The 57671-nt window shown below is 40.9% G+C and carries 55 protein-coding genes, 1 pseudogene and 1 other annotated feature (1 of these 57 running past the window's edge); of the genes and pseudogenes, 9 read left to right on the forward strand and 47 right to left on the reverse strand.

What is annotated here, in order from left to right:
* Positions 1–3430 (reverse strand): Spy0128 family protein (locus tag HMPREF9188_RS06255; protein ID WP_009730290.1); only part of this gene is annotated, 3430 nt, incomplete at its 3' end.
* Positions 3431–3990: 560 nt separating this feature from the next.
* Here HMPREF9188_RS06255 and HMPREF9188_RS06260 point away from each other — a divergent pair.
* The gene (locus tag HMPREF9188_RS06260) at positions 3991–4548 is read left to right on the forward strand and encodes a TetR/AcrR family transcriptional regulator (protein WP_001284748.1); all 558 of its coding nucleotides are present in this window, start codon (positions 3991–3993) and stop codon (positions 4546–4548) included.
* A 33-nt stretch (positions 4549–4581) separates the two neighbouring features.
* On the opposite strand, the gene HMPREF9188_RS06265 is transcribed toward HMPREF9188_RS06260, so the two are convergent.
* A complete protein-coding gene (locus HMPREF9188_RS06265; protein WP_000807427.1) occupies positions 4582–4800 on the reverse strand; it encodes a YdbC family protein in 219 nt (72 codons plus the stop codon).
* A gap of 97 nt (positions 4801–4897) precedes the next feature.
* On the opposite strand from HMPREF9188_RS06265, the gene HMPREF9188_RS06270 reads away from it, so the two are divergent.
* The gene (locus tag HMPREF9188_RS06270; protein WP_001248072.1) at positions 4898–5218 is read left to right on the forward strand and encodes a hypothetical protein; all 321 of its coding nucleotides are present in this window, start codon (positions 4898–4900) and stop codon (positions 5216–5218) included.
* Positions 5219–5245: 27 nt separating this feature from the next.
* On the opposite strand, the gene HMPREF9188_RS06275 is transcribed toward HMPREF9188_RS06270, so the two are convergent.
* The 7 genes from HMPREF9188_RS06275 to rpsP all read right to left on the reverse strand — a co-directional run bounded on the left by HMPREF9188_RS06275 (position 5246) and on the right by rpsP (position 8650).
* The gene (locus HMPREF9188_RS06275; protein ID WP_001196045.1) at positions 5246–5584 is read right to left on the reverse strand and encodes an ATP cone domain-containing protein; all 339 of its coding nucleotides are present in this window, start codon (positions 5582–5584) and stop codon (positions 5246–5248) included.
* A gap of 11 nt (positions 5585–5595) precedes the next feature.
* Complete coding sequence (gene trmD / locus HMPREF9188_RS06280; RefSeq protein ID WP_000686930.1) at positions 5596–6315, reverse strand: tRNA (guanosine(37)-N1)-methyltransferase TrmD; 720 nt, start codon at positions 6313–6315, stop codon at positions 5596–5598.
* On the reverse strand, positions 6305–6823 hold the full coding sequence (gene rimM, locus HMPREF9188_RS06285) for a ribosome maturation factor RimM (protein WP_001105911.1): 519 nt from the start codon (positions 6821–6823) through the stop codon (positions 6305–6307). The genes trmD and rimM overlap by 11 nt, the downstream gene beginning before the upstream one ends.
* Positions 6824–6853: 30 nt before the next feature.
* Complete coding sequence (locus HMPREF9188_RS06290) at positions 6854–7642, reverse strand: alpha/beta fold hydrolase (RefSeq protein WP_000819190.1); 789 nt, start codon at positions 7640–7642, stop codon at positions 6854–6856.
* Between the two features lie 101 nt (positions 7643–7743).
* Entirely contained in the window at positions 7744–8073 is a 330-nt protein-coding gene (locus HMPREF9188_RS06295; protein ID WP_000654128.1) for a MazG nucleotide pyrophosphohydrolase domain-containing protein, read from the reverse strand.
* 45 nt (positions 8074–8118) lie between these two features.
* Complete coding sequence (kphA, locus tag HMPREF9188_RS06300; RefSeq protein ID WP_000379619.1) at positions 8119–8358, reverse strand: RNA-binding protein KphA; 240 nt, start codon at positions 8356–8358, stop codon at positions 8119–8121.
* Between the two features lie 19 nt (positions 8359–8377).
* Positions 8378–8650 (reverse strand): 30S ribosomal protein S16, encoded by a 273-nt coding sequence (rpsP, locus tag HMPREF9188_RS06305; protein ID WP_000268760.1) that lies wholly within the window; start codon positions 8648–8650, stop codon positions 8378–8380.
* Positions 8651–9344: 694 nt separating this feature from the next.
* Between rpsP and HMPREF9188_RS06310 the strand changes: the two genes are divergently transcribed.
* The 4 genes from HMPREF9188_RS06310 to HMPREF9188_RS06325 all read left to right on the forward strand — a co-directional run bounded on the left by HMPREF9188_RS06310 (position 9345) and on the right by HMPREF9188_RS06325 (position 11567).
* Positions 9345–9941, forward strand: a complete 597-nt coding sequence (locus tag HMPREF9188_RS06310; RefSeq protein ID WP_000749563.1) for a membrane protein — start codon at positions 9345–9347, stop codon at positions 9939–9941.
* Between the two features lie 2 nt (positions 9942–9943).
* Complete coding sequence (locus tag HMPREF9188_RS06315) at positions 9944–10168, forward strand: helix-turn-helix transcriptional regulator (RefSeq protein WP_000159796.1); 225 nt, start codon at positions 9944–9946, stop codon at positions 10166–10168.
* Positions 10169–10493: 325 nt separating this feature from the next.
* Positions 10494–10655 (forward strand): hypothetical protein, encoded by a 162-nt coding sequence (locus tag HMPREF9188_RS10425; protein WP_156811829.1) that lies wholly within the window; start codon positions 10494–10496, stop codon positions 10653–10655.
* A gap of 108 nt (positions 10656–10763) precedes the next feature.
* Positions 10764–11567: a peptidylprolyl isomerase gene (locus HMPREF9188_RS06325; RefSeq protein ID WP_000731901.1), complete on the forward strand. Its 804-nt coding sequence runs from the start codon at positions 10764–10766 to the stop codon at positions 11565–11567.
* Between the two features lie 56 nt (positions 11568–11623).
* Here the strand turns inward: HMPREF9188_RS06325 and HMPREF9188_RS06330 are convergent, their stop codons facing one another.
* The 7 genes from HMPREF9188_RS06330 to HMPREF9188_RS06360 all read right to left on the reverse strand — a co-directional run bounded on the left by HMPREF9188_RS06330 (position 11624) and on the right by HMPREF9188_RS06360 (position 18120).
* Positions 11624–13165 carry an ABC-F family ATP-binding cassette domain-containing protein gene (locus HMPREF9188_RS06330; RefSeq protein WP_000025372.1) on the reverse strand — a complete coding sequence of 514 codons (1542 nt, stop codon included), beginning with the start codon at positions 13163–13165 and terminating at the stop codon, positions 11624–11626.
* 1 nt (position 13166) lies between these two features.
* Positions 13167–13646: a VanZ family protein gene (locus tag HMPREF9188_RS06335; RefSeq protein ID WP_009755295.1), complete on the reverse strand. Its 480-nt coding sequence runs from the start codon at positions 13644–13646 to the stop codon at positions 13167–13169.
* 1 nt (position 13647) lies between these two features.
* A complete protein-coding gene (rlmN, locus tag HMPREF9188_RS06340) occupies positions 13648–14733 on the reverse strand; it encodes a 23S rRNA (adenine(2503)-C(2))-methyltransferase RlmN (protein WP_000804768.1) in 1086 nt (361 codons plus the stop codon).
* A 20-nt stretch (positions 14734–14753) separates the two neighbouring features.
* On the reverse strand, positions 14754–15284 hold the full coding sequence (locus HMPREF9188_RS06345; protein WP_009730291.1) for a YutD family protein: 531 nt from the start codon (positions 15282–15284) through the stop codon (positions 14754–14756).
* Positions 15285–15439: 155 nt separating this feature from the next.
* Positions 15440–16045, reverse strand: a complete 606-nt coding sequence (gene sodA, locus HMPREF9188_RS06350; protein WP_000974725.1) for a superoxide dismutase SodA — start codon at positions 16043–16045, stop codon at positions 15440–15442.
* Between the two features lie 69 nt (positions 16046–16114).
* The gene (gene holA / locus HMPREF9188_RS06355; RefSeq protein WP_000879616.1) at positions 16115–17152 is read right to left on the reverse strand and encodes a DNA polymerase III subunit delta; all 1038 of its coding nucleotides are present in this window, start codon (positions 17150–17152) and stop codon (positions 16115–16117) included.
* 32 nt (positions 17153–17184) lie between these two features.
* Entirely contained in the window at positions 17185–18120 is a 936-nt protein-coding gene (locus tag HMPREF9188_RS06360) for a dihydroorotate oxidase (RefSeq protein ID WP_000255149.1), read from the reverse strand.
* A 231-nt stretch (positions 18121–18351) separates the two neighbouring features.
* On the opposite strand from HMPREF9188_RS06360, the gene gdhA reads away from it, so the two are divergent.
* Positions 18352–19698: an NADP-specific glutamate dehydrogenase gene (gene gdhA, locus HMPREF9188_RS06365; RefSeq protein WP_000199569.1), complete on the forward strand. Its 1347-nt coding sequence runs from the start codon at positions 18352–18354 to the stop codon at positions 19696–19698.
* Between the two features lie 21 nt (positions 19699–19719).
* On the opposite strand, the gene HMPREF9188_RS06370 is transcribed toward gdhA, so the two are convergent.
* The 10 genes from HMPREF9188_RS06370 to mecA all read right to left on the reverse strand — a co-directional run bounded on the left by HMPREF9188_RS06370 (position 19720) and on the right by mecA (position 30822).
* Positions 19720–20286, reverse strand: a complete 567-nt coding sequence (locus HMPREF9188_RS06370; RefSeq protein ID WP_000443019.1) for a hypothetical protein — start codon at positions 20284–20286, stop codon at positions 19720–19722.
* Positions 20287–20657: 371 nt separating this feature from the next.
* On the reverse strand, positions 20658–21026 hold the full coding sequence (rplL, locus tag HMPREF9188_RS06375; protein ID WP_001196962.1) for a 50S ribosomal protein L7/L12: 369 nt from the start codon (positions 21024–21026) through the stop codon (positions 20658–20660).
* 74 nt (positions 21027–21100) lie between these two features.
* A complete protein-coding gene (rplJ, locus tag HMPREF9188_RS06380) occupies positions 21101–21601 on the reverse strand; it encodes a 50S ribosomal protein L10 (RefSeq protein ID WP_001287266.1) in 501 nt (166 codons plus the stop codon).
* Between the two features lie 38 nt (positions 21602–21639).
* Positions 21640–21775 (reverse strand) — a sequence feature (ribosomal protein L10 leader region).
* A gap of 62 nt (positions 21776–21837) precedes the next feature.
* Positions 21838–23097 carry a TRZ/ATZ family protein gene (locus HMPREF9188_RS06385; protein WP_009730292.1) on the reverse strand — a complete coding sequence of 420 codons (1260 nt, stop codon included), beginning with the start codon at positions 23095–23097 and terminating at the stop codon, positions 21838–21840.
* A 106-nt stretch (positions 23098–23203) separates the two neighbouring features.
* Positions 23204–24952, reverse strand: a complete 1749-nt coding sequence (locus HMPREF9188_RS06390; protein WP_009730293.1) for an ABC transporter ATP-binding protein — start codon at positions 24950–24952, stop codon at positions 23204–23206.
* A 1-nt stretch (position 24953) separates the two neighbouring features.
* Positions 24954–26678: an ABC transporter ATP-binding protein gene (locus tag HMPREF9188_RS06395; protein WP_009730294.1), complete on the reverse strand. Its 1725-nt coding sequence runs from the start codon at positions 26676–26678 to the stop codon at positions 24954–24956.
* Between the two features lie 59 nt (positions 26679–26737).
* Positions 26738–27676, reverse strand: coding sequence for a peptide-methionine (R)-S-oxide reductase MsrB (msrB, locus tag HMPREF9188_RS06400; protein ID WP_009730295.1), 939 nt, complete (start codon positions 27674–27676; stop codon positions 26738–26740).
* A gap of 99 nt (positions 27677–27775) precedes the next feature.
* Positions 27776–28645 carry a homoserine kinase gene (gene thrB / locus HMPREF9188_RS06405; protein ID WP_009730296.1) on the reverse strand — a complete coding sequence of 290 codons (870 nt, stop codon included), beginning with the start codon at positions 28643–28645 and terminating at the stop codon, positions 27776–27778.
* Position 28646: 1 nt separating this feature from the next.
* A complete protein-coding gene (locus HMPREF9188_RS06410) occupies positions 28647–29933 on the reverse strand; it encodes a homoserine dehydrogenase (RefSeq protein WP_009730297.1) in 1287 nt (428 codons plus the stop codon).
* A gap of 148 nt (positions 29934–30081) precedes the next feature.
* Positions 30082–30822, reverse strand: coding sequence for an adaptor protein MecA (mecA, locus tag HMPREF9188_RS06415; RefSeq protein ID WP_009730298.1), 741 nt, complete (start codon positions 30820–30822; stop codon positions 30082–30084).
* A gap of 122 nt (positions 30823–30944) precedes the next feature.
* Here mecA and HMPREF9188_RS06420 point away from each other — a divergent pair, with 122 nt between their 5' ends.
* On the forward strand, positions 30945–32423 hold the full coding sequence (locus HMPREF9188_RS06420; protein ID WP_009730299.1) for an oligosaccharide flippase family protein: 1479 nt from the start codon (positions 30945–30947) through the stop codon (positions 32421–32423).
* Positions 32424–32468: 45 nt separating this feature from the next.
* Here HMPREF9188_RS06420 and HMPREF9188_RS06425 read toward each other — a convergent pair whose 3' ends face one another.
* The 16 genes and pseudogenes from HMPREF9188_RS06425 to HMPREF9188_RS06500 form a co-directional block, all read right to left on the reverse strand.
* On the reverse strand, positions 32469–35177 hold the full coding sequence (locus tag HMPREF9188_RS06425; RefSeq protein ID WP_009730300.1) for an MBL fold metallo-hydrolase: 2709 nt from the start codon (positions 35175–35177) through the stop codon (positions 32469–32471).
* Positions 35178–35220: 43 nt separating this feature from the next.
* Entirely contained in the window at positions 35221–36033 is an 813-nt protein-coding gene (locus HMPREF9188_RS06430) for a LicD family protein (RefSeq protein WP_009730301.1), read from the reverse strand.
* Positions 36034–36090: 57 nt separating this feature from the next.
* Positions 36091–38250: a LicD family protein gene (locus HMPREF9188_RS06435; RefSeq protein ID WP_009730302.1), complete on the reverse strand. Its 2160-nt coding sequence runs from the start codon at positions 38248–38250 to the stop codon at positions 36091–36093.
* A 21-nt stretch (positions 38251–38271) separates the two neighbouring features.
* Entirely contained in the window at positions 38272–39240 is a 969-nt protein-coding gene (locus HMPREF9188_RS06440) for a glycosyltransferase family 2 protein (protein ID WP_009730303.1), read from the reverse strand.
* Positions 39237–40073 (reverse strand): LicD family protein, encoded by an 837-nt coding sequence (locus HMPREF9188_RS06445; RefSeq protein WP_009730304.1) that lies wholly within the window; start codon positions 40071–40073, stop codon positions 39237–39239. Before HMPREF9188_RS06445 ends, HMPREF9188_RS06440 begins: the two co-directional genes overlap by 4 nt.
* 145 nt (positions 40074–40218) lie before the next feature.
* A complete protein-coding gene (locus HMPREF9188_RS06450) occupies positions 40219–41514 on the reverse strand; it encodes an LCP family protein (protein WP_000032327.1) in 1296 nt (431 codons plus the stop codon).
* Positions 41511–42359 (reverse strand): prephenate dehydratase, encoded by an 849-nt coding sequence (gene pheA, locus HMPREF9188_RS06455; protein ID WP_009730305.1) that lies wholly within the window; start codon positions 42357–42359, stop codon positions 41511–41513. The genes HMPREF9188_RS06450 and pheA overlap by 4 nt, the downstream gene beginning before the upstream one ends.
* Positions 42356–42832, reverse strand: coding sequence for a shikimate kinase (locus HMPREF9188_RS06460; RefSeq protein ID WP_009730306.1), 477 nt, complete (start codon positions 42830–42832; stop codon positions 42356–42358). Before HMPREF9188_RS06460 ends, pheA begins: the two co-directional genes overlap by 4 nt.
* Positions 42825–44108 (reverse strand): 3-phosphoshikimate 1-carboxyvinyltransferase, encoded by a 1284-nt coding sequence (aroA, locus tag HMPREF9188_RS06465; protein ID WP_009730307.1) that lies wholly within the window; start codon positions 44106–44108, stop codon positions 42825–42827. Before aroA ends, HMPREF9188_RS06460 begins: the two co-directional genes overlap by 8 nt.
* An 89-nt stretch (positions 44109–44197) precedes the next feature.
* A complete protein-coding gene (locus tag HMPREF9188_RS06470) occupies positions 44198–44536 on the reverse strand; it encodes a YlbF/YmcA family competence regulator (protein ID WP_009730308.1) in 339 nt (112 codons plus the stop codon).
* A 10-nt stretch (positions 44537–44546) separates the two neighbouring features.
* Positions 44547–45650: a prephenate dehydrogenase gene (locus HMPREF9188_RS06475; protein WP_009730309.1), complete on the reverse strand. Its 1104-nt coding sequence runs from the start codon at positions 45648–45650 to the stop codon at positions 44547–44549.
* 9 nt (positions 45651–45659) lie between these two features.
* Positions 45660–46826: a chorismate synthase gene (gene aroC, locus HMPREF9188_RS06480; protein ID WP_009730310.1), complete on the reverse strand. Its 1167-nt coding sequence runs from the start codon at positions 46824–46826 to the stop codon at positions 45660–45662.
* A 9-nt stretch (positions 46827–46835) separates the two neighbouring features.
* Positions 46836–47904 (reverse strand): annotated as a pseudogene (gene aroB, locus HMPREF9188_RS06485) (3-dehydroquinate synthase).
* Positions 47905–47922: 18 nt separating this feature from the next.
* The gene (locus HMPREF9188_RS06490) at positions 47923–48777 is read right to left on the reverse strand and encodes a shikimate dehydrogenase (protein ID WP_009730313.1); all 855 of its coding nucleotides are present in this window, start codon (positions 48775–48777) and stop codon (positions 47923–47925) included.
* Entirely contained in the window at positions 48767–49444 is a 678-nt protein-coding gene (aroD, locus tag HMPREF9188_RS06495) for a type I 3-dehydroquinate dehydratase (RefSeq protein ID WP_000767777.1), read from the reverse strand. Before aroD ends, HMPREF9188_RS06490 begins: the two co-directional genes overlap by 11 nt.
* Positions 49441–50604 carry a class I SAM-dependent rRNA methyltransferase gene (locus HMPREF9188_RS06500; RefSeq protein ID WP_009730314.1) on the reverse strand — a complete coding sequence of 388 codons (1164 nt, stop codon included), beginning with the start codon at positions 50602–50604 and terminating at the stop codon, positions 49441–49443. The genes aroD and HMPREF9188_RS06500 overlap by 4 nt, the downstream gene beginning before the upstream one ends.
* Positions 50605–50874: 270 nt before the next feature.
* Between HMPREF9188_RS06500 and HMPREF9188_RS06505 the strand changes: the two genes are divergently transcribed.
* Positions 50875–52323, forward strand: coding sequence for an alpha-amylase (locus HMPREF9188_RS06505; protein ID WP_009730315.1), 1449 nt, complete (start codon positions 50875–50877; stop codon positions 52321–52323).
* A gap of 87 nt (positions 52324–52410) precedes the next feature.
* On the opposite strand, the gene alaS is transcribed toward HMPREF9188_RS06505, so the two are convergent.
* From alaS to HMPREF9188_RS06530, 5 genes are all read right to left on the reverse strand, one after another.
* Positions 52411–55029, reverse strand: coding sequence for an alanine--tRNA ligase (gene alaS, locus HMPREF9188_RS06510; protein WP_009730316.1), 2619 nt, complete (start codon positions 55027–55029; stop codon positions 52411–52413).
* A 21-nt stretch (positions 55030–55050) separates the two neighbouring features.
* The gene (locus HMPREF9188_RS06515; RefSeq protein ID WP_009730317.1) at positions 55051–55536 is read right to left on the reverse strand and encodes an LURP-one-related/scramblase family protein; all 486 of its coding nucleotides are present in this window, start codon (positions 55534–55536) and stop codon (positions 55051–55053) included.
* A 242-nt stretch (positions 55537–55778) separates the two neighbouring features.
* Positions 55779–56144, reverse strand: coding sequence for a DUF3021 family protein (locus HMPREF9188_RS06520; protein ID WP_009730318.1), 366 nt, complete (start codon positions 56142–56144; stop codon positions 55779–55781).
* A 186-nt stretch (positions 56145–56330) separates the two neighbouring features.
* Positions 56331–57401, reverse strand: a complete 1071-nt coding sequence (locus HMPREF9188_RS06525; protein ID WP_009730319.1) for an ABC transporter substrate-binding protein — start codon at positions 57399–57401, stop codon at positions 56331–56333.
* Positions 57398–57671, reverse strand: the final stretch of a protein-coding gene (locus tag HMPREF9188_RS06530) for an ABC transporter permease (protein WP_009730320.1). The gene runs 500 nt beyond the window's last position; the window shows 274 of its 774 coding nt (coding positions 501–774); its start codon lies off the right edge, out of view — the gene reads right to left on this strand; its stop codon occupies positions 57398–57400. Before HMPREF9188_RS06530 ends, HMPREF9188_RS06525 begins: the two co-directional genes overlap by 4 nt.

The following is a 57671-nucleotide window of genomic DNA, read 5'->3' on the forward strand; positions in this document are numbered from 1 at the left end:
CTGAAACTTCTTCAATAGTGTACTTAATCGCTTTACCAGCTTTGTTCACATCAAGATCTGTGAAGCTTCCTGACCAGTTGCTGTCTTTATTGAGTTCAAGGGTCTTACCTGTGTCTTGACCATCTGCTAGAAGTTTAACAGTAATAGACTCTGGACGTTTGCCATCTTGGTTCTCGCCATCATTCCAAACTTTCTTCACTGGAACCTGTGTTTTAGCTGGTGTGTAGACATTGGTGAAGGTTGTGCTGCCATCACTTGCATCACTGCTGTACTCAACAGTTGCATGCAGTTTCCCTTCTTTATCATCTGTTACAGTTACTTTAGCTGTCACTGTCTTCGCATCGTAGGTGATTCCATTCTCCGTTGTACCAGCTTTCACTTCCTTGATGGTGTAAGTGTAAGTGCCTTCTTCATCAAATGACAATTCTTTAAACTTAACTTTTCCGTCAGCACCATTCTTCGCTTTTTCAACGTTACCAACTTGGTCTGTCAATGTAAATTCGAACATGTCAGCTTCAAGATTGCGATTGGTTAGTTTCTTATCTACTTCAAGAACTTCTTTGACATTTTTAGCCTTATAGGTGTTTTCGAAGGTGCTGTCGTTATTGTCATAAGATACAGTTGCTTCAAGAGCTCCCTTACCGTTGTCAACAACTTTGATCGTTACTTCGATAGTCTTGTTAGAATAAGTGATTCCTTTATCAGTTGTCCCAGCATTCTTTTCAACGATGGTGTAATGATAAGTGTCAGCTTTATTGAATTCTAAATCTTCAAACTTAATGTTTCCAGCTGCATCATTTGTTGTTGTTTGAATTGGAGCTGTACCATTTTTCTCAAACAAGGCAAACTCGAATTCACCACCTTGAAGCTGGATTGGCTTATCAGTGTTCTTATTGATGAATGATTTGGTTGCCGAAACAGGAGCTTTCACATTAGCAGGCTTATAAGTATTTGTGAATGTCTGAATTCCAATATCAGTAGCTCTTGTCACTGCACCAGCAAGTGGTGGAACAAGATTAGCACCAGGTGCTGAAGATGAGAAATCAGCTGCTGGAAGTGCTACAGCAGTAATAGGATAATACATTACTGATGCAACCAGTTGACCTTTGCCATCGTCTACAACACGTACTGTGACCGGTACTTTTCTACCATCATAAGTCACACCATTAATGGTTTGACCAGCATTCACTTCAACAACAGTAAATTCGTATTCACCCGCTTTATCGAAAGGAATATCTTTGAAGACTACGCGACCAGCTGCATCGTTCTTAGCTCTTTGAACTTCTTGGCCATTTTTGTCTTTCAAGATAAATTCAAATTCTTCGTTTTGAAGAGGTGTTGGACGACCACCAGTTAATTCTTTTTTGACTTCAATATCAGCCTTAGTTGGTGAAGTGCTATAGGTATTTGTAACAGTAAGACCCGCTGTTTGTGCTGGAGTATAGCCGTCTATCGTATCTACGATGAGATTGCCATCTTCATCGACTTCCATCACACTATAAGTGTACTTCACACCGTGCTCATCTGTCGCAGGAAGGTCTGTCCATTCGACAGTTCCATCTGTTTTTGGAACGTCTTTTTGACTAACACCAGCCACTTCTTCAATCGCTCCACCTTCTGGTGTACGGTACAATTTGAAGTAGACAGTTGGACGAACATGTTCCTGACCGCCAACCCAGACTTTCTTAGCCGTCACGTTTGTCTTTGGAACTTCGTAAGTGTTGGTGACTTTGTTGTTTCCGTTATAGGATACAACATAGCTGTTGTCACCTACTTTGACTTTCTCTCCTTCTTTCAGAGGAAGACCCGTCTGATCTTCAAGTTCTCGAACAGAATAAACTAGCTTGCTTCCATCAACATCACGTTCAGGAAGTTGATTTTTCCACTTATAAGTGTAGACACCATTAGACTCTGTCACTTCAGGGGTGTAGTTCCCAGTAACAGGTTTTGAATCTGCAACAGTTTGTCCTTCTTTGTGCACATACAAACCGAGTTTGACTTCTTTGTAGTCAGTTGCTTTTCCGCTTACCCAAGTCTTGGTTGCTTCAAAGTCAACTGTCACACGTTTGTTAGAGATGTTGAGGGGAACACCTTTTCCACCTTTCATCTCAACTGTAAATTCTTGACTATTTACCTGATAGCCTGGTTTAGGAGTCTTTTCTTTAACGATATACTCACCATTATTGAGAGCCTTTGAGACAGCTATCCCATCCGTATCTGTTGTAACGGTATCAACCAAATTATTAGTGGTTTTCTCACGGATTTCAAAGACAACGCCTGCCAACTTAACAGTTGCATCCGCTTCATCGTATTTTGTGATTTTGATCTTACCAGCAATATCAGCTGTGACTGATGCACCTACAGATTTAACAGTTTTAATAGTTATATCGTGCGAGGTTTGTGTATTGATTGTGTTTTCCCGTTTTTTCCAAATTAATTGAGGTTCGTTATCTCGCAAGTACTGAATGGAGTTTTTTACCTCTGATTCATCTGCTGGCGAGGTCGTGAGATATCTTAGGTAAAAACTCTTTGTCCCCATATTTGTCGGCATAAGCAATTCAAATCCACGTTTACCATTGACAAAAGTCAGCAAGGCCGTGTTGTCTGAATCCTTTTTATACTCCTCAGGATCCGTTGTCACTTTATACACTTTGATTATATGTTTGAGACCAGCATAGTTGGTATCTGTCGTCTCGTACACTACTTCAGATAGTTCAAAGCTTTTCTCAATATAAGACGCAAAGGCTCCTAAGCCGATATTATCTTTGATCTTAATAGTGTGGTTCCCCATATCTGTCTTAGAACGGTTAATTCGCACATTCCATATAATTTTAGGCGATTTCGGATCATTCTGAGGTTGTTTATAAATCAATTCGCCTGTATGGGGGTGCTTAGGATACACTTTCACCTCAAATTCGATTTCTTGCGTCGTGCCTCCTGGCAGAGTGTAGGTAACCTTCTTAGTCACTCCTTCAACTGTTTGTTTTGCATTCGCAGTAAAGCTCCCACGGATATGTTGTTTCCCCTGAACTGCTTCATTGAAAGTAAAGACAAGACGATGATTGGCTTTTTCTACCTGAACCGTCCCCATCTTCGTATTTGAATTTGAATCAATTAGATCCAAGGTTCTATCTTCCAAATCCAAATTTTCAGGGGCCTTTACGATAAAGTAATCTCCAGGCTTAATCACGTTCGCCTGTACACCGGGGAATGAGAAGTCGCCCGAGTATTTTAGTTCAACAGTTTTTGTGCTTGGACCGATAATAATGTGTGAAGCACTCCCGGTTTCAGCTACGGTAATCTTCAAATTCTTGAAATCGGCTTTATCGGTAACATCAGCTGCAGCATGAGCTTCACCTGTCGGGAAGAACATCAGCAATAGCAAAAGAGGAAATACTAGAAAACCTAGTACTTTCTTTAGTTTATCCATAAAAAATCCTTTCTATTTGATTAAATTTAATTGAGAAGTATGTCACATCTGTTCAGTAGGAAACACCCCTTTCAATCGCATGATTTGTTACACGATAACATACTTGTAACACTTGCTTTGAAAAACAATTACACTATTATAGTATTTAAAATATTTATTCAATTCAATCTTTAGCAGGAGTATCATTACTCTTGGTCAGATGGAAATATAGCAAAATATCATCCATGGCTATTATACTACATATCGTTGAATATTTTTATTAAAATCTTTTTATCTATCAAGTTGTTTATTTACACGATGTCAATTTTTTTGATATATTATTTCATGATACCATATAAAAAGTGACTATCCTAAGAATTGTCTGAAAATACTGATATAATAGGAGTTTGCAAGTAGTACTAGCTCCCCGTAATAATCTGTTATTTATAATGAATCTATGATATAATAGTCTTATAAAGGCTTTCGAATAATCATCTATTCAGTTTATTTATGCTAAAAGGAAAACTTGGGGTAATACTAAATCTAGTATTTTTAATATTTATAGATAGGAAGGTAAAGCTATGGCAAATAAAACTAGAGAGTTAATCTTAGGTGCTTTTATCACTCTTGCAAGGAGAAACCCTCAGCGAACTTCTTTTACCATGACTGAGATTGCTGCAGAAGCTGGTATTTCCCGCCAAGCGATTTATCAAAAGCACTTTAATAACTTTGAAGATATTATCGATTATATCCACAAGGAGACTGATCAACAGATCTTTAATAATTTTAACAACTACTGTCCTGAAAGAGATGGCGATCCCATCACTTTCTTAGCGGACCACATTCTTCCTCTCATCTATGAAAAGCGAGAAGTCGTCGGTACCTTGTATACCACACAAGTCGACCCATGTTGGAAGGAGTTTCTGCGTGGAACATACTCTGAGTGGGTACTAAAGAATGTCAATTACCAACTGAAATATAATTTTAGTAAAGAAGACATCGCTTATATCATTACGACCATGGCGATTTCATTCATTGAAGTGTGGATTCGTAAAGATAATCCAATACCACCTGAAGAGTATAGAGAGACTTTCATTCAATTGTCTAAGACTTCTCTTTGTGACTATATTGTGTCATAAAAAAAGAATCTTGAGTTCCACTCAAGATTCTTTTTATTGTCCACCTTTAAAGGCATCCACCATTACCTGAAATTCTTCATTTGTAAGAGTAATTCCCTTGCCCATTTTAGTATGATCTGGGCTCCAAGCGCGAATGTCAAACTTTGCAGGGGCTCCATTAAAGCTGACGCGATTGATTTCCTTGGTCCATCCTTTTTCATTTTCAGACAGGGTCAGTAAGTGTTCTTCGATTTCAAATGTAAATTCTGCCATTTTGTTCTCCTTTTAAGTTTTCATTAGATTATTCGAAAAATCTTGTAGTTTTTAGAAAAATTTTATATAATGTGGATATGTAAGGAGGGAGGATTCTATGAGACAGGCATTCCAACTAGTTCTAGATAAACTACATAGTTTTCTCAATGGGAATGATAATCATCCTCAAATCGAGGACAACTCCCTCACTGCTATGATTGAACAAGCCATCCAGAAAAAGACGGCTGTTCATGTGATACTTGCAGAAACAAGTTTTACGGGTGATATTATCAAACACGACGCCAATCGCCAACAAATTATCGTCAAGAATTTTTCAAAAAACGTGACTCGAATCATTCGTATCAGTGATATTAAACGACTTCGTTTTGTTCCCTCAACCGTACAACAAGCTCAGAAAAGTCTATTTAAGAAAGAGTGAGATGTTCATTGCATCCCACTCTTTTTCTTAACGGATTTGTTCAAAATGAAGATGAACGGCGATATGGTCGCCATAACCACTTCTCTCCAAATCGCGTTGCAAGCGATAAGAGATATAGTGCTCTGCAATGGTAATGTAGCCAGCTCCAAGTAAGCGGTGCTCAACCATTGACTGGATCATGCTGATAGTCGCACGTTCCACTTTTGCTTCTTCCAAGTCCAAAACGACTTTTTTAGTAACTTGTGCAAGGTTTTGACGCAAATCATCTGTCAAAACATAAACGGTTTGAGCTGCTTTTAGGACAGCTTGGTAAATTTTATCTGGATCAAATTCAGCAATTTCTCCATTACGTTTGATTACTTGCATAAGGTTCTCCTTTATTCTTTGTTTTCTTTGATTTCAGCCAGCATTTTTTCTTCTTCGGCTGTTAGTTGATAGTTTTCTAGCAAGTCAGGTCTGCGCTCGTAGGTTTTCTTTAGGCTCTCATACAGTCGCCACTGACGAATCTTTTCATGGTGTCCACTCATGAGCACATCTGGAACCACCATGCCACGATAGTCATAAGGACGTGTGTACTGAGGATATTCGAGGAGTCCCGAAGAAAAACTGTCATCTTGGTGGCTAGATTCCTTGCCAATCACTTCAGGAATCAGGCGAACGGTCGCATCGATCATGGTCATGGCCGCCAATTCTCCTCCAGTCAAGACATAGTCTCCTAGGGAAATCTCATCGGTTACCAGGGTCTTGATGCGCTCGTCATAGCCTTCATAGTGACCACAGATAAAGATCAGTTCATCTTCCTGAGCCAAATCTTCAGCATAAGCCTGGTCAAACTGTTTCCCAGCAGGATCAAGAAGAATGACGCGGGGATTTTTCTTTTCAATGGCATCAAAGGCATCGAAAATGGGTTGAGCACGGAGCAACATCCCCTGACCGCCTCCGTAAGGTTCATCGTCAACATGACGAGCCTTTTCAGCGTATTCTCTGAAATTATGATACTGGATATCCAAGAGCCCTTTTTCTCGAGCCTTTCCAACGATCGAGTGTTCCAACGGAGAAAACATCTCTGGAAAGAGGGTTAAAATATCAATCTTCATCGTCTAACCCTTCTAAGATTTCCACTTCGACCCGCTTGTTTGGAATATCAACATTGAGAACTACTGGCGGAATGTAAGGTAAAAGCAAATCTCGCTTGCCTTTTCGCTTGACCACCCAGACATCATTGGCACCTGGTTGCAGAATCTCCTTGATGGTTCCAATCAAGTTTTCCCCCTCGTAAACATCCAAACCGATAATCTCGTGATAATAGAATTCACCATCATCTAAATCGTTCAAATCTTCCTCAGCGACCTTGAGACTATAACCCTTGTACTTCTCAATCACATTGATATGGTACATGTCTTTGAATTTGATAATGTCAAAATTCTTATGTTTGCGATGACTTGCGATGGTCACTGTTTGGACAAACTGATCTTTTTCATCAAACAAGGCCAGCTCTGTCCCCTTTTTAAATCGTTCTTCTGCAAAATCCGTCACAGACAAGACACGCATCTCACCCTGTAAACCTTGTGTATTGACGATTTTCCCAACATTAAAGTAGTTCATCTTGTCTCCTGTATTCTCCTTCTTTCCATCTTATTCTGACAATTCTCGAATAATAGTCGCAATTTTTTCTGATTCAGACCATTGTAAATAATGGTGATTCCCTCCTAAAATGAGTTTAGTATTGGAAGTCCAATATTCTGACTCTCTGTACTCTTTTTCTCTATAAGCCTGGCAAAAAATAAATACAGGAACATGAGTTTCTATGGACACATTCTCAAAATCTTCCTCAGTAATCTCACAATATATCTGAAATCCTGGAACTTGCCTTTCCAACTCTGGGCCTTTTTCTTGCATTAATTCCCATATTTCTTCATTCGTTTCAGGGCTAAATGTTGCTTGAGTTAAGTTCTTAAAATAAAGTTCAGGACCATACTCGTCAATCAGCCTCATCTGCTCTTCCATTTCTGGATAAGGATTTTCTGAAAAATCAGTAAACATGACTTTTTTAGTTGTCGGTTCCATTGCTACTAAAGCCTGACACTTAATTGGTTTGTTGAGCAATTTACAAGCTAAAATTCCACTCAAACTATGTACACAAAGTATATATTCAGAAATCCCTAATTCTTCAAGTACTTCATAAACCGCATCTGCAAGATTATCTAGATTTTTTCCAGCTTGGTCATGAATCGGACTCCTACCTGTGTTCGGAAAATCAATTGTCAAATAACCAATTGTAGGAGGAAGTTTTTCAAGTATAAGTGAAAAATTTTCATAACTTGGTATCAAACCTGCTCCGTTTAGACAAACTAGCACTTTCTTTTGCTTTTGATAAGTAACAGAGAGACTACCAATTTCTGTAGATACTTCAAACCTCTTCATAAAGAAATCCACTCGTTCTATATAATGAATTATTAAAAATCCTTATCCTTTATTTTATCACGTTCCAAAGATTTTCACAAGTTGAAGAACAGTGACTGCAATTAGCTTTGAGCGTCTAAAAACTTTTCTAAATCACGTTCATGTTGGTACTTAATAGCAGCCTTCTTATCTTTGTCAAAGATGGCTTTGGTTAGATCAATATGGTTGATGGCCGCAATTGCGACAGTGTAGTGAATAATATCAGCTAGTTCTTTGGCTAGTTCGTCGTTTGAGTCCTGAACGCCCTCTTTTCGACCAGAGCGCCCATTCAAGACCTCGGCTACTTCTCCGACTTCCTCCACTAGCTTGATAAAGAGGCCTTCCTCAGTTCGAGATTGCTGGTAATGTTCGAGTAAATAATCTTGTAATTGTCTAAACGTTAAATCTTTCATCTTCTGCTCTCCACAAAAAAAGCGAGACATCTGTCCCGCTTTTTTTTATTTTTCATTGATAACGATTCTTACTTTTTTGTCTTCAGTTGGGACAGAGTAGACAATCGTTCTTATCGCTGAGATAGTGCGACCCTTACGACCGATAACACGACCGACATCGCTCTGGTCAAGATCCAAGTGATACTCCAAAAATTCTGGTGTATCTTCAATCTTGATAGTTAAGGCATCTGGTTGTGAAATCAAAGGTTTCACAATCGCAATAATGAGATTTTCAATCGTATCCATCTGTCAACCTACTTTAAACTTATTTTGAGAATTTAGAATCGTGGAATTTTTTCAATACGCCTTCTTTTGAAAGGATGTTGCGAACTGTATCTGAAGGTTGAGCTCCATCAGCCAACCATGCAAGAACGCGGTCTTCTTTCAAAGTCACTTGGTTTTCAGCAACAAGTGGGTTGTAAGTTCCAACTGTTTCGATGAAACGTCCGTCACGTGGTGAACGTGAGTCTGCTACGTTGATACGGTAGAAAGGTTTTTTCTTAGAACCCATACGAGTCAAACGGATTTTAACTGCCATTTTTTAATGTCTCTTTTCTTATTTTTTATTTCGGTGAAATAGCTGAGCTATTTAGCACATGTTCTATTATAGCAGATTTTTGACAGGTGTCAAGAAAAAAACTTGACAGACTTTAAAATTTTTAAACCATTTAGAAATTTGTTATATTTTTAAAGAAAAATCAGAAAGAGAATGTCATAAATACTATTTTAGAAACATTTTATAAAGACCATCAAGTCAAACCCTTCATCTCTCCTGAACGTGATTTGGATGCTTGGCTCCTAAATTCCAAGCCTGTTCCCAAGCGAAATATCAAGGATTTTAAGAACGATATCTACTAATTAATTTATAAAATATGAATTGATAGATTCTAAATAGGGGAATAATTTAGTTCTGTAAAAATTAACTTCTACACCTACAAAGCTTATTCTGACAGACTTTATAACAGTCTAAGAAAAAAAGTAGAGATTCATACAGTATCTAGATTTTTCAAAAATTCTTAATCTTCAAATATTATTAACGAAACTATCCAAACCAAATCCGATGCATTACTTCAAAGAATTCTTTAGTTGTTTGACTAGCGAAGGCTTTCATTAAAAAATTTTTTCAAATAATTGCACCTTGGCACATAAATTCTTGATTTCTAAATTTAAGTGTGATATATTTATAACATAAAGATTGTTAAATATTTCTAACATAAGGAAAGGAGTCTATCATGAAAAAAAGTCAAAAAACGGGTGGCCTCATTACAATGATTTCCGCAGCTCTCTTTATTGATTTTACTGTTTTATTTGGTTCTAATCTTAGTTGGGGACCCAAGTTAATTATTGCTGGTATTTCAGTGTTAGGTCAGATTGTAGCTATTTGGGGCTGGCTACATATGAAACCATGGCCTCATAAGAGTCAGAAAGGTAAAGGAAAGACTATTTTTGACTTGTCTGCTAAGCTTTACACGATACTTTTGTTTGCAGCAAGCATTTTTTATACAGTAGGGATTTGGGTTGCGACCCCAAGCGAAAGTTCTGGTATTAAAGAATGGATTTTGGGAATTGGCCTCGTTATTGAAGTGATTGTATTTGGTTTTTTCTGTTTGAAAAATGTCAAGGAAACTCCGGACGAACGCTTTTATGCTAATTTAGCCAAGGCAGCTAGCTTGATGTTTGTTTTTATACTAGGCGCACTGATGATCCTAGCAGTTATCATTGGGTATATGGGGTCTCTCACTCTTTACATGGGCCAGATCTTTATTAGCATAGCTGTCTTGATTTGCATCTTTGCGGTTGTCTATCTTATCTTAGAACGGATAGGATAAGCATGACCAAAGAAAGCAAGATTATTACTAATCTCAAATCTGTTCGTGAGTCCACAGGCATGACCCAGCAGGAGTTAGCTGACCTCATTGGCATGCGACGCGAGACAATTCTGCACTTGGAAAATAATCGTTACAATCCTTCGCTGGAAATGGCTCTTAAAATTGCTCAAGTTTTTAATCTGAAAGTAGAAGACCTCTTTGAACTCAGACAGAAAGAGGAAGCATAATTCTTTTCGAGACCTAGTATTAAGTTCATTGATTAATTAGGAATTGAAGCCGAAAGAAAAAATCCGTTTAAAATGTGCTCTTTTAAAACATAGTAATTCTTTCGAATTAACGTTTACTAATTGTGATTCTTTACGAGCTTTCTTAAGAACTGGTTTTCTAAATACTTCAAGTAAACTTATAGCATTGATGCCCCAAAAAATTTAGAAATACCTGTTGAAAAAGGCTATGCTCTTGTCGAAACTGTCTTTGACTCGCTTGATCATCTAAATACCACTATGAAAGAGAATATCCTCAAAAGTAAGGAGAGTTACAGTACTTTCTAAGATGAAGGCTCCAGATTTGGACCAATCCCTTCGTGACAACTTTTCAGGAGAAGAATTAGCAAGTTACTTTTCAATTCGTAGTTACAAATTGACTCCAAAGGGAGAGCAGATACTGGAACAGTACCAGGACATTATCGACCGTCATCCAAAGAAAAATCTCTAAGCAAGCGACTTTCTGGTCGGCTTCCTCTTAAACTACCTTGTCACTAATATTTGAAATCCCCTTACTTTTAAGGTACAATGATAGAAATGAATTTTTGAGAGGAAAACAATGAAAAAACTAGCAACCCTTCTTTTACTATCAACTATAGCCCTTGCTGGATGTACTAGTATCCAACGTGGTCTCCGTGGCGATGACTATGTTGACTCTAGTATCTCAGCTGAAGAAAGTTCTAAAGCAGCTGCTCAGGCTGCCAAAGATTTGAATGACGCTTTAACCAATGAAAATGCCAACTTCCCTCAACTTTCTAAGGAAGTTGCTGAAGATGAAGCCGAAGTGGTTCTCCACACAAGTCAGGGTGATATTCGTATTAAACTCTTCCCTAAACTCGCTCCTCTAGCCGTTGAAAACTTCCTTACTCACGCCAAAGAAGGCTACTATAACGGCATCACCTTCCACCGTGTCATCGATGGCTTTATGGTCCAAACTGGAGATCCTAAGGGAGATGGTACAGGGGGCCAATCTATCTGGCATGATAAGGATAAAACGAAGGACAAAGGAACTGGTTTCAAAAATGAAATCTCTCCTTACCTATACAATATCCGAGGAGCTCTTGCTATGGCTAACACTGGTCAACCAAACACCAACGGTAGCCAGTTCTTCATCAACCAAAACTCAACAGATATTTCTGCTAAACTCCCTACAAGCAAGTATCCAAAGAAAATCATCGAAGCCTATAAAGAAGGTGGAAATCCGAGTCTAGACGGCAAACACCCTGTCTTTGGTCAAGTCATTGAGGGCATGGACGTTGTTGACAAGATTGCCAAAGCTGAAAAAGATGAGAAAGACAAACCAACGTCTGCTATCACCATTGATAGTATCGAAGTGGTGAAAGACTACGATTTTAAATCCTAAATAACCTAAAAAATACAGTATCCGCATTCGATACTGTATTTCTTTTTTCCTCATTTTTAAGTTAGCTTGTTAAAGTCCCAGATTTGGTCCATCCAACCTTCATAAAAGTCTGGTTCGTGGCAGACCATAAGGATAGATCCCTTGTATTCTTTAAGCGCCCGTTTGAGTTCTTCCTTGGCATCTACATCCAAGTGGTTGGTCGGCTCGTCAAGTACCAAAACGTTGTTTTCACGATTCATCAAGAGACAGAAACGAACCTTGGCTTGTTCCCCACCTGACAAGACTTGAATCTGACTTTCGATATGTTTAGTTGTCAAGCCACAACGAGCAAGGGCCGCACGAACTTCTGCTTGGTTAAGTGCAGGAAAGGCATTCCATACAGCCTCAAGAGGAGTTTGGCGATTTCCACCTTCTACTTCCTGCTCAAAGTAGCCAAGTTCTAGATAGTCGCCACGTTCGACTTCTCCAGCAATTGGTGGAATAATTCCCAAGAGAGACTTCAACAGGGTTGTTTTCCCGATACCATTGGCCCCAATAATGGCAACCTTTTGATTGCGTTCAAAGGTAAGATTTAAAGGTTTGGTAAGTGGACGATCATAACCAATCTGCAAGTTCTTGGCTTGGAAGATAAAGCGCCCAGGTGTACGAGCTGGTTTGAAATCAAAGGACGGCTTTGGTTTCTCGCTTTGGAGTTCAATGATGTCCATCTTGTCGAGTTTCTTTTGACGGGACATGGCCATGTTTCGTGTTGCAACACGCGCTTTGTTTCGAGCGACAAAGTCCTTGAGGTCAGCTATCTCTTTCTGCTGACGTTCGTAGGCTGCCTCCAGCTGAGATTTCTTCATAGCATAGACTTCTTGGAACTGGTAGTAGTCTCCAGAATAACGAGTCAATTGTTGGTTCTCCACATGGTAGACAATATTGATCACATCATTGAGGAAAGGAATATCGTGCGAAATAAGGACAAAGGCATTCTCATAGTTTTGGAGATAACGTTTGAGCCAGTCAATATGTTCAGCATCCAAGTAGTTGGTTGGCTCGTCAAGCAACAAAATATCTGGCTTTTCAAGGAGGAGTTTAGCCAAAAGCACCTTGGTTCTTTGTCCACCTGACAAAGACGTTACATCAGTATCCATGCCATAGTCCATGACACCGAGAGCACGCGCTACTTCATCAATCTTGGCATCCAAGGTATAGAAATCACGACTCTCCAAACGATCTTGGAGCTCTCCTACTTCTTCCATAAGCGCGTCGATATCCGCTCCGTCTTCTGCCATTTCCATATAGAGCTCGTTGATACGGACTTCTGCTTTAAAAAGCTCATCAAAGGCTGTCCGCAAGACATCACGCACGGTTTGACCTTCTTTTAGCACAGCGTGCTGGTCCAGATAGCCAGCAGTCACATATTTGGACCACTCCACCTTCCCTTCATCTGGCAACATCTTACCTGTCACAATGCTCATAAAGGTTGATTTTCCTTCACCATTGGCCCCAACTAAGCCGATGTGTTCTCCCTTGAGAAGGCGGAAGGACACGTCTTCAAAAATTGCACGGTCACCAAAACCGTGACTCAGATTTTTAACTTCTAAAATACTCATTCTAATTCCTTATCTTATTTTTATGCAATCCTTTATAGAGGAGCCAAGCCAGATAGCCTCCCAAGGTATTGGTCCACAAATCATCAATCTCAAAGACGCGATTAAAATCAAAGAAAAAGTCTAAGACCAGCTGCGTACATTCAATTCCTAGGCTCAGAAGAAAACTGAGAAATAGGATTTTTTTGGTTTGTCGCAACTTTGGACAGAGGTAGATCAGTTGAAAGACTAGGGGGAAAAGCAAGAAGACATTCAAAATGTTCTGCAAAAAGATCCAAATAACTTGTCCCAAACTGGTCACTTCACCCAGATTCCAAAGTGAGTTTAAGGGAGTTAAAAGAAAAACCAGGCGTCCAAAAGTTTGAATACCTGGAGTTTCCACTCCTGTAGGAAGTTGAGGCTGGGGAGTGAAGCAAAAACAGACAATGCATAGGCTATAAACAGCCACTCCCAATCTTAAGATTAATTCTCTTTTTTTAGTCATTTTATGGATTTACCGCTGCGACTGCCTTCTGGCGGTCACGTTTCATTGTATTGGAGCGTAATTGTCCACAAGCTGCATCAATATCAGTACCATGTTCTTGACGAACAACACAGTTGACCCCTTTTTTCTTGAGGGTATCGTAGAAGGCCATCACGCGCTCTTTAGGACTACGGCTATATTGGTCATGTTCACTAACTGGGTTATAGGGAATCAAGTTTACATAAGACAATTTCTTGATATTTTTGAGCAATTCCGCCAGCTCCAAGGCTTGTTCTACTCCGTCGTTGACTTCATTGAGCATGATGTATTCAAAGGTCACACGACGATTTGTTGTTTCGATATAATACTCAATAGCTGCGAAGAGTTTTTCAATCGGAAAGGCACGGTTGATCTTCATGATGCTTGAGCGCAATTCATTATTAGGTGCGTGAAGGGAAACAGCGAGATTGACCTGTACGCCTTCATTAGCAAAGTCACGAATTTTGTGTGCCAAACCTGAAGTTGAAACTGTGATGTGACGAGCACCGATAGCCATTCCCTTGTCATCATTGATGGTACGGACAAAATTCAAAACATTGTTGTAGTTATCAAATGGTTCACCAATTCCCATGACAACGATATGGCTGACACGTTCGTCCTGACCACGCTCATCAAAGTATTTCTGAACCAACATGATCTGCGCTACAATTTCACCGTTATTAAGATCACGTTGCTTCTTAATCAAGCCTGACGCACAGAAGGTACAACCAATATTACAGCCAACCTGAGTGGTCACACAGACTGACAAACCGTAGTGTTGACGCATGAGTACTGTCTCAATCAACATGCCATCTGGCAACTCGAAAAGATACTTAACAGTACCGTCAGCCGACTCTTGTACGATGCGTTGTTTCAAAGGATTTACGACAAACTGCTCATTGAGCTTGGCAATCAAATCCTTGGAAAGGTTGGTCATTTCTTCAAATGACTGGACACGTTTACGGTAGAGCCATTCCCAAATCTGATCTGCTCGGAATTTCTTTTCTCCTTGTTCTAACACCCATTCTTGCATGGTTTGACGTGTTAAACTATAAATAGACGGTTTCATCTCTTCTCCTTATTCTCTATCTATTTCTGACGAATGACAAAATGGCGCTGTCCCTTGTCCTCTTTCTGAGACTTTTGGTCCTTATGACGACGTCTATTTCGCTTATCCGCATTTGGTTTTCTCTTGTTTTGCGAAGGTTTCTTTCCTCTTCTAGGAAGGTTTTCCTCTTCCTTTTTACGCATTTTCTTGTCAAACGACGCACGCTTAGGTGCTTGGTTTTCTAGGACAAAATAAGCACAACCATAACTACAGTACTCCAAAAGATAATCCTGTAAGCGACTGATTTTTTCAATTTTTTCCTCTGTTCGATCGTCTTTGTAAAAACCGCGTAGGCGAAGCTGTTCATTGCTCCAGTCCCCCACGACATAATCAAATTTAGTCAACACTTCTGAAAAGCGCTGATTAAAGACGGTCACATCGAAAGCCTCCTTGATATTTTCAACCAAGGTAAAAGCAATCCCTTCAGTCTCAACTTTATCCCCATTTACCTGAAATTCTGGGCCAGGAAACTTGTTATAATTGTATAATTCAGGTGAAATTTCTTTACGCATAGTCTTCCTTTTCCACGATTACTTAACACTCTATTTTACCATATTTTCTACAAGTTGGCACGAATATCCTGAAAATGAAAAAAGTCTGACGATTCTGTCAGACTTCTGCTTTATAACCTTAAAAAGAGAAGAACAATTCTTCCCTCCATATTTTATTATTTAGCTGCTGCATAAAGCTCGTCTACTTTGTTCCAGTTAATCACTGAGAAGAAAGCTTTGATGTAGTCAGGACGCACGTTGCGGTATTTCACGTAGTAAGCATGTTCCCAAACGTCCAAGCCCAAGATTGGTTTTTTACCTTCTGAGATTGGTGTATCTTGGTTTGCTGTTGAAGTCACTTCAAGCTTCCCTTCTTTGTTGACAACCAACCATGCCCAGCCAGAACCAAAGCGAGTTGTAGCTGCTGCTGTAAAGGCTGCTTGGAACTCTTCAAATGAACCAAATGTTGCATCGATTGCTGCTGCAAGTTCTGCTGAAGGAGCAGTCTTTTCAGGAGTCATCAATTCCCAGAAAAGAGCGTGGTTCAAGTGTCCACCACCGTTGTTGATAAGCGCTTGGCGGATATCAGCTGGGATAGATTCTACATCAGCAAGCAAAGCTTCAAGGTCTTCACCGATTTCAGGGTGTTTTTCAAGAGCAGCATTCGCATTGTTAACGTAGGCTTGATGATGCTTGTCATGGTGCAAGTGCATTGTTTCAGCATCGATGTATGGTTCCAAGGCGTCATACGCGTATGGAAGGTCTGGTAAGATAATTGCCATCTGTAATACCTCTTTTTCTTTCTATAAGAAAATGATAACGCAATCATCCTCTTTTTTCAAGTTTTTTGCTCAATTTGCCTCTGTCGCAATCTGCAAGAGTGCCTTTTCAAACAAGTAACTTTTTTCATAGACACCTGTCTTAATTTGGTAGTCTGTTTCAATCAAATAAGAAATCGCTCGCTTGAGAAAAGCCAAGGAAATCCCTCTCGAATCTCTTAATGCGAACTTGATTTGATAAGGATTAGGATTGCGTCCCAAATAAGTCCCCAGACTGCTTACAATCTGCGATTCCGTTTGACCAGCATCTGATAAGATTTTCACTTGGATAAAGGTTCGGAACTGTCCTAACATGACAGCTATGAGCTTGATTTCGTCTTCCCCTTGCAAGGTCAAATCTCTGACCAAGTCACGGGCCTGGTCAATCTTCTTAGCTAAAATAAACTGAGTCAAGTCGAAAATATTGTCCTGAAGAGTCTTTGGAATGACTTCGATAATATCCTTTTCCTCAATCAGGCCGTCTGACTTATAAGACTGTAAAAAGAGGAGATTTTTCTGGATTTCGCTAAACTGAAAACCAGACTTGATGAGTAGATTTTCAAAAGATTTTTCCGCAAACTGCAGACCTTGTGTCTGGCTCCATTTTTGGAAATACTGGCGGAGTTCTTGTTCCTTAGCCTCGATAGCATCAAATACTGTCGCGTCACGCTTGAGCAGTTTGACCAATCGTCTCTTGCAATCCAGTTTTCCTTCCGCAAAAATTAATAACTTGGTTGTGGGTGAAGGATTATCAAGGTATTCCTCAAATGACTTGAGTTCATCATCTGTTAAAAAATGTTTCTTGGCTGTTGTGATATCGACAAAATGGTCTAATATCACGATTTTCTCATCCGCAAAGAAAGGGAGACTGACCAGCTCCAACTCTAAGTCTTTATAAGCTACTTCTTTCATATCAAAGTAAGCAAAATTGAGATCAGCTGGATCATAACCAATCTGTTTCAACACTTGACTCTTCATAACTTCAAACTGGCCCTGGTCTGTCCCTGTAAATAGGTTCAAGCTAGATAGATTTGATAAAGTCAATTTCTGACTGTCTTCAATGGCTAGCATCTTCTCTCCTTTCTTCTGATTTTTTATTAAACTTAATCAATATAGCGCAATTTCCCACGGAAATCTTCTAGACTCTCATACCCTTTTTCCGCCATGATTGCTTTTAGTTCATTGGTAATGCGTTCAAAAGCACCTACGCCTTCTTTGTGAAGAGTAGTCCCTACTTGCACCATACTCGCACCGCAGAGGATGTGTTCAAAGGCATCACGACCCGTTAGAACACCACCCGTTCCGATGATTTGGATTTGCGGATTCAAGCGTTGATAGAAAGCATGGACATTAGCGAGAGCAGTCGGTTTGATATACTCCCCACCAATACCACCGAAACCATTTTTAGGACGAATCACGACCGACTCGTCTTCTATATAAAGGCCGTTTCCGATAGAGTTAACACAGTTAACAAACTTGAGCGGATATTTGTTGAAAATAGCAGCCGCTTGGTCAAAGTGAACAATATCAAAATATGGTGGCAATTTAATCCCAAGAGGTTTGGTAAAGTAGGCAAAGACTTCTGCCAAAATCCGGTCTGTTGTCTCAAAATCATAGGCAATCTGAGGTTTTCCTGGAACATTTGGACAAGAAAGATTAAGCTCTGTCAGTCCTTTGAATCCACTCTCTTGCACTTTTTTCAAGATGGTATGCGTTTCTTCTGGAGACATGCCGACTAAAGATAGAAAGAAAGTACGGTTTGGCTCTTTTTCCTGCAAGTCCAAAAGATAGTCCAGATAATAGTCTAAGCCATTATTTGGTAATCCCATTGAGTTGATAGAACCAAGTGGAACATCCTGGTAGCGTGGCTCAGGATTGCCCTGACGAAAGTCCAAGGTCGCTGTCTTCGTGACAAATGTTCCTGCTGCTGAGTTTTTGACCCCTTCTAGTTCCTCTATCGTCATACAAGCCACACCCGCTGCATTCATCAAGCAATTGTCAAACGCAAAGCCAGCTATTTGTGTTTTCGTTGATACCATGATTCTGATCCTCCAGATTCCTTTTATTTCTAATATTATACCATACTTTAAGATTTTCTCTTTGAGAAAGTTATTTCTAGAGAAAACGTTCGTTTTTTGATAATGCTCTTAGTATTGACTGAATGTAAATTGAAAGAATTTTTAGAAAATTTTCGTTTTTTTCTTTACAGTGAAAAAAATTTCTGCTATAATGGCTCATGTAATAAAATATGACAACAAAAGGAGAACGATATGACATCTGCTAAAGAATATATCCAAAGCGTGTTTGAAACTGTAAAAGCTCGTAACGGGCATGAGGCTGAATTTCTCCAGGCGGTTGAAGAATTCTTCAGCACTTTGGAACCTGTATTTGAAAAACATCCTGAGTATATCGAAGAAAACATCTTGGCACGTATCACTGAGCCTGAGCGCGTGATTTCTTTCCGTGTTCCTTGGGTTGACCGTGATGGAAAAGTCCAAGTGAACCGTGGTTACCGTGTTCAATTCAACTCAGCTGTTGGACCATATAAAGGCGGACTTCGTTTCCACCCAACTGTAAACCAAGGGATCTTGAAATTCCTCGGATTTGAACAAATCTTTAAAAACGTCTTGACTGGCCTTCCAATCGGTGGAGGTAAAGGGGGATCAGACTTCGATCCTAAAGGAAAGACTGATGCTGAAGTGATGCGCTTCTGCCAAAGCTTTATGACAGAATTGCAAAAATACATCGGACCATCACTTGACGTCCCAGCTGGCGATATCGGTGTTGGTGGACGTGAAATTGGTTACCTTTACGGACAATACAAACGCCTTAACCAATTTGATGCTGGTGTCTTGACTGGTAAACCTCTTGGATTCGGTGGTAGCTTGATTCGTCCAGAAGCAACTGGTTATGGTTTGGTTTACTATACTGAAGAAATGCTCAAAGCCAACGGTAACAGCTTTGCTGGTAAGAAGGTTGTGATTTCAGGTTCTGGTAACGTAGCTCAATATGCACTTCAAAAAGCAACTGAACTTGGTGCAACTGTTATCTCTGTATCTGACTCAAATGGTTATGTCATTGACGAAAATGGTATCGACTTCGACCTTCTAGCAGATGTGAAGAATAACCGTCGTGCACGTTTGACTGAGTACGCTGCTGAAAAAGCCACTGCTACTTACCATGAAGGTTCTGTATGGACTTACGCTGGGAACTACGACATCGCTCTTCCATGTGCGACTCAAAACGAAATCAATGGTGACGCAGCTAAACGTTTGGTTGCTCAAGGCGTTATCTGTGTATCAGAAGGTGCCAATATGCCGAGCGACCTTGATGCGATTAAAGTCTACAAAGAAAACGGAATCCTTTACGGGCCTGCCAAAGCTGCCAACGCTGGTGGTGTAGCTGTATCAGCGCTTGAAATGAGCCAAAACAGCCTTCGTCTTTCATGGACACGTGAAGAAGTTGATGGACGTCTCAAAGACATCATGACCAATATCTTCAGCACAGCTAAAACAACCGCTGAAACTTACGGTCTTGGTACTGATTACCTTGCAGGAGCTAACATTGCTGCCTTTGAAAATGTAGCAAACGCTATGATTGCCCAAGGTATTGTTTAAGAAATATGCTAAAAACCTCAATCAAAACGATCGAGGTTTTTTTGAAGCTTCATCTTCTATCAAAACTTCTTCTTCCATAACATTTTTTATTTTTTTGCCCAAAGATAATAACGTTTCTACATCAGAGGGTTTGCTTGTCCCGAGAGGATTCCAAGTAGAAGATGATAAATTTTCATATTCCTTAGACCGAACTCGAAATTTAATGTTATCCCCCTTGGTGTCTATGTCTACATTTAAGGCTCTCGCCCCCAGTTTAGGCTCCTTATTTTTTATCCTACAGAAAATAACTTCTCCTGATACAATCTCCTTTCCATCACACCAAATCCTAATATTTCTTCCAGATAATTCTACGACAAAATTCTTCACTAGACTACCTTGTATTTTTTTAATTAAAAGAAAACTAATACCAAAAAATACTAATACTATCGTATAAAGAAAAAGAGGTTGTGATTTAAAAAAATCATTCAGTTTTAAATAGAATATAGCCAACTGTATTCCCAATACCGGAAGCATGAGGAACATGGGAAAAAGGATACCAATTATTATATCTGATTTTGCTGTTGTCGCTGTAAATTCATATCTTTCCATCAATATCACCTTTATAACATTCCCTTTTTATAGGACATTAATCCCATACTAAGACGGATGCATCAGGGAGTTCAATCTCCCTTTCCCCTAGCAAAGATAAATTTTGAACTATTCTAAGGATATTGTACCACTATTTCTGCAAAAAATACCTTAGCAAACATAATCTCCTTCCACAGATACATCATCGCTTTATCGAGCGTTGGAGTTTGATTGACATGATTCTCTAATCAAACTCCAGAACTTTATGATGAAAATCTTATGGAACAACTGGAGACACTTTATAAATTTTCTCTTTTCAATTATAAAGAAAACCGCTAATCCTAAGAATAGCGGTTTAATCATGTTTTTAAGCTACTAATGTAGTTGCTCTATTATTTAAGAGTAACTGAAGCTCCAGCTTCTTCCAATTTAGCTTTGATTTCTTCAGCTTCTGCAGTTGGAACGCCTTCTTTGATGACACCTGGTGCACCATCAACAAGTTCTTTAGCTTCTTTAAGTCCAAGACCAGTGATTTCACGTACAGCTTTGATAACGCCAACTTTTTTGTCACCAGCAGCTGTCAATTCAACGTCAAATGAATCTTTAGCAGCACCAGCGTCAGCAGCACCAGCTGCAGCTACAGCTACAGGAGCAGCTGCAGTTACACCAAATTCTTCTTCGATAGCTTTTACAAGGTCGTTCAATTCAAGGATTGAAGCTTCTTTAATTTCAGCAATAATGTTTTCAATGTTCAATGCCATTGTTATTTCCTCCAAATAAGTTTTTAATTATATAATAGTTTTTTCGTAGCTACGCTACGCTGCGTAGCTTAAGATTAAGCTGCGTCTTCTTTGTTGTCTGCAACCGCTTTGACTGCAAGAGCAACGTTGCGCACTGGCGCTTGAAGTACAGAAAGGAGCATAGAAAGAAGTCCTTCGCGGTTTGGAAGAGTTGCAAGAGCAACGATTTCTTCTTTAGATGCGACAGCGCCTTCGATTGCACCACCTTTGATTTCAAGTGCTTCAGCGTTTTTAGCAAAGTCGTTCAAGATTTTCGCTGGTGCGATAACATCTTCGTTAGAAAATGCTACTGCAGATGGTCCAACAAAAACAGATGCAAGGTCTTCAAGACCAGCTTTTTCAGCTGCACGACGCAAGATTGAGTTTTTAATAACTTTATACTCAACTTCGCTTCCACGAAGCTCACGACGAAGAACTGTATCTTGATCAACTGTCAAACCACGAGCGTCTACAACGACAATAGATGCAGCAGCTTTCATTTTTTCAGCTACTACGTCAACTAGTTCCGCTTTTTTAGCAATAATTGCTTCACTCATTAGTGTGTTCACCTCCGTAATTATTTTGCTTGGGGAATTTTTTCAAAAGAAAAACGCGCCCAAACCTAGACACGAAAGTACAATACGCTTCTTTTTACATGATACGTTTTGTCCTCGGTAGGATCTTTATGAGTCGAGCTCCCCTACTGTCTTAGGCAGTTTTTTCAAACCGTATATAAGTATAGCATAGACAAAAAAAGAATGCAAGATTTTTGCAAACTTTTTTTGAAATTTTTTTAAATCTCTACCGTCAAAACTTTGCCTTGCTTGACAACTTGTTCTCCTGCAATATAGACATCGTCAACATCACTGGATTTTACTGCGTATACGAGGTGAGAGAGCATATTTTCCTGAGGTTGAAGATGGATTTTTCTCTGTGGTTGAATCACGAGAAAATCTGCCTGCTTGCCGACTTCTAGGCTTCCTATCTGCTTTTCCATTCCAAGGACCTTGGCACCTTCTATCGTCAGAGCTTTGAGGGCTGTCTCGATGGGAAATTGACTGGCATCTCCACTTTTCATCTTCTGAAGAAGAGCTGCAGTCCGTCCTTCCTCAAACATATCAAGGTTGTTGTTGGAAGCAACCGAATCTGTCGCAATACCTACTGCCACTCCTGCTTTTTGAAGTTGGATGATGGGAGCAATTCCTGAGGCCAGCTTGAGATTGCTGATAGGGTTGTGGGCAATAGCCACTTGAGAGGATGCCAAGCGCTTAATTTCTCGCTCGTTTAATTCGACCCCGTGAGCAAAGACAGATGGATGGTCTAAGTAACACAGTTCTTCTAGAAAGGCTATGGGACGTTTGCCGTATCGTTTCAGGATAATTCCTGACTCCTCCTTAGTCTCCGCCACATGGATATGGAGAGGAATATTTAGCTCTTTTGCCATGTCTAAACTCGCTACCAGCAAGTCTCTACTACAACTGTAAGGAGAATGGGGGGCTACCATGACCTTGAAATTTGGATTTTTATATTCTAAGATTTCCTCAATGATGGCTCGTGTTCTAGCAATGGTCTCAGCAGTTGTCTCTGCCTTGGAAGAAAAGAGTGTCGGTGAGAAATAACAACGCATCTTGGAAGATTTCACTGCCTGATAAATTTGCTCAATATCCACACCATTGGGATTATACATATCGTTGAAGGTTGTTGTCCCTGACTGGAGCATCTCTGTCAGTGCTTCTTTGACCGCCTTGGTAGTCATGTCTGGTGTAAATCCTGCTTCTGCTGGCCAGATATAGTCATTGAGCCATTCATGGAGATTGCTATCATCTCGAATCCCTCTCAAGCCTGTCATAGCAGAATGGGTGTGACAATTGACCAATCCAGGCATGATCCAAGCCCCCTGATAGTCTAAAATCTGCTCAGCTTGATCTAAAATCTCTTGCTTCTCTTGACCGACATAGATGATTTGAGAATCCTTGACAGCCAAGATACCATCCAGATGTACATGGAAATCTTGGTTACAAGTCACGATATTTACATGCTGATAGATTTTCATTGTTTTTCTCCTTCTAAGGCCTTGATTTTTTCTAGCTATTGTAACAAAAAAGTCACCCGAAGGCAACTTTCAGTGTCATTAAGACTTTAAAATGGATAGGAATGGCTTATTCAGAGCTAAAAGCCGCAGCTTTTTGCATTTGGTAATACTTGCCCTTTCTAGACATGAGATCCTGATGATTGCCATACTCAACAATATCACCATCCACCAATACTAGAATCAGATCTGCATCCTGAATGGTAGACAAGCGGTGGGCGATGATAAAACTTGTACGTCCCTTCATGAGCTTGGCAAAGGCATCCTGTACCAGCACTTCTGTCCGCGTATCAATAGAGGAAGTCGCCTCATCTAGGATGAGAATCTTGGGAATTGCTAGAAAGACACGCGCGATGGTCAAGAGCTGAGCTTGACCGACAGAGAGAGATTCACCTGCATTTTCCAGTTTGGTATCATAGCCTTGGGGTAACTGTTGGATAAAGAAGTCTGCATTGGCTGCTTTTGCAGCAGCAATCACCTGCTCCCGGTTAGCATCAGGATTTCCAAAGGCAATATTGTCATGAATGGTCCCTTGCTTGAGCCAGGTTTCTTGGAGCACCATGCCAAACTGCTGTCTCAATGACGCTCGGGTATAATCATAAATAGATTGCCCATCTAACAAGATATCTCCCGAGTTAATAGGATAAAAACGCATGAGGAGATTGATAAGAGTTGACTTACCAGCACCTGTCGGACCAACGATGGCCACCTTGCTACCAGCTGGGATATCGATAGACAAATCCTTAATCAAGATTTTTTCTGGATGGTAGCCAAAAGTAACATGTTTAAAGGAAATAGCTCCCTTGACTTGGTCGCTGGTCAAGACTTCCTTACCTGTTTCAGCTACCTCTGGACTTTCTAAGACAGCATAAACGCGCTCTGCGCAAGCGAGAGCACTTTGCAACTCAGCTAGCACTGAAGAAATATCGTTAAAGGGCTTGGTATACTGCTGAACATAGTTCAAAAAAGTTACTAAACGCCCAATGGTCAAGGTTGAACCCATCATGATACGATAAGCTCCTACTCCAGCAAGAAGAGCATAGATGAGTGCATTAACAAAGCGAGTTGAAGGATTAACCGTTGATGAATAAAAGATGGCTGACTGAGAATAGCCTGAGTAGTTGGCATTCGCCTCGTGTAGTCTTTGGATAAACTCTGTCTGAGCATTGAAGGACTGGATAATAGTCTGCTGGCTAAGCGATTCTTCAATCAACTGAGTCTGAATCCCCCTGGTCTCTGTTTGCTTCTGGAAGAGATGATAGGAGCGTTTGGCAATAAAGCGTGAAATCACCATGGACAGGGGCGTCAACAGCAAGACCAAGAGGGTCATGAGGAGATGAATTTGAAGCATGGCTAGAATGCTAACCAAAATCATCAAGACGCCAATGAAAAATTGGTTAAAGATCATGGTCAAGCCAGCTGCCAACTGTTCTATATCTGTAGTCACACGACTGACCATCTCTCCACTGCCCTGCCGATCCACAAAAGCAATCGGTAACCGATGGAGTTTATGGATGATTCGCTCTCGCAAGTCTCTGGTATAAGAGAAGATTAGACGATTATAAAGAAGAGGATTGGCCCATTGTACCAGAGTATTTCCTATGACTACCAAGATCATCTGAATGAAAATATGCCAAAAAACTGGTGAAGAATCAGCTACTAGGACCTGGTCAATGACCTGCCCAATCAAGATAGGTAGGTAGATCGATAAAGCAACTTGGGCAATAGTTCCTAGAAAGGCTAGGAAAAGGAGGAAGGGATGGCTTGCTAAATCTATGGCCAAACGTTTGAGCGTCTGGTTTGCGGTTTGTCGTCTCATGTTAGTCCTCCTTTCCATGTTGGGATGCATTGATTTCGCGATAGACTTGGCTAGTCTTCATCAAGTCATCGTGCTTGCCAACAGCTAGGAGCTCCCCTTTTTCCAAGAGGAGAATCTGGTCAGCCATCTGTAGTGTCGAAGTCCGTTGAGAAATCAAGATTAAGCTCGTATTTGGCAGATTTTCTCTAATAGATTTCAAGAGCTTGGACTCGGTAATGGTGTCGAGGGCCGAGGTAGCATCATCTAGGATGAGAAATGGAGCTTGGCGCAAGACTGCTCGAGCGATAGAGAGCCGTTGTTTTTGTCCACCTGAGAAATTTCGCCCTCCTGCCTCAACTACAGAATCCAAGAGTCCTTCCTTTTCACTGACAAAATCCTTTGCTTGCGCCATTTCCAAGGCCTGCCAGAGTTCTTGATCAGTTACTTCTTGATGCAAACCTAGAGTCAAGTTGGAACGAATGGTTCCCTTAAAGAGTTCGACTTTTTGGGGCACATAGGCAATCCAAGACCGCCACTCCTCCAAATTAAGAGGACTACGCCCATCTCGATAAAGGTCAATACTCCCCTTATCTACTGGATAAAGTCCAAGTAAGACTTGCACCAAGCTTGATTTACCAGAACCTGTTCCCCCAATGATACCAAGGATTTGCCCTTGCTTCATATCAAAGGAAATGTCTCTAAGAGAAGGCTGGGCCGCATCAGGATAGGTAAACGTCAATTCTTGAACTTGTAAAACCTGACTACTGGTAGCTTGCTTTTGTTCTAACTCTGAATGGATGTCTTCTGGAGCTTGAGCAAAGACTTCCTCGATTCGCTTAGCTGAGATATAGGACTGGTTGAGAGAATTAATCAGCATGGCTAGCTTGACCAATTCCACCAAGATCTGCAAGAGGTAGTTGATAAGGGCGATAAGAGCACCCTGGCTGAGTAAACCTCCTTGAATTGAAATATAACCCTGCCAGATGATAACGAGGAGAGTTCCATTGACAATCAGATAGGTCAGAGGTGTTAATAAACTAGACCAGAAACCTGTCTTTTCTTGTAAACTAGCATAAACTTGATTTAGGGTTTGAAAAATCTGTAACTCTCGTTTTTCTTGCCCAAAGGCACGAATAACCCGCATCCCTTGCAATTGCTGACGTGTTTCCTGAACCAGCTGATCCGTTTTCTTTCTGAGACTGCTGTAGAGAGGAGTGACTAGTCGAGAGAGCCCGACAATGACAATCGTCAAAATAACAACCATAACCAAGAACCAGAAAGTCAGCTCAGCTGAGATGCGATAGGCCATAAAGATTGCACCAAAAACGATAATAGGCGCTCGCAAAAAGAGGCGCAGGAATTGATTGATACCAGTCTGTATCTGGTAGGTATCAGAAGTCAAGCGGGTCACCAAGCTAGAAGTTGTCAAACGGTCTCTGCTGTCCTTAGATAAAGAAAGAATATGACGATAGAGGTCGTTTGTCAATTCCTTGGCAAAACCTACCGCTGCCTTGGCTGAATAGAATTGAGCAATCAAGGCTACTAAAACGCCAATCACTGCAAAGATAAGGAGTAGGCCAATCTGAATCCAGAGGTGCCCTTGATCTGCCTGAGGTAAAGATTGGTCAACAATCCCAGCAATCACCATGGGAACCAAGAGCTCAAAAACAGCTTCAAGTAACTTGAATAAGGGAGCTAAAATGGCTTCTTTGATATAGGGTTTGAAGTAAGATAGTAAGTGTTTCATAGATCCCTTCTATTCTTATGCTGGAAATGAAGAAAGTGGGAAGCCCTACCCTCTCAGTTTTATTTGTTTAAGTAAGGTAATAGATAGCCATATCCTGCTTTTTCCATCTCATCCTTGGCTACAAAGCGCAAGGATGCAGAATTAATACAGTAACGCAGGCCACCTAATTCCTGAGGACCATCTGTGAAAACATGACCCAAGTGAGCATTTCCTGACCGAGAACGAACTTCGATTCGCTCCATTCCATGGCTCATGTCCTTGTAATAATGAATCAATTCCTTGGAAATTGGACGACTAAAGCTTGGCCAACCACAACCTGAAGCAAACTTATCCTTGGCGAAAAAGAGTGGCTCGCCAGTCGTGATGTCTACATAAATCCCTTCTTCAAAGGTTTGGTCATAAGCATTACTAAATGGAGCCTCTGTGGCAGCTTCTTGGGTGACACGGTAGGACTCTTCCGACAAACTTTGCCTTAACACTTCTTGACTAGGCTTTTCATAATTTGAGGCGTCAATCAATGGCTTCTCAGCATCGGTCACATCGATATGACAGTAACCCGAAGGATTTTTCTTGAGATAGTCTTGGTGGTAGTCTTCCGCCAGAATATAGTGGCGAAGTTTCTCCACTTCTACTGCAATCTTTCGACCTAGCATGCGTTCCTGCTCCTGCACCACAGTGTAGATAGCTGGCAAGTCTGCTTCATCTTGGTAATAAATCCCAGTACGATATTGACGACCACGGTCATTCCCTTGTTGATTGATGGATAAAGGGTCGATAACTCGAAAATAATAGAGCAAAATTTCTCTAAATGACACTGCTCTCTCATCGTAAATCACTTGGACCGTTTCTGCATGGTCTGTTTCCTTGAGCAACTGATAATTGGTCGTTTCGACTTGGCCATTAGCGTAGCCGACACTGGTTGTTAATACGCCTGAAATTCGTGAAAAATACTCCTCTAGGCCCCAAAAACAACCACCTGCTAGATAAATTTCTGCCATCTTTGTTTCTCCTTTATCAAGTTCTTTGACTAGACTTCTTTTCAAAAAAAGGATAGGAAGCCCCCTAGTCGAGACTTTCCCCATCCTATCTTCTATTCTTTATTTTTCTTGGACACGAACACCTTGGGTATCAACCTTCAAGTCATGAAGTTTGCCTTTGAAAGACTGCTTTTGCAATTCTGCCTTAATCGCTGGCATCTTGTCATGAGAAGCCAAGACCATCACTGTTGGTCCGGCACCAGAAAGGTAGGTCGCATAGGCATCATTCTCTTTGGCTACTTGCTTAATCGTCGCAAATTCACGGACCAGACTTTGACGATAGCGCTCGTGGAAGAGGTCTCCCTCGATTGCTTGGCCAGCTGTCACCATATCTCCTGCTAATAAGGCTGCAACGGCCACATTGGCGATAGAACTAGCTGCAACAGCTTCCTTGTAGGACAATTTTTTAGGCAAGACACCACGGCTGTCACGAGTACGCAATTCATAGTTAGGAATATAAGCTAAAAAATCACATTCTGGGAAGTCAGCCACGATAGCAGAGACTTGCCCTTCAACGGAACTTGCAATAACGAGATTTCCATAGATAGCTGGAGCCACATTGTCAGGATGTCCTTCAATCTTGGTCGCCAACTGCAACTTTTCATGATCAGATAAATTTAGCTTGCCCAATTGGTTGGCCAGTTCAATCCCAGCAACAATAACCGAGCTTGAAGAACCCAAGCCACGCGCCAAGGGAACATCACTGGTCATTTTCAAGCGTCTCGGTTGCAAATCAGGCGCAATTTGCAAGGCAATCTTAAGCAAGAGATTACGCTCGTCATGGGGAATCCATTTACCAATCTGGTGTTCAATCAACCACTCATCCCGTTCTTCACAGACCTCAATTTGAAGATACTTGGTTACAGCTACACCGACCGAATCAAAACCTGGCCCGATATTGGCACTGGTTGCAGGTACAATAATCTTCATCCTATTCTCCTAACACCTTGAAGGTATTCAAGAGGTCAAATTCTGAAGCTTTGGCCAACTCAGCTGAAACATTCTCAAGTTGTGCTTTATTAATCTTATGAGTGATAATCACTACACGCGCCTTGTCACCCTCTTTGCCATCTTGGAGGATTTGCTTGAAGGAAATATCTTGAGCATTAAAGATTTCAGCCAATTTCAAGACCTGACCTTTTGAATCTGGAGCCAAGATTGAGAAATAGTAGTTTGCTTTAACATCTTCTGGATTTGCCAAGACTAGGTCACGGCTATATTCGTTGAAGTCTTTACCAATGGTACCATCATTCAAGCGACGAACGATACGGACAATGTCCGCTACAACACTTGTTGCAGTTGGTTTTTGACCCGCACCTGGTCCGTAGTACATAGATTCACCGATACCGATAGATTCTACAAATACAGCGTTCATGACCCCATTCACACTGGCAAGTGGATGTGTTTTGGGCAGGAAGGTTGGAGTCACTTCTGCAACAATGCCTGAAGGAGTTTCCTCGATAGAACCTATCAATTTCACTACATAGCCTAGATTTTGGGCTACAGCTACGTCTTCTGGCGTAATATTGCGGATTCCCTTGTGGGCTACATCGTCAAAGGCAACCTTCATACCAAAAGCAAACTGGCTCAAAATCACCATCTTGTAGGCTGCGTCAATCCCATCCACGTCATTTGTAGGGTCGCTTTCTGCAAATCCTAATCTTTGAGCTTCAGCCAGAGCATCATCATAAGACCAGCCTTCTTCGACCATTTTGGTCATCATAAAGTTAGAAGTTCCGTTAACGACACCAAGAACACGCGTGATTTTATCAGAAGCCAATGAATTTGCCAAAGTACGAAGAATTGGAATCCCACCAGCTACTGCTGCTTCGTAGTAAAGTGCTACATTATGATCTTTAGCGATTTCTAACAATTCTGCGCCATGTACAGCCAAAAGGTCCTTGTTAGCAGTAACAACGTGTTTTCCAGCTTCCAAGGCACGAGTGATAAAGGTTTTAGCTGGTTCGATACGCCCCATCAATTCCACTACGATAGTAATGTCTTGATCTGACAATATATCATCTACATTGGTCACAAAGTTAAAGTCATTACCTGCTGCAAGCAAGCGGTTCTTTTCATCTTCATCCTTGACCAATACCTTGGCTACTTCAATCTCTGAATGAGCTGACTGGATGATTTTTTCTCTATTTTCCTTTAGGAGGAATGGCACACCACTTGCAACGGTACCAAATCCAAGTAAAGCAATTTTAACTGTCATGTTTGTCTCCTAGAAATTTTCTGATATAGCCATTATAACAGAATTTTGTGAAAATTCCTATCCATGAAAACCACTATTTATAGATAGAAAAGAAAAAACGAATCATCTGATTCGCCTTTTCTGATAAGTAAAAATTGATTTCTAAAAACTATGATTTAATTTTTTGAAGACCGAACACAGCGTCGTGATTGATCAAGATGTGACCATACTCTTGTAAAACCGAACGACTGATATCACTGTCGTCAGCAAATTCACGCATACGAGCCAAGAGCCAAGCCGGATATGGACTTGGATGATTTTCCACATCGACTAAGATAGTCAAATAATAGTGTCCATTCATCTTATAGAGTTCAGATGTTTCCATCTGGTAGTTAACCGTCTTTGCAAAAGCAACTAGGTCAGCAAGATTTGCGAAACGCAGGATATAGTAGATATAAGGTTCTTTCTTACTTTCAGTTTCCTTTTCTGTTTGCTCTTGCTCTTCTTCCTTTGCTTCGACCTGCTCTAAAGATTGGATAGCCTCAATATCATCCTTGGTCTTATCTGCAATGCTCTTTTCCAAGGTTTTGAGAAATTCATCCGGCGACATTTGGGCTAATTCTTCCATGTCAGGTAGGTCCGCTAAATCTTCAAAATCTAGATTTTGGTCAATCTTAGACTTGGTCACAAAGACATCGACCTTATCTGGTTTTGGCGTCACACGGAAACTCAGCATGCCACTATCCAAGAAATTGTCTGGCATTTCCAGTTCATCTAAAATAGCATAGAAAAACTCTTCAGTTTTTTCCTGAGGAACGAGAAAGTCTGCAATCTCCATTCCCCGATCCATCAAATCATCTAAAGTCATCGTGATTTTTAGTGTTGTATCACTAATTTGTTTCATCTTCATATCTAGTAACCTCATACTTTCAGTCTATCTATTATACTAGATTTTTACAATTTTATCAAAAGAATGAAGCGAGAATGTGATATAATACTAGATATGATTTTAGATTTAAGAAAGAAAGTTCAATGAAAAATATAAAAGTAAATGCCTTGGCCAGCTTGCTGGTCAATATTCTCAATATCGTTTTTCCACTGATAACCAACCCTTATCTGACGCGGATTCTCAGCAAATCCAATTACGGTTATTTCAATACGGCCAATACCTGGGCTAGCTTTGTTATTCCACTAGCTGCCTTTGGGATATACAACTACGGGATTCGAGCTATCAGTAAGGTCAAGGATGACAAGAATAAAATCAACTACGTCTTTTCTAAGTTGTTTTATATCTCGATTTTTACCTCTCTCCTGACCACTGGTATCTACTTCCTCATTATCTTCTTTGACACCAGCATTGAGAATCTGAAAGTCCTCTACTACATCCTAGGGGCCCAAGCACTCTTCCAATTTCTCAATATCGAATGGATGAACGAGGCTTATGAAAACTATGCCTTCATCCTCTACAAAACGTTAATTATTCGAATTACCATGCTAGTCGCTATCTTCGCCTTTGTTAAAACGGCAGATGATATCGTTCCTTATGCTATCGTTATGACAGCGACCACTATCCTCAACTACCTGCTCAGTTTTCTTTGGATTAAGAGGGAAGTTTCTTTTGTTAAAATTGGATTCGTCGAATTAGCTAAAGCTTCTAAACCGCTCTTCACTATGCTTCTCTTAGCAAACGCTAATATGCTTTATACCTTGCTAGATAGAATGTTTATCACCAAGGGACCGGATGAAAACTATATTTCCTATTATACAATTGCCTATAGTATCGTCATGCTGATTGCCAGTGTCTTGAGTGGAGCTATCAACGTAAGTATTCCGCGCCTTGGCTACTATCTCGGTAAAAAGGATTACAAGTCCTACAATTATCTCGTGAATCAAGCGGCATCCTTATTCTATTTCCTTATGGTTCCAACTAGTATTGGGATTATGATATTAGGACGGTACGCAACTGTTATTTATTCTTCTGAAAAGTATCTTGAAGCGGGTATCGTAACTAGCGTCTTCGCTTTTCGTACCATCATTTGGGCTATTGAGTTGATTCTTGGTAAACAGATTATCTTTATCAATGACCATGAAAATCGCTTAACAGCCTTCTACTTCCTTGGTGGTGGTGCCAATATACTATTAAATAGCATCTTGTATTTCAATAATATTTTTGCACCTGAGTATTACATCGCTACGACCATTATCGCAGAAACTATCGTAGTTTTACTTGAAATTCATTTTATCAAGAAACATCAACTGATTAGTTTAAAAGAAATTTTTATAACCTTAACACGTTATAGCCTCATATCCCTTGGTTTTATCCCAATCTTCTATATTTTCAAAATGATTTTCCAAATCAATTCTTACACAGTAAACTTCAATATGATTCTCATGGTTCTTTCTACCGTAGCAACTTGTGGTATCTATTATCTCTTGGCCCTCTTTATCGCCAAAGACAAAACACTCCACTATGCACTGAACCTTGTACTTGCTAAATTAAAACGAAATTAAAAAATCCCCTACTGATAAATTAGTTGCCAGTAGGGGATTTCTTCTTTATTCTTTTTCCTTCTTTTCAGAAGCGTTGGCTTCTAGGTTTGAATCTTGTTTAGGTTGTTCAACAATAGAGGAATTAGCTTCTTGTTTCTGTTCTGGCTTAACTGCCTCGCTATTCACAGCAGCAACAGCCTGTTTCCAGATACCTTCTTCGTTTACTTTATAACCATCAGGTGTTGTTGCGTTCTTCAATAAAGAACCATCAGCTTGGAAATAGTACCAATTACCATCAAGCTGTTTCCAACCCGTTTGCATAGCTCCCGACTCATCAAAGTAATAATGATCACCATTTACTTTATGAAGGCCAACCAACATGATGCCATCTTCAGGATTTAGATAATACCAAACGCCTTTGTCTTTTATCCAACCAGTTTTCATGGCTCCATTTGATTCAAAGTAACGGTAATGATTATCAGACCATTTCCAGCCTGTTTGCATGGCTCCAGATCTGCTAAAGTAATATTGCTTACCATCTACTTGATGAAGGCCGACCAGCATAATGCCTTCTTTTCCTTCAAGATAGTACCAAGCTTCACCATCTTTCAACCAACCAGTTTGCACTGCGCCAGACGTAGCGTAATAATGCCAAGAATCATTTGACCACTGCCATCCAACTTGCATAGTACCTGCAGAGCTGAAGAAATAGTTCTTACCGTCAACCTCTTTAGATCCTACAGCCATGATACCAGTTTCTGGATCCAAATAATACCATGATTCTTTATCTTTCAACCAACCAGTTTTCATAACTCCAGAACTTGCAAAATAGTTCCAGTGACCATCAATAAAGGCCCAGCCTGTTTGCATGGCACCACTGGCATTCAAATAGTAACGGACACCATTGATATCTTGGCTTCCAGTTAACATGATGCCATCTTTATCTAAATAATACCATGTTTCCTGATCCTTGATCCAACCAGTTTTCATAGCTCCAGAACTTGCAAAATAGTTCCAGTGACCATCAACAAAGGCCCAGCCTGTTTGCATGGCACCACTAGCATTCAAATAGTAACGAACACCATTGATATCTTGGCTGCCAGTTAACATGATGCCATCTTTATCCAGATAATACCATGTTTCCTGATCCTTGACCCAGCCAGTTTTCATAGCTCCAGAACTTGCAAAATAATTCCAGTGACCATCAACAAAGGTCCAGCCAGTTTGCATGACACCTTCTTGATTAAAGTAGTACGTGCTTCCATTAATATTCTTTTTACCGACAGTCTTTAGCCCATCCTCATCATAGAAATACCAATCTGAATCAATCTTTTGCCAAGTTGAAGGCTTACCTGCTGCTTGGAGTGCACCACTTTCGCTAAAGAACATCTTCTTGCCATTATAGACTTGATGTCCTGTTAGCATCTTCCCATCTGCCGCAAATAGATACTTTTTCCCTCCAATTTCAGAGAGCTCGCTAAATCGTCTAGCACCATTTGATTGGATATAATACCAAGAGTCATCTAGTTTGAACCAACCACCAGTTTGCATTTTACCATTTTGGTTCAGATAGTAATCATTCCCTTTGGCATTTTCTCCCCAGTCGTCGTTAAGATGAAGCCAGCGACCTGCTTGCATTTGTCCTTTTCCGTTAAAGAAGTAAGTGGCTCCGCCAATCTCTCTCCAGCCGATAGCCATTTCTCCGTCAGTCAAACGATATTTCCAATAACCATCTTCTTGATACCATTTTTCGTCAACTACAGGGATATCAGGGAAGGTATTTGAAACATTAGCAAATCCTTTATCGCTAATATCAAAAACGGTAGCATCTTGAGTTTGGCTAGCAGCATGAAGAACCTGAATATTTTTCTTCTGAAGGTATTCTCTGGTTGAAGCAACATTAATATCTCCACCAGTTGTCTGAATAACCATTTTTGGTGATAAGTTTTCAAGGAAATTAATCGTATTTGAAATTGTCGCATCATAATGGTGGTTCCATTTCATCATATCAACCTTGCCGATAACTGGACCTAACTTATCTTCTGCTCCCTCGGCATTATCCAAATCTCCACCAAGATAGATTCTCTTTCCTGCCACAGTCACCACTGAAACAATGGAGTTGGAGTTATCATCTCGAACTCTTTTCAGATTCCCATCAGCATCATATTCATTCTTATAGTTATAGAGTTGGATATCCATATCACCTAATTTTAGATGGCTATCCTCATCTGAAATATTCTGAATAAGAGTAACTCCGCGTCTTTGAGCTGCTCTCAAAGCATTATCATAATTGAAAAGATTATCCCAAAGTCCCCAGTGTGAGGTGATCCGATCATCTGAATATTTTTTCAAATAAAACTTACCGACTTGATATCGATTGAGTATTTCATCCGCTCCACCAATATGGTCACTATGGACATGAGTTCCTAGAATAAAATCTAATTTTTTTACACCTATTTGATCCAGGTGGCGAATCAAGCGATCTTCCAATACTTGATTATTTCTCATGGAAATTCCCCAGCGGCTTGGATAGCGTGGGTCACTCCCATCAGGGAAATCATAGTCTTCTCCCATATCAATCAAAGCATAATGACCATTACTTTCCAGAAGGATGGCATCACTTCCAGATTTTGCTTTAGTATTTATGAAATGGATACGATTGCCCGAACCTGCAGAGATAGTATCTGCATCTACTCCTTGCGATAACTGAATCAGTAATAGAAAGAATGCGAGAACACTATATCTAACTGATTTTAATAACCATTTATTTTTCATCTTGAAAACTCCTTTATCTTAACAATAAGCAACTTTTACTAATCTAATCAATCCAGTAGTTTTTATCCCCTCCTGGGACTTGCTGCTCAATAGGGGGTGGAGTCATATAGTTTTCTCCAAATTCGTAGACAAGTATTTCATGGTATTTTTTAGGAACCTTGACCACAATGTTTTCATAAGGCATATCAATCAAATCATAGAGCCATTCTTTTTTTATACCCTTTGGATAATAAGGGTCATAGATAGTACAAGTAAGATCTGTTGCTTGATCTACACTATACTTCAAAGCAAGACTCTCTAATTTTTGATTCCATAGCTGTGGAGAAGTTAAGCGGAAAATAGCTGATCCCATATAACGAGGAAGGTTTTTAAGTCCACCATTCTCAGACTTGATCCCTTTAAAATTCAAAGAAGAAAGGCGAACGAAATATTTGTAGAGTTTCATTTTCTTACGGTCACTTTCCTGTGTTACGACACCATCATATGGAAAAATGTCAACACAAGTTCCCAATACGACCGTTGGGTCTACGAGGTTAGCATCTCGACGTGTCCTTACATCATAGACTCTCATATAACTGTATGGATATCCCTTTGTTTCTCTGAATGAAATCAATTTATAGTAGGGATGATTTTCATTTTGTAAAACCTTATACAGTTTTTCAAATTCATCACGCGCTAAGGAAATATCTGTATCATCATCCCAAGGGATGAATCCTTTATGGCGTACAGCTCCTAGTAAAGTTCCAAAATCAATAAAGTATTTGATTTGATGTTGTTCACAAAGCTCATGTAGATACTTTAAAATATCCAATTCTACTTGCTTGATTTCTTCAAGAGTTAAAGTTCTTTCAGACATAGGTTCTATTCTCCTAAATTTGACTATATTTTTAAACGTTTCTTAATTTCAATCTCGTCATTTAGACCTTTTAATAATCTTCCACAATTTAAAATCATGATGAGATACTCTTTGTTCAACCGGTGGCAATTGCATATAGTCTCCGTAGTCTGAGGTCAAAATTTCATGATAATTTTTCGGAATGGTAAATTCCTTACCTTCAAATGTTCCAGTAGTAGCTTGTTCCAGCCATTCACGTCTCCACACTGGTTTGTTCATATCTTTGTAGATAAGATAATCCACTTGCTCATAATCTGAGACTTTACGGGATTTTGCAAGCTCTTCAATCTGGGCAACGTATTTGTTCGTATTGGTGAAATAGAAAATAATAACTGACACATAGCGTAGCAATGAATTCAGTACACTTTTCGTATTGGTAATGCCTTTAAAGGTGTAGCAACTCAATTGACGTTTCTTTATCAGTTTCGTCATCTTGTTTTTAAATTCTACGTCATCCTCGTAGCCATCTACAGGAAAAATATCTACATATATTCCCATATTTGAATCGATGCGAACATCTTCTTCCAACAAGTAGGTATGGTTATCCTGCACTTTCATGAAGGGATAGACATAGTTCAGATTATTTTTATAAGACATGACCTCGTAACGTTCATCAGGGTTAGCGATAAGGTAGTCTTGTAACTTTTCATAATCTTCTCGTAACATGCAGATATCCATGTCATCATCCCAAGGGATAAATCCTTGATGGCGAACAGCACCAATTAGACTTCCATATGCTAAGAAATACTTAACCCCAATTTTATGACAAACTTCATGAATATACTCCATGATTCCAAGTTCCATCTGTTGAATTTCACTGACATCTGTTACTTCTTGATACCGAATTCCTTCATCCTGTTTGCAGACTACAAGTCCATAGCCAATCGCTAGCCAGAAGATGATATTAATAAAGTTGGTTGAATACATAATCTGACTTTCAAATAATTGACCAAGCAAGATACCGAAGAAAAGAATCATGATCAATTTATCAGTATTTTTCTTGGAAACAATCAAATAAGTTAAAAAGCGCTTGATGACATAAGCCAGTACAAGAAGGAAGAATGCTAAGCCTAGAACTCCCGAACTGACAAATATGGTCACAAAAATGTTATGGAAATTCCCACCGATAAGAGAGTTTTGAATCTCAAATTTACTGAAATATTCTGTGTAGTAATCTGGAACATTTCGTACACCATAACCAAAAATTGGTTTCGTACTTCCCATCTTGATGGCATTTTTCCAGATATAGGTTCTACCACTTGGTGTTGTTTCAATCAGATGGAGCTCACCGTTCTTCTTAGTGACAGACGAATCTGTTTCAGCATAGGATTGTCCTTTGTTTAAATCTAAGACAGTCGCAGTTTCAGATGAAATGTAGATTGAAGTTACATAGCTTAATCCTATATTAGTTGCAGTAATCAGCAAACCAGCAACTATAAAAGTGAGGAATCGTTTAACGATACTTCCTCTAGTAGCAAAGAAACTATAGAGTCCAATCATGAGAAGTAAAGAAAGTAAGGCTCCTCGACTTTGCATCGTAGCGAAGTAAACTAATTGAATCACATTGTTCAGTTTAAGATAAACAGAATATTTACTTCCTTTATGGATCAAATACATAGCCAAAATAATGCTAATGTATGAAAATATCGCACTAGCATTAGGATTGACAATCCCCCACAGACGTCCATTCATGACACCATAGTAATAAGATTGTTCGCCAATCTTAAATAGGATAAGGACTCTACTTACCAATAAACCAAACGCAAAAATTGCTGAAGAAAAAGATACAATTTGAACCGTATAGGCAATCCAGTCAAATAATTTTTTAAGTTGCCCTGATTGTAACATGGTAAATAATAAAACATAGGTTACCATGAAGAGAATTTCAATCACATTTCCAATCAAATGTCCAGAGCGATTGAAAATAGCAGATAGCAGATGGCTTCCAGCTAAGAGTCCAAATAAGGATAGAAATTTACGATCTACTGTGATTTCTTTCCACTTAAACAATAAGGTATAGCAAATATAAATCACTACAATCGCTGATAATCCCTTGTAGAGGGGATTTGCTATCTTATAAACCAGTGAACTCATACTTAAAATCGAAATGAAAACAAATAGATACGCAATCCATAGTTTTGATTTTTCAAAGTATTCATCCATTTTTGAAAAATTCATTTTCAACTCCTTCTCATGATATTAGTTTTTTAATCCAACAATTTTCTTATATAGCCATGGAGAAATGACAAGTGATAGGATAGCTATCTTGCGAAAAGTAGTGAAATAAGCATCCTTCCATATTTCGCGTCGGTGCTGAACAATCCAATTCCTCAGCTCGGCTTTCTCCTTTTGATACTCTTCACGTGAAGTAAAGATAATTTTATCGTAAACTGTAATGTACGACCAACATTCTCTATTTATTAATTCGTATTTTAAATTAGGGAAGGCTTGTGAAACTTGAGCAATTATTTGCTTATAAACTTCTATTGTATCAAATACATATCGATTAACAGATGTCGTTGCACTTCCCTCACGATGATCATAATAATAAACAGGTTTGTCAATAAATACGCAACTGCATCTTGTCTTTAGTAGCAATTCAGTTAAAAATAAGGCATCTTCAGCTAGGTGATAATGTGTATTAAACTTTTCATCCGCAAGCAGGTCTCTCTTAAACAGTTTTGCGACTGGAAAAAATGACGTTCTGGTAGTCATCAATAGTTCCTTCATGGTTTCTTCTGTTGACCAGAGTTCTGTTTTTCCAGAATGTGGAGGTAGGTCTGTTACAATGCCGTTTTTAATATGGTGCAGAGGAGCAATTACAAAGCCTATGTTTTCCCCCTCAACTGCACTTGCTAAAGTAGCTAAGTAATCCTGGGTAACGAAATCATCGCTATCAATAAAGGTGATCCAAGCACCCGTCGCTAGCTGAATTCCCATATTTCTAGCATTTGAAACACCAGCATTTTCGATATGATAAACCTTGATATTCTCATACTGAGATGCTAAGTAATCACAGATCTGTCCGCTGGAATCGGCAGAACCATCGTTGATTAGAATTAGTTCAAAATTGGCATAAGTTTGTTGAAGAATCGACTCCACACATCGCTCCAGATAGGCTTCTACATTGTAGACTGGAACGATAACGCTAATTTTTTCTCCCATCATGCTCCATATTCTCCCTTGTATTCTGTATAAGACTTATCCATATCAGCTATGACAGCATCATGATGCGGTACTTGCTTGTCCGCTGGTGGTGGTGTCATATAGTCCCCAAAAGCAGTTCTGAGATAGGCATCATAACCGACTGGAATGGGCATCTCTGTTCCTTCAAATGGCAAGAAAAGATTGTCTTCAAAAGATGCGATTGGGTATTTGTTTCGCATGTAGCCAGGACCTGAGCATAATTCCGTGATTCCATCGCTCTCAGCCAGACTATACTTGGTCATTTCTTTTTCAGCTTTTTTCCAAATGCGATAGCGTAGAGATTTTGGAGTTAAACCGAGTAAGATGCGACTTCCCCATTTCATGACTGCACCATGCTTTTCTGGGATAGTTTGGGCGCAAAAGAGTGAATAAATCAAGGCCCAACGAACCTGTTTCTTACGCTCAGCTGGATTTTTCGGATAATAATCTAAAGGCAAAACATCCAAGGCCAAACCGTGGGGCAAATCCAAATCCTGCTGGTAAGGTTTGATACATGTGGTTTCCTTGTCACGAATGGTAATAAAAAGGTTACGGTCTACAAAATCCTTGTGACTCTTTGACAAGAAATAACGCTCATCTGCATAACGTGGCCACAGTTCTGCTAATTTTTCATAATCCTTACGTGGCATGAAAAAGTCTAAGTCATCATCCCAAGGAATGAAACCCTTATTACGAAGGGCGCCAATAGCTCCTCCACCACAGAGGTAGCATAACAAATCATGTTCTTTACAAAATGCGACGAAATATTCAGCCATTTCCAGACTACGAGCCTGAATCGCTTTCAAATCACTCATATCTCTCCTCTTCTGTCCAATAACGAGTTATATCATTTTATTATACCATAAAAAAGCTATAAAAATCTATCAGATAGTAAGAAAAACCAAAGCTCAGACCACCATTTCACTAGTGAATCAAACTTTGATTTTCATTTATCGCCTCTTATCTCATTCCCATTTGAGCGAGTTTTGTTTGGTATTTATTTTGATCGACAAGAAGTCCTTGCCCTCCATAGACATCATAAGCATCTACCCAGTCACCAAGTTCGGGTACCGTGAGTCTTTCAATGCCATTTTGAGCACCTTCTAGGACAGATAATCCATTGGTCAACAAGAAGCTATATGGTAGATTTGTTGATGTCATGCCAAAAACTTTTCCAAGTGCCTCTGATCCTGTAAAGAGCTTGGTTGGATCTTTAATCTGCTCAAGAACAGCTGACATGACTTGTTGTTGTCTCTTGGTACGACCATAGTCCCCTTCATCATCATCACGGAAACGAGCGTAGTTCAGCAAGGTGGATCCATTCATCTGCTGTTTTCCAACTTTAATGGTTTGGGTTGGCGACTCTGTCTCTGTTGCATGAAGGTCATCTCCAACTGTAGCTTCTGTCAGAGGTTGACCATTCAATGTTGAGAATTGAGCATCAATTGTTACTCCGTCAGGGAAGAGGGTATCAATAGCTGCTGCAAAGGCTTGAAAGTCAACTAGGGCATAGTACTTAATATCCAAGTCAAAGTTGTCTTTTAGAACCTTGCGGACCATTTCTGCCCCTTTTTGCCCTTCTTGTTCCCCAAGTTCATAAGCAACATTTAGTTTGTTATCCCTCTGTTTCTGGCCATTTACAATCTTACTATACCCGTCAATATAAACTAAGTTGTCACGCATAAAGCTGACTAGCTTGATCTTTTTATCCGATCCGCTGACATTTAGTACCATGATCGTATCGGTACGGGTTTCTGCACTATTTTGACCGATACGGCCATCTGTCCCCATGACTAGGATATTCACACCGTCTTTGGTATCCTGACCGTTAAAGACCTCTACTTGAGCTGCCTTGGCGTCAGCTGGCTTATTTGTTGGATTGGCCGCTGACTGGAACCCTCGAAGAAACATGAAAATCATCCCTGCAGCCACACATGTAATCAACAACAAGAACCAAGTCAGTATTCGTTTGAAGCGAATTCTTCTTTTTTTCTTTTTGACTTTAGGCAGAGGAGCTACCTTTTCACGTCTCTTAGATCGACTTCTACTGCCATAAGTCGGAAGATCAATATCTCTACCCCAAGTTTCTTCTTTTTCTTCTTGGTAGAAGTGGTGAACTTCAGACTTGGGACCTGTCATTTTTTGTTGCAGATAATCAAACTCCCTCCGTTCACGATCGTTGAGGTAATGAATATTTTTGAAGAGATAGTCATAACGTAACTGCTCGTGATGACTTAAAGGATTTTCTTTGCTCATTGACTCTCCTTTTCTATATCAGTTATGGTAAAAATCGGGTAGGTTCCCAGTATCTTGTGCTGAATCCCAATGGCCTCTAGTTCTTGTCTGGCAAAATGAATCAGTTCTTTGTCACTATAGTCTATATCGATAATGAAAAAGTATTCTCCCAAGGCTGTTTTAAGGGGGCGACTTTCAATCTTTGTTAAGTCAATCCCCCTCCAAGCAAAGGTCGAAAGTGCCTTGTAAAGAGCACCAGGTAGGTTGTCTGGTAAGGTCAAGGCCAAACTCATTTTTTCAGCTTGCGAGTTCAAAGGAATCTTCGGTATCTCTGCCCCTAACACCCAAAAACGTGTGAAATTGGCTTCCATCTCCTGAATATCCTCTGCAATTAATTCCAAGCCATATTCTTCGGCAGAACTTCTTGGTGCGATGGCTGCGTATGGCTGGTCTGGATGTTCTGAAATAAATCGAGCTGCATAGGCAGTACTAGCGGTTACCTCTATTTTAGCATCTGGATAGTGTGCATCAATGAACCTCTTTCCTTGAGCTAGAGCCTGAGGATGAGAAAAGATCTTTTCAATTTTTGACTGACTTGGAACCACCATCAACTGCTGGTGAATAGGCTGGACGATTTCTGCAACTGCTTGGATACGAGCCTGATGAAAAAGGTAATCCAAGGTTTCATGAACACTACCCTCGATAGAATTTTCAACTGGCACCACAGAATAATCCACCAAGCCTTGCTCATAAGCTTTGATAACATCTGTGATATTGGCAAAAGCCTGCAATTCCTCTTTGGGAAAGGCTGTCTGCACAACATGATGCGAAAAAGATCCCTTGGGACCTAGAAAGGCAATTTTCATCTCAGCTCCTCTATAATTTCCTCTTGGCTTAGCTTGGTCACATCTAGAACCCGACTGGCTACTTCCTCATACCGAGCCTGTCTTTCTTGAAAAATCTCTCGCAACTCTTCCTTACTGTTGTTGAGAAAAAGTGGCCGTCGATTGTCTTTATCAGCTGCGATACGTTGGTAGAGGGTTTCAAAATCGGCTTTTAGATAGATATTATCAGCATTTTGTTTGAGCAAGTCACGATTTCTCTGAGAAATGACAACCCCTCCGCCAGTTGACACAACGTGATCCGTTTTTAGTAAGTCAGCTAGCACTTCTGACTCTACTTGACGAAAGGCCTCTTCTCCCTTTTCAGCGAAAAAATCCGCAATGGACATGCCCAAACGTTCCTCGATTAAGGCATCCATATCGATGTAGTCTGGGTCCAATCCTCTAGCGATTGTCGACTTGCCTGCCCCCATAAATCCGAGTAATACCTTAGCCATGAATCAAGCTCTCCAAATCATCAAAGAAGCTAGGATAGCTGGTATTGATGGCTTCAGCACGGTCAAGTTCCACTTCTCCATCTGCAACCAAGAGGGCTGCGATGGCTGTCATCATTCCGATACGATGGTCACCAAACGTATTGACTCTAGCGCCATGAAGGGTTGATTTCCCTTTGATAATCATCCCATCTGCTGTAGGAGTGATATCCGCTCCCATACTATTTAAAGCATCTGCCACCACCTGAATGCGGTCGGTTTCCTTAACCTTGAGTTCTTCAGCATCCTTAATGACCGTTACACCTTGCGCTTGGGTCGCTAGAAGGGCAATAATAGGCAATTCATCAATCAAGCGTGGAATCAAGGCTCCACCAATCTCTGTTCCTTTCAGGTCTGAAGACTCGACAGTCAGCGTTGCAGATTTAGCGATTGGGTCGATTTCAGTTATTTCTAATTTTCCACCCATGGCACGAATGACATCAATAATACCAGTACGCGTTTCATTGATCCCCACATTCTGTAGCACCACACGAGAGTTTGGCACAATCAAACCAGCGATCAACCAAAAGGCGGCACTGGAAATATCTCCTGGAACAACTACCTTTTGTCCTGTCAGTTTTTGTGGTCCTTGGACTGTGATCTTTTTGCCATCCACACTTAAATGACCACCAAATTGCTGAAGCATATCTTCGGTGTGGTTACGAGTACATTCTTTCTCGAGAATAACGGACTCCCCCTGAGCCTGCAAGGCTGCAAATATCAAGGCAGACTTGACCTGAGCAGAGGCGATTGGCAACTCATAGTGAATTGGTGTTAGGTTTTTAGTACCTTTCAAGTGCAGAGGAGGCAAGTCTCGCTCTGTTTGACCAGAAATGCTGACGCCCATTTTTTTCAGAGGAATCGTCACACGGTCCATAGGGCGTTTAGAAAGACTATCATCTCCAAACATCTCTACTTCGAAGTCTGCACCAGCAAGGACACCTGAAATCAGGCGAATCGAAGTGCCAGAATTCCCCATATCCAAGGCGTTCTGCGGAGCTTTTAAGGCATCCATGCCTACACCTTGAATGGTAATAACCCCATCTTTGTCCTCAATTTTAACACCAAGGTCACGAAAAACCTGCATGGTTGAGAGCACATCCTCTCCACGCAGAATATCATATACCTTGGTTTCTCCCTCAGCCAAACTTCCAAAAATAATCGAACGGTGGCTGATAGACTTGTCACCTGGAACTCGGATACTGCCATGTAAGTGGCGAATGTTTGTTTTTAGTTTCATAGTTGACCTCATACTTGCAATACTTTTCTTATTTTATCACAAAAAAGCCAGAAATTCCTGAAATTTCTGGCTTTTATACAGATAAAATACTATTTCAATAATTCTGAAACAGGTTCAAAGACAATTTTTTCAATGTCTGAAAGGTAAATGGACAATTGTTGCTGTTTGGCAAAGAAGTCCGACAAGAGGGCATTCCCTTGAATGAGATTGCTGAAAGTTTGCATTTTTTCTTGGAAAGAGGCGTCTGGCATTTGTCCCGTTTGCGCCATGACTTGGATTTCTTGCTGGAAGGCGATATAGTCTGCAAAAATCTTGCTAGCTTGTTCATCAGCTTGGATGGCATCATTGGCTGCCTTAACTGCCTTGTATTCTGGTAATTCGCGTAACCCACGGCTGAGTTCATTTGCACTATCGTAAATATTTGACATGATTTTCTCCTTATTTGATGATGACTGTATAGTCTGTATTTTCTGTAATTAAGCGCTCAGCTCGTTCCAGATCTTGAGCGTTTTTAAATGAAATTTGTAGAATCCCGTGAACATCCTCACGGTTTTCTTCGTTAATGTGGATGTTGACCAAGGAAGTTCCACGTAGCAGTTCCAAAATCCTCAAGATAACATCTTCTTCATCGGGAACGTCGACATAGAGATCGTAAGAGCTATCCACACCGCCGCGCTTATGGATTTCCATGGCCTGACGTTGCTCACGTGCTTGATTGAAAAAGTTCCAGATTTGCTCTTCATCTCCCTTGCTGATGGCTTGTCCAACCTCATCCAAACGCTCCTTAAAATCCTCAATTCGCTCTAGAATAGTCTCACGATTGGACAAGAGAATAGAAGTCCACATACCTGGCTCGCTTTCCGCGATCCGAGTCATATCTCGAAAACCACCCGCCGCAAAGCGTCTTGCCATCTCATGTTCTTGAGCATAGAGCGCTGTCTGCTCCATGAGGCTGGAAGCCAGAATATGTGGAAAATGACTAATCTGAGAAGTGACCCGATCATGCTCCTTGGCATCAATCTCGATAAAGCGAGCATGAAGACCTGAAAGCAGATCCTTCATTTCCTCAAGCGTATCAGGACTTGTCAGGCTCGAAGGTGTGAAGATATAGTAGGCATTTTCAAAGAGATTAACATCCGCAGAAGCAGCTCCTGTCTTGTGGCTACCAGCCATGGGATGGGCCCCGACAAATCGAACAGGCTTGCCAGCCAAATACTTCTCCGCTGCATCCACAATGGCTGACTTGGTTGAGCCCGCATCCGAGATAATGACGCCTTCTTTCAAGTCTAAATCTGCCAGCTCCTTAATAAAAGCAATGGTCTGCTTGATTGGCAAGGTCAGAATAATGATATCTGCCAGAGGAGCGAAACTGGCAAAATCATCCGTCGCACGGTCTATCATTCCTCGCTCTAAGGCAATGTCTCTCGAAGCCCGACTGCGATTATAACCCAAAATTTCATAATCCGAATGATCGCGCTTGATACCGAGTGCCATCGAAGCACCAATCAAACCGAGACCTGCGATATAGATGGTTTTTGCCATAAGGACTCCTTAATAGTTCTTTGTATAGTCTCGGTGCTTGGCAACTGCCTCTTTTAATTCTTCAAGATTATCTGATGAGAATTTTTCAAGGATTTCTTGCGCCAGAACCGTTGCTACAACGGCTTCCATAACTACTCCAGCCGCAGGCAGAGCGGTTGGATCACTTCTCTCCACAGTTGCCTTGTAAGGTTCGTGAGTCTCGATATCCACACTCATCAATGGTTTATAGAGAGTGGGAATGGGTTTCATGACACCTCGAACAACAATTGGTTGCCCATTGGTCATACCACCTTCGAAACCACCTAGATTATTGGTACGGCGAGTATAACCGTCTTCTTTAGACCAGAGAATTTCATCCATAACCTGGCTGCCTTTTCGGTAACCAGCTTCAAATCCAAGACCAAATTCCACCCCTTTAAAGGCATTGATAGAAACAACTGCTTGGGCCAATCGCGCATCTAATTTTCTGTCCCATTGAACATAGGATCCAAGGCCAACTGGAACACCTCCGACGACTGTCTCCACAACACCACCGATGGTATCACCGTCACGTTTGATTTGGTCAATATAATCCTTGATTTCTTGTTCTCGTTCTTGGTTGACAATAGAAACTTCAGACTGGGCAGCTCGTTCCTTAATCTCAGCGACTGTTAGATCTTCAGGAACATCGATTCCCTTACCACCAAAGACCACGACATGGTTGGCAATCTCCATATCTAGCTCAGCTAAGAGACGTTTGGCTACCGCCCCAACAGCTACTCGCATGGTTGTTTCACGAGCTGATGAACGTTCCAAAGAATTTCGCAAATCATCAAAACGGTACTTGATCCCCCCAACCAAATCGGCATGTCCTGGCCGAGGATGAGTGATTTTCCGTTTGCTTTTAAGGCGGTCTTCGATGTCTTCTGCAGACATGATATCTAGCCATTTTTGGTGGTCTTTATTGACGACATTCATGGTAATAGGAGCCCCAGTCGTTTTCCCGTGTCGAACACCCGACGTAAAGACAACCTGATCACTCTCAATCTTCATACGACCACCACGACCGTAGCCACCCTGACGGCGTTTAAGGTCCCCATTAATATCCTCAGCTGTCAAAGGAAGTCCAGCTGGAATTCCCTCAATGATAGCTGTCAGACGGGGACCGTGTGATTCTCCTGCAGTTAAATATCTCATACGTTCTCCTTATTTTACCAAGTAGTCTTTCATCTCTTCTAGGGAAACAGGGTGAATGCTCGCCGAACCAAGCTCTGGCACCAAGACCAATTTCAAAGTATTTCCACGTGCTTTTTTATCATGAGTCAAAGCTTGATAAAGTTTATCAACATCCCAGTTTTCATAGTCAATAGGCAAACCAAATTTCTGACACATAGCTGTGATGGACTGGGTTATGCCAGCTGGCATGAGGCCTTTTTCCTCAGCAACCTTGGAAATCTGAACCATGCCCATGGCCACAGCTTCTCCATGCATGACCTTGCCATAACCGGCAGTCGCTTCAATGGCATGGCCAATAGTGTGCCCAAAATTGAGGTAAAGGCGAACACCATTATCCAACTCATCCTCAACCACCATCTTGCGCTTAACCTGACAAGAATGTTCAATCAAAGTCTCTGCATGTTCCAGAATGCTCTCTACAGAACCATCTAGTTCCGTTAAGAGAGCCCAAAGTTCTGGATTCTCGATCAAGCCATACTTGATGACCTCACCCATCCCTTCAATCAACTCTCTTTTTCCGAGTGTATCAAGGACCAGCGGGTCAATCAGAACCCCATCTTGGTTGAGCAAAAGTTCCCACCATATTTTTAGCAAAAGGAGTATTGACACCTGTCTTTCCACCGATAGAAGAATCAACCTGGGCTGTCAAACTAGTCGGAATCTGAACAAAGTGAATCCCCCGCATATAGGTTGAGGCCACAAAGCCAGCTAGATCTCCAACGACACCACCACCGAGAGCCACGATTCCATCGCTACGTGTCAAACCCTGCTTAACTAGAAATTCATAAACTTTCTGAACAGTGGTTAAATTCTTTCTTTCTTCACCTTCTAAGAAATCAAAAACAGCTACCTGAAAACCAGCATCTTCTAGGCTGAGTTTAACCTTCTCTGCATAGAGAGAAGCTACATGGTTATCGGTCACAATGACTACCTTTTGAGGTTGCCAAAGTTCTTTCAACCATTGACCAGTCTGAGCCAAACAACCTTTTTCAATCTGAATATCATAGGGATGATGCGGAATATCAATTCTGATTTTCATAGTAGGGTCTCCTTTTCACTATTTATATTTTTCTGTTAAGGACTGCCAAATCTCGTCTGTCGGCATTTCTTTACCTGTCCACAATTGAAAAGCTTCAGCAGCTTGATAGAGCAACATTCCCAGACCATTGACGGCTGGATTGCCCTGGCTTCTAGCCCATTTCAAAAATGGCGTCTCAAAGGGTCGGTAAATGATATCTGCGACCAAGAGAGCCTTTGGCAAATTGATGCTTTCAGGAACTGGGGACGACTGACCATCCATCCCCACACTAGTCGCATTGACGAGCAGGTCCGACTCAGCAATCCTTGCTTGCAGTTCAGAAAGATTTTCTAAAGCATACAAGTCCACTTTAAAGCCTGTCTGCTCCTGCAACTTGTCTAGGTAAGGTCTTGTTTTTTCCATGGAAACTGAACGAACAAAGACTGAAACCTGACTGACACCATCCAAAATAGCCTGTGCCAAAATGGACTTGGCCGCACCACCTGCTCCCAGAATGGTCATTTTCTTATCCGAGATTGTAAAAGAAGGCAAGCTCTTAAAAAATCCCTTGCCATCTGTATTATATCCAATTAACGTTCCATCTTGATTAACAACTGTGTTGACCGCCCCAATCAAACGAGCCTCATCACTCAACTCATCCAGATAAGGAATAACCTGCTCCTTGTAAGGCATAGACAGGTTGATGCCAAACATCTGGTAACGGCGAATATTGGCGACTGTTTCTGCCAAGTCACCCGCTTCAATCTCCCAAGCTACATAGGCACCATTGGTAGCTGTCGCCTCAAAGGCCCTATTGTGGATAAAGGGGGAAATAGAGTGTTTGATGGGATTGGCAACAACTGCAGCTAAACGTGTATAGCCATCAAGCTTCATCCAAAATCTCCCTGATTTTCTTCATGTTTGATAGAGAAATCTGACCTGGGGCACTCGCTTCATCTAGACTAGCAAAGGACCAACTCGAACCCGTCACATCTGAAGTGATACGAGATACCTTGCCCATTTTCCCCATGGAAATGGTCACGTAGTCTTGTTCAGGATTGAGTGTTTTAAATCCTCGTGTGTAGTTCATCAGGTCTAAAACATCCTGCTCCGTATGGGCCATGACAGATACCTTGACCACTTTTGGAGAAAGACTGGTCAACTCAGACAGGATTTCCATCATGTTTTCAGGTGTCTCTTGAAAATTATGGTAACTCAAAACCAGATTTGGAAAATCCAACATTTCCTCAAATACATCCTTGTAGCTGAAGTACTCAAAATCCACATAGTCTGGTTGATAGAGTTGAGTGACTTCCTTGATGATTTGAACATACTCCTCAGAAGACAGTTCGATTTCTCCTCCCTCAGAGCGAGTCCGAAGGGTAAAGACCAGTTCGCGGCCTGCGAATTTCTCAAAGATTGCAGGTGCTACCTGTAAAATGGCTTCCTTGGCGAGGAAGTCTGCACGCCACTCGATGATATCGGCATCTTCATACCGTGTGGCATCCAGTTCTTGCGCTTCTTCTAAACTTCTTGGCATTACTGAAACGATTAATTTCATCTACTAACCTTCATACTAATCACCTTGAGGTAATTACTGCTTTCATCTTTTTTATTATAGGCAAAGTCTGCTGGAAGACCATATTGGTTTAAGATCTGATATTTTCTTCCTGCAAAACCTTTATCAATTTGTTCTGTAAATTTCTGACGGGAAACATTGGCAGCATTGGTACTGGCAATGATAATGCCTCCCAGATTTAAAATCTCTAGACTTTGGGAAATCAGCTTGTGATAGTCCTTAGCTACAGAAAAAGTTTGTTTTTTATTGCGAGCAAAGCTCGGCGGATCAAGCACAATCACATCATAGGTCAAGCCTTTTCGCTTAGCATACTTGAAGTACTCAAAAACGTCCATGACGATAAAACTGTGATTGTCCGTACTGAATCCATTTGCCTGAAAATGAGCTTCTGATAGCTCTCTCGATCGTTTGGCCAAGTCGACAGAAGTCGTCTCACTGGCGCCTCCCATAGCTGCAGCAACTGAAAAGGCAGCCGTATAGGAAAACATATTGAGCAAGGATTTACCCATGGCTAGACCATCCACCAAACTCCCACGAACCTCATGTTGGTCCAGAAAAATACCTGTCATCAAGCCATCATTCATAAAGACTTGATAGAGCACGCCATTCTCAAGAACAGTAAAATAGTCTGGCGCTTCCTCACCATAAACATGGGCAGACTCGTAATCTAGACCTTTAAAACGAATCTTTTCGTACGCTCCCAAGACCTCAGGAAAAACTTCCTTAAAAGCCTTTACTATCAACTTCCGAATCTGGTAAACAAACGAGTTGTACCACGAAAAGACAGCATAATCTCCGTAGAGATCGATAGTCAGGCCACCAAAACCATCCCCCTCTTGGTTAAAAAGGCGAAAGGCAGTAGTCAAGTCATCTTGATAATAAGGCATTCTAGCTTCCTTTGCCTTACGAAACAGAGATTCAAAGAAGATTTGGCTAAAGCTAACCTTTTCCTTGCTGATGAACCAACCAATTCCCTTGTTCTGTTGAGAAAGATAGGCACTCCCTAAAAACTTCCCGTCTTGACTAAGAACTTCTACTGCCTGATCCGTCAGATCAATATCTCTTAAATCACTTGCGTCCAAAAGAACTAGACCCTTAGCTAGCTTTTTTTCAACACGTCTGCTGACCCTAATTCTATTCATAGCTACTATTATAGCAAATTTTATGACAATTCTCAAAAAAGAAACCGCTTATCCATTTTTACTTTAGTTTACTAAGTGCCATTTTTGTTAAAATAAGTTTACTCAATTTATTTTTTCTCCTAAACATTATTTCTCTAGCAATGGGAAGGAAATAGTGTCTTTAAAAATAGACAAAAACAGAAATGAGTATAGAATCTTGCGCAAACGTTTGCGTAGTTCTGGACTTTATGGTAGAATATAACACATCATTGATAAGTAAGAGGAAAAACAATGCAAAATCAGACACTTATGCAATACTTTGAGTGGTATCTCCCCCACGACGGACAACACTGGACACGATTGGCAGATGACGCAGAACACCTAGCAAACCTCGGTATCAGTCATGTCTGGATGCCACCTGCTTTCAAGGCCACCAACGAAAAAGATGTAGGCTATGGCGTTTACGATCTTTTTGATCTAGGTGAATTTAACCAAAAAGGAGCTGTCCGTACTAAGTATGGGTTCAAAAAAGACTATCTTCAAGCCATTCAAGCCTTAAAGGCTCAGGGAATTCGACCTATGGCCGATGTGGTGCTCAATCACAAGGCCGCAGCCGATCACATGGAATCCTTTCAGGTTATTGAAGTGGATCCTGAGGACCGTACCGTTCAACTAAGCGAGCCCTTCACTATCAATGGCTGGACTCACTTCACTTTTGATGGACGTCAGAAAACCTATAATGACTTTGAATGGCACTGGTATCACTTTACAGGTACAGACTACGATGCCAAACGCCGTAAGTCTGGCATTTACCTGATCCAAGGAGACAATAAAGGTTGGGCAAACGAGGAATTGGTCGATAACGAAAACGGAAACTACGACTACCTCATGTATGCTGACCTGGACTTTAAGCACCCTGAAGTCATCCAAAACATCTATGACTGGGCTGACTGGTTCATGGAAACGACTGGTGTGGCGGGTTTCCGCTTGGATGCCGTTAAGCACATTGACTCCTTCTTTATGGCCAATTTCATCCGTGATATGAAGGAAAAATACGGTGAGGATTTCTATGTTTTTGGGGAATTTTGGAATCCAGACAAAGAAGCTAATCTGGACTATCTTGAGAAAATTGAGGAGCGCTTTGACCTTGTGGATGTTCGTCTTCACCAAAATCTCTTTGAAGCCAGTCAAGCTGGAGCAAGCTACGACCTCCGTACTATCTTTACTGATAGCTTGGTTGAACTCAAGCCTGACAAGGCTGTCACTTTCGTTGACAACCATGATACTCAACGAGGACAAGCCCTTGAGTCTACTGTTGAAGAATGGTTCAAACCAGCAGCCTATGCCCTTATTCTATTACGCAAAGATGGGCTTCCATGTGTCTTTTACGGAGATTATTACGGTATTTCAGGGCAATTTGCTCAACAAGATTTCAGAGAAGTTCTTGACCGTCTCCTAGCCATCCGAAAAGACTTGGCCTATGGAGAGCAAACAGACTACTTTGACGATGCCAACTGTATAGGTTGGGTTCGTTCAGGTGCTGAACATCAATCCCCAATCGCTGTCCTTATCTCAAATGACCAAGAAAACAGCAAGTCTATGTTTGTTGGTCAAGAATGGGCTAACCAAACCTTTGTAGATTTACTTGGAAATCACCAAGACCTAGTCACAATTGATGCTGACGGTTATGGAGATTTTCCAGTAGCAGCGGGTTCAGTCAGTGTCTGGGCGGCAAAATAAACCTATCAGTTACAAGTCAAATCCAACCGGATTTGGCTTTTTTGTATGCACAAAAAGACCTACCCAAATGGATAGATCTTTATTGTCTTACAATTTACCTGCTACTGCATCCAAGAGTTCTTGGATTTTCGCTTGGTTGCCTCCTCCTGCCATGGCCATGTCTGGTTTACCACCACCACGTCCATCGACGATTGGAGCCAATTCTTTGATCAGGTTTCCTGCGTGTACATCTTTAGTCTTGCTTGCTACGAGGACATTGACCTTGTCACCGATAGCAGCAACTAGGACAAGCACATCAGAGTAGTCTTTTTGTTTCCATTTGTCCGCAAAGGTACGAAGGGCACCTGCATCTGATACAGAAACTTGGCTTGCAATGTAACGGTGGCCGTTTGCTTCTTGAACATTCTTAAAAACATCGCCTGCTGCAGCTGCCGCTGCTTTTTCTTTCAACTCAGCATTTTCTTTTTGGAGCTGACGAAGTTGTTCTTGAAGTCCTTCAATCTTATGAGGTACTTCCTTGAGTTGAGGGGCTTTCAAGGTTGCTGCGACGGCTTTCAGAGCGTCTTCTTGTTCGCGGTAGGCTTCAAAAGCTTCCTTACCAGTCACTGCCAAGATACGGCGAGTTCCTGATCCAATCCCTTCTTCTTTGACAATCTTGAAGAGACCAATTTCAGAAGTATTACCTACGTGGGTACCACCACAAAGTTCCACTGAGTAGTCACCAATCGTAACAACACGAACTTCCTTACCATACTTCTCACCAAAGAGGGCCATAGCTCCCATTTCTTTAGCAGTGTCAATATCTGTCTCAACAGTTTCTACTGCAATTGCTTCCCAGATTTTCTCATTGACCTGTTGTTCAATGGCGCGCAATTCTTCAGGAGTTACTGCTTGGAAGTGTGTGAAGTCAAAGCGAAGGAATTCGACTTCGTTAAGGGATCCTGCTTGTGTCGCATGGTTTCCAAGGATATTGTGAAGGGCTGCATGGAGCAAGTGAGTTGCTGTGTGGTTTTTCATGACACGGTGACGACGATTGGTATCGATGGCCAATGTATATTCTTGGTTCAAAGCAAGCGGTGCAAGAACTTCAGCCGTATGAAGAGCTTGTCCGTTTGGCGCTTTTTGAACATCTGTCACAGTAGCCACAAGTTTTCCTGTAGCATCCAAGATTTGACCATGGTCAGCTACCTGTCCACCCATTTCAGCGTAGAATGGTGTTTCCGCAAAGAACAGGGAGGCAGTTCCTTCTGAAACAGCTTCAACTTCAGCATTGTCCGCTACGATAGCCACCAACTTAGAAGGCAATTGACTAGCATTGTAGTTGAAGATGCTTTCTACAGTGATGTTTTGAAGGGTTTCATTTTGCATCCCCATTGAGCCACCCTTGACAGCTGACGCACGCGCACGTTCTTGCTGCTCTTTCATGGCTACTTCAAAACCTTCACGGTCTATAGTCATCCCAGCTTCTTCAGCGATTTCTTCTGTCAACTCAACTGGGAATCCGTAAGTGTCGTAGAGTTTGAAGACATCTTGCCCAGCGATAACGTTTTGACCTTTCGCTTTCAAATCAGCTACAATGGTTTCTGCAAAGTGTTGACCTGAGTGAAGGGTACGGGCAAATGACTCTTCTTCGCTCTTGATGATTTTTTCGATAAAATCACGTTTTTCAAGCACTTCTGGGTAGTAGCTCTCCATGATTTTTCCAACAGTTGGAACGAGTTTGTAAAGGAAAGGCTCATTGATACCCAATTTTTGACCGTGCATGGAAGCACGACGGAGGAGACGACGAAGGACATAACCACGGCCTTCATTTCCCGGAAGAGCACCATCACCGATGGCAAATGAAAGGGAACGGATGTGGTCTGCGATGACCTTGAAGCTCATGTTGTCGCCATCTTGGTCGTAGACCTTACCTGACAATTTCTCAACTTCACGGATAATCGGCATGAAGAGGTCAGTTTCAAAGTTGGTCTTAGCCCCTTGAATAACCGCCACCAAACGCTCTAAACCAGCGCCCGTATCAATGTTCTTGTGTGGCAATTCTTTGTATTCGCTACGAGGAACAGTAGGATCGGCGTTAAATTGTGATAAAACGATGTTCCAGATTTCAATGTAACGGTCATTTTCGATATCTTCTGCAAGAAGGCGAATACCAATATTTTCTGGGTCAAAAGCTTCCCCACGGTCAAAGAAGATCTCAGTATCAGGTCCAGAAGGTCCCGCACCGATTTCCCAGAAGTTGTCCTCAATTGGAATCAAGTGACTTGGATCTACTCCGACTTCAATCCAACGGTTGTAAGAATCCTTATCTTCAGGATAGTAGGTCATGTAGAGTTTTTCAGCTGGGAAATCAAACCATTCTGGGCTTGTCAAAAGCTCATAAGCCCAAGTGATGGCTTCGTCACGGAAGTAATCCCCGATAGAGAAGTTCCCCAACATTTCAAACATAGTATGGTGACGCGCAGTCTTCCCTACGTTTTCGATGTCGTTGGTACGGATAGCCTTTTGCGCATTGGTGATACGTGGATTTTCAGGGATAATCGTCCCGTCAAAGTATTTCTTAAGGGTTGCTACCCCAGAGTTAATCCATAAAAGAGTTGGGTCGTTTACTGGAACCAAACTCACTGATGGTTCTACAGAGTGACCTTTGCTTGCCCAGAAGTCAAGCCACATTTGGCGAACTTGAGCACTAGATAGTTGTTTCATAATATCTCCTTATTTACTTATTTAATTTGATTGGCTTTCCAGCATCTCCACATAGTCAATCGCGACACAAAGGGAAATGACTAGGTCTGCATAAGAGTCTTCATAGACGGTTACGTTGTAAGTCGATGTTAAATGGAAAATCTCTTTCCTAATCTCGGCGACAAGCTGATCACGATCATCTAGTAATTTGAAATTCAAATCCCAGATATTGCCTTCAATACGAAGACTGAGGTTGTCAAATTCATACTTATCTCGCCAGAAGGTCAACTTCTTACGAATGACGAAATTTGACCCGTCCCGTAGCTGAATGTTAAAGCGAGGAAGTAAGGTGAAAAATTCTTTGCTGATTTCACTGACTTGCTCACCATAGGCGTCATAGATGGTAAAGGTTTTAGGAATTTGGAAAAATGATCCCTCCACCTGATAGTTCACTACTCCTCTATCATCCTTGATATCAAAGCGTTCGCCTCCAAGACGAAACTTTTGTTTCACGAGAAATGTCTTCATAAACACCTCCAAAAATCAAAAGACAAGTCCATATCACGAAGGGCGAAAAACCGCGGTACCACCTTCATTCAATGAACTTGTCATTCTCTTATTCTTATGCAATTGTGTGATTGAGTAGCATGATTTCCTAGCTTAGATGGCTCGCAGCACCGCCATTTCTCTGGGATAAGACAACTGAAAATCAATTCTCAACTCTAGTATTATATCGTTTTTGAAGGAGTTCGTCAAGGTTAATGCCCAACTCATTTCTTTAGAAGTTTCCCAAATATTATATAGGCGATAAGCCACAAGAAACTTCCAACCAATAAGAATTGACCTAAAACAATGAGATAATCTAAAATTGAGACCAACTTATACCATCCACTAAATAGAAGACAGGGAAGAACAGTAAAAAGCATAATGATAAAATGTATGACAGATTGTTTAAATAGCGACCATTTTTCAATTTCATAAATTACCGAGGCTGATGCTATCGAGGTAGCAATAATACCAACCAAAAATGTACTTTTAACCTGAAAAATATCAATCCCTTGAAGTCTTATAAAAATTGCTAAACTGGTCATAATGACAAAAGGAATAATTCCTCTAAAAATAGCTTTTTTAATCATAACTACTACCTCAATCATAAGCTAAAATGCCTTTAACTCTATCGAAATTATAGCATAATTAAGTATATTTTTCTACTAATTCATGATCTATTTTAATAAATAACCTAGCCATAAAATGGTTAATTTTCTATGGCTAGGTTTTATTTTTTTGTCTGATTGAAATTATTTCCGATAGTAGATAATCTCCTACTTCCGATACATTTTAAACTGGAGGAAGAGGTCGCTATATTTGCCTGTCCATTTATGGTCAAATTTCTCATAAACTTCTAGGTTTTTCATGGTGTCAGCGTCTGGATAGAAGGACTTGTCTTCTTTGGTCTCCTCTGGGAGCAGTTCCTTAGCCGTGTTATTTGGTGTTGCATAGCCGACATATTCTGCATTTTTAAGAGCATTTTCAGGTTTCAACATAAAATTGATAAAGGCATAGGCAGCATCTTGGTTTTTCACGGTTTTTGGAATGACCATGTTATCAAACCATAAGTTGCTGGCCTCAGTTGGAACGACATACTTGAGGTTAGGATTTTTCTCCAGCATCTGGCTGGCTTCTCCTGAGAAGGTCACACCGATGGCAGCATTGTTTTGAATCATGTAACCCTTCATCTCGTCCGCCACGATGGCCTTGATATTTGGAGTCAGTTTGTAGAGCTTGTCTACCGTTTCTTCCAACTGCTGAGGATCCTTTGAGTTGAGGCTGTAACCGAGCGAGTTAAGCCCGAGTCCTAGCACCTCACGTGCCCCATCAAAGAGCATGATGGAATCCTTATACTCTGGTTTCCAGAGGTCATCCCAATGCTCAGGAGCCTCATCTACCATGGTTTCGTTGTAGACAATTCCCAAGGTACCCCAGAAATAAGGAATGGAGAATTTATTGCCGGGATCAAATGACTGGTTGAGGAACTCTGGTCCGATATTTTCGATTCCTTCAATTTTTGAATAATCAAGAGGAACCAAAAGATCTTCATCCTTCATCTTGTTGATCATGTACTCACTTGGGATGGCAATATCATAGGTTGTCCCACCCTGCTTGATCTTGGTATACATGGCTTCGTTGGAATCAAAGGTCTCGTACTGGACTTGGATCCCTGTTTCTTCGGTGAATTGCTCCAAGAGTTCGGGATCAATGTAGTCTCCCCAGTTGTAGATAACCAATTTTTGACTATCTCGACTGTTGATTTTACTATCTAGATGATGAGCAACTCCCCACAAGACAAGGATAATCGCTGCAATTCCTGCTAAAAATGAATAGAGTTTTTTCATGCTTGCTCCTCCTTCTCACGTGAGATAAAGTAATAACCTACAACTAGGATAATACTAAAGAGAAAGACAAGGGCAGACAGGGCATTGATTTCTAGCGAAATTCCTTTACGAGCACGAGAGTAAATCTCGACTGACAGGGTTGAAAAGCCATTTCCCGTTACAAAGAATGTCACGGAAAAGTCATCCAGCGAATAAGTAAAGGCCATGAAATAACCTGCAATGATAGACGGTGTTAGGTACGGAAGCATGATTTCCTTGAACATCTGAAAC

It is taken from the genome of Streptococcus sp. F0441 (assembly GCF_000314775.2).
Lineage (GTDB): Bacteria > Bacillota > Bacilli > Lactobacillales > Streptococcaceae > Streptococcus.

Bases quoted from the DNA above. Each gene is read 5' to 3' on its own strand.
- HMPREF9188_RS06345 (WP_009730291.1), bottom strand. From the start codon at position 15,284: ATGCGTAAAGAAATTTCACCTGAATTATACAATTATAACAAGTTTCCT.
- HMPREF9188_RS06330 (WP_000025372.1), bottom strand. From the start codon at position 13,165: ATGAGTATTTTAGAAGTTAAAAATCTGAGTCACGGTTTTGGTGACCGT.
- HMPREF9188_RS06410 (WP_009730297.1), bottom strand. From the start codon at position 29,933: ATGACAGTTAAAATTGCTTTACTTGGATTTGGTACCGTTGCAAGTGGT.
- HMPREF9188_RS06270 (WP_001248072.1), top strand. From the start codon at position 4,898: ATGAGACAGGCATTCCAACTAGTTCTAGATAAACTACATAGTTTTCTC.
- HMPREF9188_RS06440 (WP_009730303.1), bottom strand. From the start codon at position 39,240: ATGATGGGAGAAAAAATTAGCGTTATCGTTCCAGTCTACAATGTAGAA.
- holA (WP_000879616.1), bottom strand. From the start codon at position 17,152: ATGCTAGCCATTGAAGACAGTCAGAAATTGACTTTATCAAATCTATCT.
- alaS (WP_009730316.1), bottom strand. From the start codon at position 55,029: ATGAAACAACTATCTAGTGCTCAAGTTCGCCAAATGTGGCTTGACTTC.
- HMPREF9188_RS06360 (WP_000255149.1), bottom strand. From the start codon at position 18,120: ATGGTATCAACGAAAACACAAATAGCTGGCTTTGCGTTTGACAATTGC.
- HMPREF9188_RS06520 (WP_009730318.1), bottom strand. From the start codon at position 56,144: ATGATTAAAAAAGCTATTTTTAGAGGAATTATTCCTTTTGTCATTATG.
- rplJ (WP_001287266.1), bottom strand. From the start codon at position 21,601: ATGAGTGAAGCAATTATTGCTAAAAAAGCGGAACTAGTTGACGTAGTA.
- aroC (WP_009730310.1), bottom strand. From the start codon at position 46,826: ATGAGATATTTAACTGCAGGAGAATCACACGGTCCCCGTCTGACAGCT.
- HMPREF9188_RS06310 (WP_000749563.1), top strand. From the start codon at position 9,345: ATGAAAAAAAGTCAAAAAACGGGTGGCCTCATTACAATGATTTCCGCA.
- HMPREF9188_RS06500 (WP_009730314.1), bottom strand. From the start codon at position 50,604: ATGAATAGAATTAGGGTCAGCAGACGTGTTGAAAAAAAGCTAGCTAAG.
- HMPREF9188_RS06420 (WP_009730299.1), top strand. From the start codon at position 30,945: ATGAAAAATATAAAAGTAAATGCCTTGGCCAGCTTGCTGGTCAATATT.
- msrB (WP_009730295.1), bottom strand. From the start codon at position 27,676: ATGGCAGAAATTTATCTAGCAGGTGGTTGTTTTTGGGGCCTAGAGGAG.
- HMPREF9188_RS06490 (WP_009730313.1), bottom strand. From the start codon at position 48,777: ATGAAGCTTGATGGCTATACACGTTTAGCTGCAGTTGTTGCCAATCCC.
- aroD (WP_000767777.1), bottom strand. From the start codon at position 49,444: ATGAAATTAATCGTTTCAGTAATGCCAAGAAGTTTAGAAGAAGCGCAA.
- HMPREF9188_RS06425 (WP_009730300.1), bottom strand. From the start codon at position 35,177: ATGAAAAATAAATGGTTATTAAAATCAGTTAGATATAGTGTTCTCGCA.
- HMPREF9188_RS06475 (WP_009730309.1), bottom strand. From the start codon at position 45,650: ATGGCAAAAACCATCTATATCGCAGGTCTCGGTTTGATTGGTGCTTCG.
- rimM (WP_001105911.1), bottom strand. From the start codon at position 6,823: ATGAACTACTTTAATGTTGGGAAAATCGTCAATACACAAGGTTTACAG.
- HMPREF9188_RS06315 (WP_000159796.1), top strand. From the start codon at position 9,944: ATGACCAAAGAAAGCAAGATTATTACTAATCTCAAATCTGTTCGTGAG.
- HMPREF9188_RS06290 (WP_000819190.1), bottom strand. From the start codon at position 7,642: ATGAAGAGGTTTGAAGTATCTACAGAAATTGGTAGTCTCTCTGTTACT.
- kphA (WP_000379619.1), bottom strand. From the start codon at position 8,358: ATGGATACGATTGAAAATCTCATTATTGCGATTGTGAAACCTTTGATT.
- HMPREF9188_RS06385 (WP_009730292.1), bottom strand. From the start codon at position 23,097: ATGAAAATCTATCAGCATGTAAATATCGTGACTTGTAACCAAGATTTC.
- HMPREF9188_RS06395 (WP_009730294.1), bottom strand. From the start codon at position 26,678: ATGAAACACTTACTATCTTACTTCAAACCCTATATCAAAGAAGCCATT.
- HMPREF9188_RS06390 (WP_009730293.1), bottom strand. From the start codon at position 24,952: ATGAGACGACAAACCGCAAACCAGACGCTCAAACGTTTGGCCATAGAT.
- HMPREF9188_RS06460 (WP_009730306.1), bottom strand. From the start codon at position 42,832: ATGGCTAAGGTATTACTCGGATTTATGGGGGCAGGCAAGTCGACAATC.
- HMPREF9188_RS06525 (WP_009730319.1), bottom strand. From the start codon at position 57,401: ATGAAAAAACTCTATTCATTTTTAGCAGGAATTGCAGCGATTATCCTT.
- pheA (WP_009730305.1), bottom strand. From the start codon at position 42,359: ATGAAAATTGCCTTTCTAGGTCCCAAGGGATCTTTTTCGCATCATGTT.
- HMPREF9188_RS06430 (WP_009730301.1), bottom strand. From the start codon at position 36,033: ATGTCTGAAAGAACTTTAACTCTTGAAGAAATCAAGCAAGTAGAATTG.
- sodA (WP_000974725.1), bottom strand. From the start codon at position 16,045: ATGGCAATTATCTTACCAGACCTTCCATACGCGTATGACGCCTTGGAA.
- HMPREF9188_RS06505 (WP_009730315.1), top strand. From the start codon at position 50,875: ATGCAAAATCAGACACTTATGCAATACTTTGAGTGGTATCTCCCCCAC.
- HMPREF9188_RS06325 (WP_000731901.1), top strand. From the start codon at position 10,764: ATGAAAAAACTAGCAACCCTTCTTTTACTATCAACTATAGCCCTTGCT.
- mecA (WP_009730298.1), bottom strand. From the start codon at position 30,822: ATGAAGATGAAACAAATTAGTGATACAACACTAAAAATCACGATGACT.
- HMPREF9188_RS06260 (WP_001284748.1), top strand. From the start codon at position 3,991: ATGGCAAATAAAACTAGAGAGTTAATCTTAGGTGCTTTTATCACTCTT.
- rpsP (WP_000268760.1), bottom strand. From the start codon at position 8,650: ATGGCAGTTAAAATCCGTTTGACTCGTATGGGTTCTAAGAAAAAACCT.
- HMPREF9188_RS06450 (WP_000032327.1), bottom strand. From the start codon at position 41,514: ATGAGCAAAGAAAATCCTTTAAGTCATCACGAGCAGTTACGTTATGAC.
- trmD (WP_000686930.1), bottom strand. From the start codon at position 6,315: ATGAAGATTGATATTTTAACCCTCTTTCCAGAGATGTTTTCTCCGTTG.
- HMPREF9188_RS06265 (WP_000807427.1), bottom strand. From the start codon at position 4,800: ATGGCAGAATTTACATTTGAAATCGAAGAACACTTACTGACCCTGTCT.
- thrB (WP_009730296.1), bottom strand. From the start codon at position 28,645: ATGAAGATTATTGTACCTGCAACCAGTGCCAATATCGGGCCAGGTTTT.
- HMPREF9188_RS06370 (WP_000443019.1), bottom strand. From the start codon at position 20,286: ATGGAAAGATATGAATTTACAGCGACAACAGCAAAATCAGATATAATA.
- HMPREF9188_RS06335 (WP_009755295.1), bottom strand. From the start codon at position 13,646: ATGACTAAAAAAAGAGAATTAATCTTAAGATTGGGAGTGGCTGTTTAT.
- HMPREF9188_RS10425 (WP_156811829.1), top strand. From the start codon at position 10,494: ATGAAGGCTCCAGATTTGGACCAATCCCTTCGTGACAACTTTTCAGGA.
- HMPREF9188_RS06445 (WP_009730304.1), bottom strand. From the start codon at position 40,073: ATGAGTGATTTGAAAGCGATTCAGGCTCGTAGTCTGGAAATGGCTGAA.
- gdhA (WP_000199569.1), top strand. From the start codon at position 18,352: ATGACATCTGCTAAAGAATATATCCAAAGCGTGTTTGAAACTGTAAAA.
- aroA (WP_009730307.1), bottom strand. From the start codon at position 44,108: ATGAAACTAAAAACAAACATTCGCCACTTACATGGCAGTATCCGAGTT.
- HMPREF9188_RS06295 (WP_000654128.1), bottom strand. From the start codon at position 8,073: ATGAAAGATTTAACGTTTAGACAATTACAAGATTATTTACTCGAACAT.
- HMPREF9188_RS06515 (WP_009730317.1), bottom strand. From the start codon at position 55,536: ATGAAGACATTTCTCGTGAAACAAAAGTTTCGTCTTGGAGGCGAACGC.
- rlmN (WP_000804768.1), bottom strand. From the start codon at position 14,733: ATGAAACCGTCTATTTATAGTTTAACACGTCAAACCATGCAAGAATGG.
- HMPREF9188_RS06470 (WP_009730308.1), bottom strand. From the start codon at position 44,536: ATGTCAAATATTTACGATAGTGCAAATGAACTCAGCCGTGGGTTACGC.
- rplL (WP_001196962.1), bottom strand. From the start codon at position 21,026: ATGGCATTGAACATTGAAAACATTATTGCTGAAATTAAAGAAGCTTCA.
- HMPREF9188_RS06435 (WP_009730302.1), bottom strand. From the start codon at position 38,250: ATGAATTTTTCAAAAATGGATGAATACTTTGAAAAATCAAAACTATGG.
- HMPREF9188_RS06275 (WP_001196045.1), bottom strand. From the start codon at position 5,584: ATGCAAGTAATCAAACGTAATGGAGAAATTGCTGAATTTGATCCAGAT.